The following is a 57,671-nucleotide window of genomic DNA, read 5'->3' on the forward strand; positions in this document are numbered from 1 at the left end:
ACTATTTTTTTCTTCCCTCATATTGTACCTCATATGTTCAAGAAACGCTATATATTGAGAATTTTCTGATGATCTGGAAGTTTATTAATGAGTCTTTGTTTTGACAAAATATAAGCAGTTGTCTCTGTTTCTGCTTTGACAGAACAACTTCTTTTAAATATCTACAACTTTATTTTCTCTAGATTATAAACAAATAACCCTTATCCAAAAGAATAAGGGTCACAAAAGAGTTCCGATCTGCGATCGCTTAAGACGATCGCTCGAGTTTCAGACGGGTATAATATTCCCGAAATGATTGGTAATACTCAATCTCGCTATACAAGTGACAGCGATCGGTAATTCGTTTCATCAATGCCCAAGAAAATTGACTCTCTTTGCAGTATTGACCCCAATTTTCTTTAATACCTTCGTGAGCAGCACGTAAGTTATAAGAAGGAATCGCAGTGGAAATATGATGAGGAATATGAACGTTAATGTGATGACAGAGAAATTCTATCCATGCCGGATATTCGCAATGTACGGTTCCTTCTAATTGCGCCCGGGCTTCGTGCCAATCTTTATCGGGGGTAAAAGGAATATCGGGATCGGTATGATGCACGATCGTAAAGGTACTCATCCAGAAGTGGTATCCCAACCAAGGCATGAGCCAGAATTTAACAAAACCCCAGAATCCCGTGGTGAGAATTAGGGTCGGGAAGGCGATCGCCGCGCCAAAGAAAACGACTAAAGCGGAAAAACGCACTTGTTCGCGCTGTTTGCCTTCAAAATCCCACCAGCTAAAGTGCATAAAAGCCCAGTGCAGGATAGAAGCCAGCCACCACAGTCGTCCCCGTGTGACTTGATAGCCCCATTTAAAGAGAAGGGGTAAGTCTTCGTAAACTTCGGTTTTAAAGGGATTCCACGTATTATCGACCTCAAGATTATTCGTATGTTTGTGGTGATGATTGTGGAGAATGCGCCAACTGTGAAAGGGATAAATGAGAGGCAGAAAAGCAATATGTCCCACCAAGTCGTTTACCCATTTGCGCTTGGCAAAAGAACGATGGCCGCAGTCGTGACCGATGACAAACCAGCCTGTAATTGCTGTTCCTGTGAAGATCCAAGCGATGGGCAGAAGATACCACGGTGCGATCGCAATGGCTGCATAACCGATCGCAAGGGTAACGAGACTGATTGCGACTTGTAACCACGCCTTGCGCCGATCTTGTTGAAAAACCTCACGGGGTAGGGTTTTCAATATGTCTCGCAAGCGTAAATCTGTAATTTCTAACGATTTTGTTGATAATTCCGAGGGAATTTTTGTTGCTGTCATATCCTAAAGGGTTTTGCCGTTGATAATAAAAATTTCTGGATGGGAACAATTTATAAAATTGCCGCGCGATCGCACCAGATCGCCCTAAATTCTGTTTTTGCGGTCAGAAATTTCATCTTTTATATCATATTTCTTAACAATTTGGAAAGTATCTTGATATAACTCATCTCATCTACTCTAACCCAATTTTTTAAACTATAAATCTGGTAATTTGTCAAGTCATTGAGATAATTTTTTCGGCGAGGAATTCCTGAAAATGCCTTTGAGTTAGCGGCGATCGCGCTAAGCATTATTACCAATTTTCGTTAAGATGATTTGAAGAAAACTTGATGGAGAAAGCGACTCATGGCCAGAACGGAATCAACGATGTTACCTTTGGGAACAAAGGCTCCCGATTTTAATTTGCCGGATGTGGTTTCTGGAAAATCGATTTCTCTGACAACTTTTTCCAGCAAAAAAGGCCTCTTTATCATGTTTATTTGTCGGCATTGTCCTTTTGTTAAGCACGTAGAAGCAGAATTGGCACGTATCGGTCGAGATTATGCCGATCGCGAGTTAGGAATCCTTGCTATTAGTGCCAACGATGCCGATAATTATCCCGATGATGCGCCCGATAAACTGCAACTGATGGCGAAAGAGCTTGATTTTAAGTTCCCTTTGTGTTATGACGAAAGCCAAGAAGTGGCCAAGACTTACACGGCAGCTTGTACCCCAGACTTTTTTCTCTTCGCTGGCGATCGCACTTTGGTGTATCGCGGACAACTCGATGACAGTCGCCCCGGCAATTCTCTCCCGGTGACGGGTCAAGATTTACGGGCAGCGATCGAGGCTGTTTTGAGCGATCGTCCGGTGAGTACCGAGCAAAAACCCAGCATCGGTTGCAATATTAAATGGAAAGCTGGCAATGCCCCAACATATTATGGTTGATATTTTTTTCGTTGATTTTAGCCAAACTAGGGAAAATTAAAGATGTAACATTGCGATCGCCTCCATGCCAGTCAAAATTGTTTTAAGGGTGCTAGAAGGCTCTCTCAAAGGGCAAGAATTCATTTTCGATCGACGCACGACTTGTTTGATCGGTCGCTCCTTTGAGTGCCAGATCCAACTCTCCAGCCAAGATGCACTGAATACCATCTCCCGCTATCATTGCCTGCTCGATATCGATCCGCCAGAAATCCGCGTCCAAGATTTCGGCAGTTTGAACGGGACTTACGTGAATGGCACAAAAATCGGCCAGCGTCCCGATCGCGTTCGTGGAGGCGGGAAGATTGTCAATTTACCTGAATACGAGTTGCGCGACGGGGACGAAATTGGCATCGGGGATACACTTTTAGGCGTTAACGTTGACGTGAGTCCTCTCGGAGATTCTCAAGATTTAAGCGGGGATTCTTTCGGTCGTCAAGTGCTTCCCCCTCAAGATGAAACTCGCCTGCTCCTTGGGGGATACGGCAATCTCAAACTCATCGAGCAAAATGAATTTGATAAGGTTTATTTAGCCTTCGATCGCGCCAGTGGAGATTGGGTCATTCTCAAAACGCTGCATCCTAAAACTCTCAAAAGAAGAGCGATCGCGGCTTTTCTCGAGGCGATCGAACAGATTAAAACTCTCGAGCATCCTAATATCGTCCGCCTGCGAAATTACGGCTATCATGACGGGCGCTTCTTTTTTATCTGGAATTATGGGGAAGAAGGAACCGTCAATCAATTCATCGATAAGCGTGGGGGACGTTTATCGGTGGAAGAAGCGCTTCCTATTATTTTTGACATTCTTGAAGGACTCGAATACGCCCATTATGCAGCCGTCCCTCAAGGAACAATGGGAGATGATATTGCGACGGGTTTGGTGCATGGCGATATCAAACCGGGGAATATTTTACTCAGTCGAGATGCTGGTACTCTGACAGCAAAACTCGGAGATTTTGGCTTGCTGCGAGCATTCGATCGCGCGGGGTTGAGTGAGAAAACTTTTAATAAGCGCGACGCGGCGATGTTGGGATTTCTCCCACGCCAACAGTTAATCGATTTTAACTATGCGAAACCCGACGCAGATATCTGGTCTGTTGCTGCAACTTTATACGCCATGCTTGCGGGTAAATATCCGCGACGTTTTGGCAAAAAAGACCCGTTATTAGTCGTATTACGGAGCGATGCAATTCCCATTCGTTATCGAGAGCCATCTCTTCCCAAACCTCTCGCCGACGCGATCGATTTGGCTCTACAAGACCAACCTACCATTCATTTCAAAACAGCAATGGAGTTTCGACAGGCTCTCGAAGCAGCAGTTTAAGTCAGTTATCAGTTATCAGTTATCAGTTATCAGTTATCAGTTGGGGAACAACAAACAATAAATTAAATAATCGCAATACATTCAATTTCCACTAATACGCCTTTGGGTAAACGAGATACTTCTACGGTGGCACGAGCGGGGGCGGTTTCTTCGCTAAAATACTCGCCATAGACTTGATTCATGGTGGCAAAATCTTCTAAATTGGTTAAAAAGATGGAGGTTTTCACAATATTTTCTAAATTGGCTTCGGCAGCTTCGAGAATTGCGCCGATATTTTTCATCACTTGATGGGTTTGTTGTTGAATATCTCCCACGCCGACAATTTCTCCGCTTTGAGGATCGAGGGCAATTTGTCCCGCTACAAAAATCATTTTTCCTGTTGCTGCGATCGCTTGATTGTAGGGACCGACGGGTGCGGGTGCGGCGTTTGTTTTGATAATCTTTTTGCTCATTGTTGGTAGAAATTAAACGGAACAAATTTTATTGTAGAAGGGTTGCGGCGTTATTTTACAATTTTTAATATTTTGGCGATCGCTTTCAATGGTAAATCTAACACTATAACAATTTCTTTAACAATCCGTTCGCTGATAACTGATAACTATTCACGGATAACTGAAATGCTACTCGAACCCGGAACATTATTGCAGAAAACGACCGACCGAACCCAAAGTGCGATCGCCTCGGGTGCTTTGCAATCTATCCCGACAGAATGCGAAGCGATCGAGCAAAATGGGATTGATTTTCTCGTGCGGATATCTTTAAATCTTAAGCGTAAAGATAATCATAAGAAAAAGCAAGAAGCGAAAGCAAAAACAACGGGAAAATTTGTCAATCCGTTTCTGCCTTACGAACCAGAACTTTTTGTGACCGATCTTTCAAAAACACATTTATGTTTACTCAATAAATTTAATGTCGTCGATCGCCATCTCTTAATCGTGACCCGAAAATTCGAACATCAAGAAACTTGGTTAACCTTACAAGATTTTGAGGCCATGTGGGCTTGCTTGCAAGAAATTGATGGTTTAGCCTTCTATAATGGTGGCGAAAAAGCAGGAGCAAGTCAACCGCATAAGCATTTACAAATCGTGCCTTTTCCTCTCGTTCCGACAGGTCAATATTTACCGATCGCTCCGTTGATTACGACTGTTCAATGGCAAGAAGAAATTGGCAAAATCCCTCATTTTTCTTTTAATCATGCTTTCATAAAATTACCCTTTCAATCTCATCTTTCTCTTGAAGACAAAGCACAAATCACCCTCAGTTTATATGAATATTTATTAAATCAAATGGGTATCTTTTATAATGGAAACAAGCAAAGACAGCAATCTAGCGCTTACAATCTTTTAGCAACAAGAGAATGGCTGCTAATTATTGCGCGATCGCAAGGAGAATTTCAATCAATTGGGGTTAATTCTCTCGGTTTTGCCGGGACGTTTTTTGTTCGCAATATCGAGGAGCTTAATCTCCTCAAAAAATTAACTCCTTTAGCACTTTTGCAAAATGTTTCGCGTCCCTAAAAAGTTTAGAGAAATATTGGTATTTGACGCAAATCTTATCAATGGCGATCGCTTTCATACCGATATCCATAAAAATCGACACGATATTCACTAATTTTTACTCCAGTTTGTTTCTCTATGTTCTGGATTATTTCTGTTGGCAACTCAACGCAAACATCAATAATTTGTCGCGTATCTAAACAGTTAACGTGACTGTGTGCATCGCTAATATTTCCGTACAACCTCCCATCGCAACGTTCTACGCATTCAATAATCCCTTGACTGGAAAGCGCTTCTAGGTTTTGATAAACGGAAGTATGACCGATTTCTTTGCCTTGTTGGTTGAGGCGATCGTAAATTTCTCGTGCTGAAAGATGTTCCTCAACATTCCACAATAACTCTAAAATATATTTACGCTGACGGCTCAAGCGCATTCCCAAAGTTTGACAGCGATGATACGCATCTTCTAGAGAACGAATGGGTTTCAGTAGACTTTGCTCTGTGGGACACAGAGGCTCTATTGAGGAGTTGGGTTCGATCATTTCCATGAACAATAAACAATGAACAATACCTGTGCTTTAAGTCATAAGTACTGATTTTTCGATATCCTAGTATTGTTAGATCCAGTACGACTCAATCTTACTGGAATCTTTGTTACTGGTAGTACTGGATGAACGATCGCAACCCGAAAGCGATCGCCCTAATCCATAATCATTACCACTTTACCTTAAAATCCGCCAGAATGTCTACCCAGAGAAGGATATACAGAGCGATCGCTCTCTAATCTCAAAATTCCTAAGTTCAACTAGAATTCAAATTTACCTTTTTCCATGTCGAAACATTTGGAAATCAACCGAGAACAATTAGGAAAATCTTGCCGCTACTATCCCAAATTAGCAAAAATTTCTGGAGGAATTGCTGCAGGAATATTTTTGGGATATTTATTAGGAAAAAGTGAATCTTGCGACTGGATAAACGCTGACTTTCAAGATATTGAACGCGATACCGGACTCTCTTTGCAAGAACAAAAAATGGTACAAAAATGTTTGAAAAATAGGAATTTTCTGCAAGAAAGAGTGATTGATAATTGCTTAAGATTTACTTTGAATATCAAAGAAATACAAGAAAAATTAAAGGTTTTTGAAGAGTTGATATTTTTGGAACCAGAAAGTAAGATTAAGGACTTTAAGGAAACAACTTTATTAGAAAATTCTTCTGAGAAAATATCGAGCGATCGCTTTTTTCCTGCTAGCCGACAACCTACAGTTTTGACGATATCCCCTCATTATCGCTTTGAGGGACCTTGGCAATCTCAAGAACAATTCGAAGCCTTTCAAAGAGCCTTATTAGAGTACCATAAAATCCAAGGTTTAGATAATCCAATGGGATATGTATTTAGAACGATTGATGGCATAACAAAAGGGATAATTTCTCCATTTTGGGAAGAATTTATCGAAGGAAAGCCTTTAGGATCGAGTCAGAAGATACAACAAGAATGGGAAATAAAACCGGGTGTTCCTTACCCTGCATTTGTTGAAGAAATTATACAATATTATATTCATAAAAAAGAACCAATTGAAGCAGCGACAGCAAGAGCAAATCGCGAAATCAAAGATATCGATCGCGCTAAAAGTTGGTGGGAAGGATTCTTAAGAAAATGCGATCGCCTTGCCGATGAAGCGATAAAAGCTAAAGAATTAGGCGTACAAACTCCCTACCTTCCTCCTTCTTTTAGCATCAAAGAGCGAGTGACAAAGCAACAAGTTATCGATAAACTGTTATTGGTTCAAAATCAACCTTCTCTAAAAATCGAATCTTCTGCTGAAATACCTCTCCCTCAAAGTAATTCCGAATTGGCAGAACCATCCAAACTTGAATCGAATGCTCCTTCTTTATCCATTCTGCAAAAAGCATATGATACCAAAATTGGTCGCAAATTTATTGCCAGACAAATTGCCGCGCATCCAGAATGGGGTTATCAAATCGTTGACGATAAAATAATCGATCTCTATCCTTTTTAAGCAAGACAAATGATGAAAAAACTATTCCAAACTGATTTTACCAAACAAGGACGACCCGAGCTATCTCGCAAAGAAAGAGATAAAATACGACAAGCCGATCGAGAACGCGATCGCTCGAGAGGATACGAACAATTAAGCGAACTCTGTCGTTTGGGAGAAATTGATGCAGCCAAACAGCTTGCAGCACGCAATTCGCGGTGGGGGTATGAAATAATTGATAGGATTGTATTTGCAAAACTGGAAGACGAAAACATGAAATATGCAATTCATTTAGATGCCGATCGCATCCATCAACTCGATCTCTCTCCTGCTGTCGCGATCGTGGAAAAAATACTGATAGATATTGAAGGAACTTATCAAGAATCTTTAATTTCCTTTGAGATCGACTATCCAAGAGAAGAAATCGATCCCAGAGAGTTATCAGAAATTCCCGAGATTCGCTTGTGGTTTTTACGTTTGGATACCTGCTATCCTTGGCTGCCTTTTCTGTTAGATTGGCAAAGCGAACTTCCTCGCTATATTGCCATGCTCGTTCCTCATCAGTTCCATCGTACTGATGGCATCCAATATAATCCCGAGGCTTTAGAAATTGCGATCGCGCAAAAAACCTTTATCATTTATGATTGGTTGCGCGATCGCGGCATTGAACCCCGAGAAAAATTAAAATTCATGTGGATGACTGTTGGCTACGATCTCGACGATAGTTTCTTTAAACTATTCGACGATCATTAATTATGATTTCCTAAAAAGACAATCGTTGTTTTAAATTATTCATTGTTTATCGATAATTGAAAAATGGAACCCCCCATCGAACGATTTAGACTCTCGCAAACTGCAAAAGATCAACTTTCTAAGCTCAAACGCTATACCAAAATAGACCAATGGAATATCCTTTGTCGTTGGGCTTTTTGTTTATCTTTGGCAGAACCGAGCAAACCTTCTCCCGTTCCGATTCCCGCCGATAGTAATGTTGATTTAGCTTGGCGTGTCTTTGGTGGAGAACTCTCGGATATTCTCATTATTGCCCTCAAACAGCGTTGTTATCAAGATGGTTTAGGAATAGATAAAACGATTTTAGCGGAACAATTTCGCCTGCATTTACATCGTGGAATTGGGTATTTGGCAGGAAATCCGACTTTAAAAACTATTGAAGACTTAATTTCAATTTCCTTAGCTTCTCTCGATACTCAAAATGACAGCCCCTTTACCTCGTAATATTTCCATAGAATTGCTATTTCTCAATCATGCGTCAATGATTTTACGCGATCGCACGATTTCCCTCTTATTCGATCCGTGGTTTGAGGGAACTTGTTTTAAACAAGGATGGGGCTTAAAGTATCATAATCCTGATGCTTTTACCCTCGCAAGTCAATGTACGCATCTTTGGATTTCTCATTTTCATGGCGATCATTTTCACGTCCCGACGTTAAAGAAATTGTTAGCAATTAATCCCACAATTCAAGTTTTAGCCAACAATGATGCTAATTTTTCGATGGTGAAGGCAATGCAAGATTTGGGATTTAAAAATGTGATGCCATTGCCGGCCAGAAAAAATCTAAAAATTAGCGATCGCTGGCAAATTTCCAGATTTCCAGCGACAGGAATTGATAATATGCTTCTTATTGCCATTGATGGCATTAAAGTTCTTAACTATAATGATTGTAATTTACCTTTAAAAACAATCTTAGGACTGAAAAAATATATTGGAGAACTCGCTCTCCTCCTCAATAATTTTAATCATGCTGGCAAATTAAGAGAATATCCTCTGAGAAATTGTCAAGAAATCAAAGCAGGACAAATGCAAACTTTCTCTAAAGTCGTTGCTGCTTTTATTCCTCAGTATACTATCCCTTTTGCATCTCATCATTATTATCGAAATAGTTTGTCTTGGCAGCAAAATGAATCTTTATTGGAGTCTGAAGATCTCAAAAAAGAAAGCGATCGTATCATTTCTCTAAAAATTGGCGAAAAATTAATTTATTCTCCATTTGACCATAAAATTAAGATAGAAAAAGTCTCACAACATATCCAAAAAAATCCACTTACCCCCTGTCAACCTAAAATTTTTGCAGAAGCAGGACTATTATCGGCTGCCAGAAAATATATGCAGAAATTATCCCGATCTTTTTGGGGATTTCCTCGCCTTTTACAGCCACTACACATTTATTTGTTAGACCAACAAACAATTCTGACAATTTCTCCTTCTCAAAAGCCACAAATTCAACAAGGAGAAAAACAAACGGCTCATATTGCCACCTATTCGGGTTATGTTCGAGATTGGTTAGAAACAAATTATGGAACGGATGGAATAGAAATTGGTGCACATTACGAAATCATCAAGAAAGAAGGATTAAAGATACTAAATTGGTATATTTTATTAGGACTTTTATTGGATAATCGTTTGACATTTAATAATATGTTCAAAATGCTCTTTACTTATCAAGGAATTTTATTTTTTTGGTATCGTCGAAAAGAAATTATTCGCATTCTTTTGGGTAGGAAATTAGTTGCATCGCGATCGCGCTTATAATCTGGATATATCCCATATATAACTTTTCTTTTGAGTTACTTTTCTACCTTAGCTTGCATCAAAATTGTGATACTCCTCCCCAACTCTGTATGCGATCGCACGCCAAGCAAATAGTATCTCGCTGTTGCCTCAGCGATCGCGACCCAAAATAAAAAATAATAATTAATTGGGGATCGAAATATGTTAATATATCTTAACGTTTAGTAAATTAGGACAAAAAGTGACAACCCCATTATCACTTTGGAGGATTTCAAGTGCAGGTTAGTACACCAAAGTTCGCAGAGCATTGGCAAGAACCCGAAACGCGATCGCTAGAAGGGAAACTTCCCTTTACCTTACAAGAAGTCAAAGCAGCCATTCCCCCTCATTGTTTTGCATCTTCTGTTGCTCGTTCTCTCTCTTATTTTTTCCTCGATATTGGTATTATTGCTGGATTGTACGCCCTCGCCCACACTCTAGATTCTTGGTTTTTCTGGCCAATTTTCTGGATTGCTCAAGGTACCATGTTTTGGGCTTTATTCGTCGTCGGTCACGATTGCGGACATCGTTCTTTTTCTAAGTATAAATGGCTGAACGATCTCATCGGTCATCTTTCCCATAGTCCTATCCTCGTTCCCTTTCACGGCTGGCGCATCAGCCATCGCACCCATCATCAAAATACCGGCAATCTCGACACCGACGAAAGTTGGTATCCTGTCTCAGAATCTTATTACAACGAGATGCCAGCGTATATGAAATTTCTGCGCTATCAGATGATTTTGTTCTTGTATCCCCTTTATCTGTTTAAGCGGTCTCCCGGTAAAGAAGGAACTCATTTTTTCCCTAGCAGTCCTTTATTTAAACCGTCAGAAAAATGGGATATCATTACCAGCACGATTTGTTGGGGTGCAATGATTGCCTTGCTCGGATTCTTGACTTATCAATGGGGAGTCATGTGGTTAATTAAATATTACCTCATGCCCTATATTGTCTTCGTCATGTGGTTAGATTTAGTCACCTATTTACACCACACAGATCCCGATATACCTTGGTATCGCGGCAAAGATTGGTATTTCTTGAAAGGTGCGCTATCTACAATCGACCACGATTACGGATTTATTAACAATATCCACCACAATATCGGTACCCATGTCGCCCACCATATCTTTTTAAATATGCCTCATTACCATTTAAAAACGGCAACCGAGGCAATTAAACCCATTCTGGGAGAGTATTACCATAAATCGGAACGTTCTATTTGGCAATCTTTTTGGCGGTCTTTGAAAACCTGTCATTTCGTCCCCGATACAGGGTCTCCCGTGTATCATAAAATGGATAAGGGTTAAAGATTGAATTTTAGGGAATAGAAGAGTTAGATTATCTATCTTTTCCTATTCCCATTCAATAAAAAATAGATAAAATAATGGTAAAAAAAGAGTATAGAGGAAAACAGCTCAATCTCATACAACTATTTCGCGGATTGGCTGCGATCGCAGTGGTTTTATTCCATGTCGATCTATGCAGCCATGAAAAATTAAATACGTCTTTTTTCTTTGATATTTTTAAATTTGGTCTATCCGGTGTCGATTACTTTTTCGTACTCAGTGGTTTTGTTATTATTTATACTCAACACCGAAATTTTTTGAAACAAAATTTCACAAAATTCAAGCTCTTTTTATTAAAACGATTCATTCGGATTATTCCGATTTACTGGTTTATCAACCTCTGTATTCTTTTAGTTTTATTTTTATTCCCGATGTTAGAACCGCCCAATCCAATAACTCCGGGATTTACAATACGCTCATTTTTATTGATTCCTCAGACTTTGCCGCCGATTAATAATGTAGCATGGACATTAACTTTAATTCTTTTCTTTTACTTTGTTTTCAGTTTAAATTATATCTTACCACGTCGTTTTTATTTTGCGATCGTTGCCATGATTATTTTCGCATCAGCAACTCAGTTTATGAGTGCTTTTGTTATTTCTCCAATCGAATATCCCCGATGGAAACTTATTTTTAATTCTCTCAATTTAGAATTTGTATTTGGTTGTATTGCTGCTTATATTGTCCTGAATTATTCTCTAAAATATCGCAAAACTATCTTTTTTCTAGGTTTAATATCTTTCCTCTTGTTTGGTTTTGCACAAACCTACAATGTTATTGATGAAGTCAATATCGTTAATATTTGGGGAATCGATCTGGCTATCGATCGCACAATTTTTTTGGGAATTCCTTGCTTATTTCTGGTGATGGGAGCCGCTTCAATCGATATTCAAGAAGGTGTCAAGATTCCCCAAGTATTGATATATTTAGGCAATGCGTCTTATTCAATTTACTTAGCTCACAGTCCTCTCGTTAATGGTTTCTTTCAATTAAGCATACCTTTCAAACTCGATACTACTCTTGGCAATTCTGATATTTTGGGTTGGCTCATTGCACTTGTTGCGATCGGGATGTCATGTATTTTCTATAATTTAATTGAAAAGCCTCTCACAGGCTATTTAAGAAAACAGTTAATTCCCCAAAAATGAATCTCGAATTAACGATCGACTATCGCCCGATAGAATAGAGAATAGTTGGGTGTGGGTTTTAGGGATAAGAACAGTTAATTCTTACCCAATTACCCATTACCCATTACTCATTAAATTTCGCCGCGAATTTCTTCGACAATACCATCGCGAACGAGAATTTCAACTTGTAGTTTGCGAACTAAATTATCCCCCACTTCAACATTGCAAAAGCCTTCTAATTGACCTTGAACGACCTCCTGCTCCATTTCTACAGTGGAAATACGATCCAATTGTTGCAATAATTGATTTTTTTTCTGTTGAATTTCGTTTTTCTTTTGATTGACTTGGTTTTGGATACTTTCAATCTGTTGTAGGGCTTGAGGATTCGTCAGGGCAGCTTGTTGCTTTTGAATTTCTTCGATCGCCCTTTGTCCTTGCATTTCAATTTGTTGAAACTGGCCATCGAGTTGATTGGTTTGCGTTTGCAGTTGTTGCTGCATTTCATCCTTCCAGCGTTGAGTAACGACAACTTTAAGTTGTATGGGACGCTTGAGAGTGAGTTGGGGTTTCGCTTCAGCCATTAATTTTTCTTCCTTTACCTGTTTTAGTGAATTGGGTTTCGCGGTGAGATATTTCCTCACCCAAACATCCCGTCAATGATATCGCGATAGCGCTCCCTGACAACGGGACGACGAATTTTTAGGGTTTGGGTCATCATGCCATTTTCTTGAGAAAAGGGTTCGAGAATCAGGTGAAAGACTTTGATTTGGTCATCTGGGCGATAACCGGGACGATCTTTAACCTGTCGTTTGAGTTCCCGTTGAAATAAATTTAAGATAGCTTGATTATCGATATTTTTGCGATCGCGACTCTCTGCGATCGGCAATTGCAAGGCTAAATTTTCCGCTTTTAGCCATTTTTCTAAGGCTTCGAGGTTGGGAACGATCAAAGCACCCAACATTTTTTGGTCTTGTCCCACTAGCATAATTTGCTCAATGTACGCACTGCAAGCGCAGGCATCTTCGATGGGTTGGGGTTCGATATTTTCGCCATTACTTAATACGATGGTATCTTTGGCACGTCCGGTGAGAACAAGATTGTTTTCTTGTACGATCATCCCTAAATCGCCACTATCAAACCAACCTTCGGGATCGATCGCCTTGGCTGTTGCTTCAGGCTTTTTGTAATATCCTTGCATGATCTGCGATCCGCGAATTAAGACCAATCCCTGTTGGTAATGGGGGAGGGTTTGGCGGGTGACGGGATCGACAATGCGAATTTCCGTTTGGGGGAGGGGCGGACCCGATGCCCCTTGTAAATTGCGTTTGAGGAGGCGAGCATTGGTAATGGGGGACGTTTCTGTTAACCCGTAGCCGACAATTAACGGGACTTGGGTAATTTCATAAAAGCTATCGAGATGTCGTGCTAAAGAACCGCCACCACTAACAAAGGTTTTGATTTTACCCCCGACAGCTTCCCGTACTTTTTGGTAAACCATGATATCGCCTAAAGCGTGGATCGGAGACAATAAGAACATTTTTAGTTTGGCAATTCGGCGATCGCTTTTTGAAGGGTTGGGGCGATCGAGACTCAAATTATCGGCAATACGTTTGGCGAGAACATACTTTTCGGAAACGCTAAAAAAGAAATGAATTAGTTTTTGTAAGAGAGGGCTTTTTTCACGGAATTGTTTCTGAACCCCTTCATAAATAGATTCCCACAACCGAGGAACGCCGACCATAAATTGCGGTTTAAAAGTTTTTAAATCCTGTTTGAAGGTGCGAATACTGGTATAAATCTGCGTGCAGACTTGGGAAAGAAGATAATATTCAACGCTGCGTTCGTAAGAATGCCAACTGGGGAGAATGGCGAGGACGCGATCGCCGATTTCCGGTTGAATGACGGCGGGAGCGGCGTTAATTTGGTGGAGTAAATTGCCGTGGGAAAGCATGACTCCTTTGGGTTTTCCCGTTGTCCCTGATGTATAAATTAAAGTAGCTAAATCTTCTCGCGATCGCTGAATGGGAGTGAAGGGAGAATCTTGCCCGAGGGTCATCAATTGGGAAAAATTGAGGATTTTTAAGGGTGTATCGTTAGGAGGCGTTTCCTCGGAAAGCAAGACAATAAATTCAACGGGTAGATCGTCAATTTCGGGTTTAAGTTTTTTCAAAGTTGATAAATCTTGTACCACTAAACCCGTACTATCGCTATCCCGGAAAATATAGAGCAGTTCATTGCGTTCTGCTTTTGCCGATCGCACTGCATTGGCAGCCCCCACTGCCATAATCCCTTGATCCGCAACAAACCAGCGCGGGCTATTATCGGCAAAAAGGGCAATTTTCTGAGCCGGTTTCACGCCCAAGGCTTGCATTCCTGCCGCAAAATGGCTAATTTTCTCGTAAAGTTGCGCGTAAGTGAGGAGGACTTCTGGTTTAGCGTGAGGATCGTGGAGAGCAAGAGTCGAGCCAAATTCTCGGGCGACGATCGGCCAAACTTCCGACAGCGAATTCAGCGAGGAATGATCGAGAGACAGAGACGAAGAAACCTTTGTATTCATGGATGGCGCGTTGACGCTAACGGGGGATGATGGTGCTGCTATCATTTTAACTGCAAATTAACCTTCTTTCCTTTCAACCTAATCTGGAAATCTGTTGAACTATCGAGAAGGTAGACAAAATTTAAGTTGTCTTTGTTGATTGCAATGATGAAGCTAATAATTTTAAGAAAAGCGGTAAGGGTCAACTCCCTACAAAATCAGTGAAGAAGTTGAAGTGTGTAGTGGCATACCACCGGCCCAAGTGCGTACATATCCTCTCCATGAATCACTTGGTTTTGCTGTTTAGTAAGGTGTACCCGTAAAACCTCACGATTAGGCCGTAGCCCAACCCAAATCTCTAGCTTCATCGTAAGCAAGAGATCGGACTTGTCATACGTCCATACCCCCATGACTTGCCCTGTTATGTTTTTTTGTTCCTGTTGTCCGCTCAGACTACTATCCTCATACAGATGCAGCTTGAGGGTTACTGTCTGTAATACATCAGTTATGTCAATCTGCCATAAACCAGGTTCTATCTGAATGTCTACTGGCGCAAGGGTTTGAGGAATAGGGAGATCGCCATAGATCCGCCGCAATAACTCTTCCTCGTCCCAGAGAGCGTCAGCGACAACGGATGGCTGCAATGCTATCTCATGTGGTAAGGGAGTGTTATCTAATCGGTAGGGTAAAATCGGTTTATCGTAATCCAAGGCCATCCGTATCTCGCTGCTCACCCAATCAGAAACGTCCGTAAAACGAGACCAGATCAACAAACAAAAATCACACCAGCCAAGCTCTTGTAGAACCACATCGGGCAATATCTGCCCCAGCTCATACCCGTCCCGATCTTCTAAGTACATGAAAGTTCGGACACCATACTTTCTGAGGTGAGCATCCAGAGCTTGTGCTGGGGTCACATCGGAGCAACTGTAGCTGATAAACAGCTTAGGTCGTGTGGTTGAAGAGTTAATCGGTAATGACATTTCCTTTTCTATGCCTCCGCGTCATACGCATCGGTTTCAGAAGATATCTTCCAAGGCTTGGCCGCATCATACGTGGGAAACCAATAGATAGCCTTACAGGTAAACGTTTCTGGAAACAGATTGTGGCCGACAGTTTTCAAACGGTTGATCGCCAACACTTCGTTATCAATCTCGTTTTGGTTAGAGCGCGGGGTGGGCTGCAAATTAGCTGCATCGACCAAGTTCTGTGCGTCTTGGATGTTGTCCAATAAAAATTGGGGGAAATTTGGATGAGCTTTATAAGTATACTGCGGTATCACCTCATATTGGATCATCTTGGGCCAGGGGGCAGTCACATTAACTAGCTTTGTTGTGTCCAAAACGTGGGTCACTTGAGGCAAAGGCGCAGCCTGGGAAGTTGTCAAAGGGGAAGATTGTATTTCAACACCCGGAATATCTAGCCCAACTTTATTCCAGGCGAGAATGTGTGGATTGCTTGTCAGAGGAGTCGGTGGGTTGGCTTTGATGTTAGTTTCATATTTTTTGGCATTTCCTTGGGTTAATTTTTTCATGGAATTCCGAATCGGTAACTCTACCTTATAAAAATGTTCCTGCGTATTAGACCGCGCCGACCCCATAAAGATATTTTGTGGGCGCAAATTGGTGGACAGAGGATCGGCAAAATTATGGTTAATGGCGTGCATTGCAGTGGCTACATTATCTTGGTTATAGGCACGCACCAAGTCCTTATCAATGAATTTAATGTCCGTTATGTCCTTCGGTTCGCCAGGTGCCGAACCTCCCCCTGAATCACTAATCATCTTTTCTAAATTGACGGAATTCCCTTTAGTTCCTCCCTCCGTATATTTCAAGCCTGACTCAAACAATGTGTCCAAAGTCAGCCCAGCCAAGCCGACCGCCTGTTTTGTTCCCCCGGAAAAAGGGGTAAAGGTACTGCCTGCTCTTTGAATAACATTTTCGCTCTTTTGGGACACGTCTATTTTTTCTCCACTCGCTTCATCACGACTACTCTGCTGCACCACATGGGTTAACTCATGGGCAATCAACTCCTGCCCGCCTCGACTCCTCGGCTGATATGCACTCTGTTGGAAAAACACATCCTGCCCCATTGTAAACGCCTTCGCTTGTATGGATTGATTCAACCGATCTGACGGAGCATCTGTATGCACTCGCACCTTACTAAAATCCGCGCTCATCGCTTGCCCCATCGACTGTTGCAGGCTTACCTCTAAAGGCTGTCCGCTACCCTTTGCGTGATTAATCGACGATTCCAATTCCGAGGATGTCTCACCCTCGCCCACTGCCTCTTGTTGTTGCAGCATGGGTTTCGCCTGTACTGCGGCGGTATTTCGGAGTTTTTCCAACAGACTCGGCATCCCACTCCCTCCCGGTTTCCATTCTGGAAGTTTCTTTGGTGTTTTCCCACTCGCTTTGGGCTGAATGACAGGTACTGTAAACCGAGGTTGTTGTTTCGGCTCTGAATTCTTCCCTGTCGAAATCCGTGCTTGGTACTGGCGACTCATGTTCACTGAGAGTAGAATTGGCAGCTATTTTAATTAAGTGTAATCACAAATCTCTGCATATCACTTGAAAAAGGGACAAAAATATACATTTTCATTCGAATAAGGACTCAAGAAATTACCTTATCCTCATATAACAATTGTTAATCGATCGCTTTGATTCCCTAAGAAAGTCTCAGAGTGAATGCTTACATTTGCTATTTTTTTGCCATGCGTCGGAACAATTTATACATTTCTGGAAGACGATTGTATACCGCAGAAATTTTTAACCAAAGTTTATTGGGAATGGCCGGATAACCCGAAACAATGGCTTTTGCCTCCACATCCTTATGTAATCCCGATTTTGCCGTCGCGATCGCACCTGCTCCAATTTTAACTTGATTGGCAACTCCCACCTGTCCCGCCAACAGCACCCCATTGCCCACAATAACCTGTCCGGAAAGCCCCACTTGTGACGACAGGGCGCAATTAGAGCCAATTTTGCAGCCGTGACCGATCTGTACTAAATTATCGATTTTGGTGTTGTAGCCGATGCGCGTCTCTCCCACGGGCGGGCGATCGATCGTGCTGTTGGCTCCCACTTCCACGCAGTCCTCTAACACCACAATTCCCGACTGGTGCATTTTTACCCAACCGCGATCGCTTGGCACAAACCCAAATCCTTCACTACCAATAACCACACCGCTATGAATGACGCAATCTGCCCCAATTTTAACTCTCTCCTCGATAATACAATTGGCATGAAGAATGGTGCGATCGCCGATTTCTACCCCCGGATATATCGTGACATTGGGAAAAATACAAACGCTATCGCCGATCTTGACATCTTCCCCAATAACAGCATGAGCGCCAATAGAGACATTTTTCCCTAAACTAGCACTGGCATCGATAACCGCCGTCGAGTGAATTTGGGGTCGGGGCTGATAGGGTTGATAAAATAGAGAAATAGCCGCCGCAAATAACAGGCGAGGATGGGGCGTAGAGACCCAAGCAATGCCGCGATCGCTCGCAATTCTTTGCAATTCTTCATCTACGGGTAAAATTAAGGCGATCGCGGCTGTTTCCCCTACCATTGCTGCGTATTTTCCCCCCTCACTGTAAGCAAGAGTCTCAGCAGTAGCCGTTTCCAAGGATGCGATACCCGTTACTTGGGGGTTGCGATCGGGGTGAGCGGTCAAGCTAGTACCTTGAACCAACTCAATCTCAAATTTTTCAACAATTTCACTAAATTTCATTACCTATTTGACTGCTCGGAAATATTAGCCCTATCTATAGTAGCTGAATCGAAGAATATTTTCAAACTAAAACCGTTAATTATAAGCGCCAGTAAAATAATTTATGCTTTAATTAAAAATGCTTGACTGAAAATCGAAAAAAGTGTCCCTATATACATACATAAAAAGATGAAAACTTTATTGACAGTTTTATTATGGAGACCTTCATATGTTTTTGTATTAGAGCAATTAGTCAGGACAAATCCTCATTTACATTTAGACTTAGCGTTAACCAACGATACTGGCAAAGAATTGGAAGTACCAGAATCAATCTCGCGTAGATTTGAGCAGATTGCAATTTTTAATCATCCCAAAGATTTATTTTTGCATTGTCCAAACTGTTCGCAGATCGAATATGTCCATCACATATTCCGTCAATTCAAAAGAACTTGTTTATGGGAAAATATTTTACTGATATATGCAATTTCAAAAAACTATGATGCAATTCTTTTCTGGGAAGATGACCAAATCCCGATTTGGTATGGAGGCGATGATTTTTTTTCCAGCCAATTAAATATATTACAGAATAACAAGAAAATTCATCTTTGTGTTTCAAAGCGGCGAGGATATTTACATAATATCCCTCCATACTTACAACAATATCTTTCGAATAATATTCTTGAAATATTAGAACGCGCTCTCTGTTTATGCAATGAAATTGTCTTTCCTGGCCTGTTGACTGAACCGGAAAAATGTTTTGTACCGAGTGATGTATGCTCCAAATATGGTGGAATTGAATTCTTCGGTAATAGAAAATTTATCTATGGGGGTTCGTTGGCAATGAACTTGAGGTTAGAATTGCCTTGCTTTTTTGACGTTCCTGATTTAGCAAAGCGTGGCATATCGAGAGGAAATGATGTCTTTTTGAGTTTGGCTTACGGTCGAGAAGCAAACTTTGAAGAAGCCAAAAACTGTTATTTCCACGATCCATACCTATTCTCACAATATCCCGAAAAATCCCCGCTTGCTTTTCAAAAACCCATTAATTTTTTAGATGAGAAAAGATTTTTTACATTGATCGAAAGCTGGTTAAGTTATGCTCCTTTATTATTAAGATTAACCTATCCTTCTGATTGGGATATACGGATCAATGAAGTCGAGTCTATTTTGAGAAATCTTCCATCCAATTACTATTCTACTTACTCGCTCTTTTGCTCTTTTGCCGATAACATCGATCGTACTTTCGAGATGTATAATAATACTCAACGTTTGTGGAAAATTTTATGCGATCGACTCAGAGCAAGTCAGTAAAATCCTAACAAAATATCAGTTCGAGATAAGGAAGAGAGGATGGATGAGATACTGAGCTATGAGAAATTATATGATTAGAGATATAATATTAAAGCCATCTTCTGTTGTGAACAATCATGCGAATTTTATTTACTATTCCCCATTTCTATAAACCGACAAATGGCAAACCTGATTACGGCTCGCAAAGTAAGAATCCGCAACCACGAATTCAAGCACTATCTCAGTGTATTTGTGCTTTACATCAGCTTTTTGGAAGCCCAAATCATTATCTGTCTTTTGATTCTCATGTTATCAGGTTCAATCCTATAAATGAGAAAAAATCCTACAAAATCGACATTGTAATTTGCACTACAGAAAGAGAGCACTTACTTAATGAACTGAACATTTCTCAAGACCTTTATATCCATAATATGACAAAATCAGAACCTATGTTTTTGGGGTTTGAGTGTCAGAAAATATTATCAAATTCTTTAGATAAGTATGATTACTATTGTTATTTGGAAGACGATCTCATTATACACGATCCATATTTTTTCCAGAAATTATTGTGTTTTACTAATAAAGCAGGGCAATCAGCTTTACTACAACCTAATCGTTACGAAGTATCTATGACAAGTAGACCAATGAAAGCATACATAGACGGTGATTTACCTCAGCACTACACTGACAAATTTCAAGATATTTCCGAAATACCTGCATTGATTAAAGAGTTTAGTAATGGAGAAATAATAGTTTTGCAACGAACATCAAATCCTCATTCAGGTTGTTATTTCCTGACTATTGAGCAGATGAATTATTGGTCAAAGCAGCCTTATTTTGGAAATAAGGACACCAGTTTTGTTCGACCTTTAGAAAGTGCGGCAACACTAGGAATAATGCGTACATTCAAAATTTATAAACCAAGTCGCAGCCATGCTAGTTTTTTGGAAATTCAGCACTTTGGCCAAAAATTTATCGATCTAAGCAACAAACAATATCCATAGATTTTCCAGATTGCTTGTAGGATGCTTGAATAACATTGCTGGAAAACTATTAAAATTCAAAACCAATGCGTTTAAAGTGGTCAATACGTATTACATCTATTTATGAAGAAGTTCAAAGTTGCACCACTTTAGCCATTCCATTTAGTCTCGCTCAGTTGCTCGAAGCAAGCATATTTTTAGTTGATACTTGGAGCATGGGACAGCTTGGTAGTCAAACTTTAGCCGCAGGAGCATTGAGTTCTATTATCTTTCAATTTTTATATAGTATCGGTATTTTTACGATTTCTGCGGTAAATACATTAGCTGCTATTGCGTTTGGCCAGCAACAATTACAAAAATTAGATAGTATTGTTATACAAGGCTGGTACTTATCATTAGCATTTAGTCTACCAATGATGCTCATCTTGAGTGCAGCCTCTCTATGGATAACAGTTTTTCCTCGAGAGGAAACTGTACTTGCTTTAGCTGCGTTGTACTTGAAAACTGTTCTTTGGGGTCTGCCTGCTTTGTTTGGTTACGAAGTTTTACGTAATGTTTTAATTGCAATTAATCAACCCAAAGTAATAACCAATATTGCTATTTTTGGTGTTTTTCTCAACTTAGGTGCTAACTATTTACTCGCATTTGGAAAACTTGGCTTCCCATCACTTGGATTAGTAGGAATTGGCTGGTCAACAGTGATTGTTTTATGGGTACAATTACTGATAGCTTCAAGTTTTATTTATTTTAATCCAGACTTTAAAGACTATCAATTTTTCAAACAAGGATTTCAAATTCATATTTCAATCTTTTCGGAAATTTTCCAATTGGGTTGGCCTATTGGTCTGCAATATATCTTAATAGGAAGCTATCAAATTGTTTTGCTTTACTTCATTAGCTATTTTGGCAAGACTTCCTTAGCAGCTTTTCAGATTGCCGATCGCGTGGGTAGCTTGGTTCGCTATATTGTTTTTGGACTTGCACAAGCAACGGTTGCCAGAGTTGGCCAAATGTATGGACAAAAAATGTATAAACAAAAAAGTTTAGAGGGTGTTAGGCAAGCCGGATTTGTAGGCATTTCACTGGCAATCTGTATCACTCTCATAGCCATGATACTCATAAATAGCGAGAATACCCACATCATTCATATTTTCTTGATACCGAAAAATGAGGTTGATCTTGAAGTTTTCCAACTCACGAGAACTTTCCTAATAATTTTAGCCTTGCATCAAGTTATCAATGGCATAGACACAACTGCAACGGCTGCTTTACGTGGAATTAAAGATACTAAATCGCCGATGTTGCTCGGTATTATGAGTTGTTGGGGTATTAGTATTGGCAGTGCTTATCTACTGGGATTTTACTGGCACTTTCAAGTTGTAGGGCTATTGGTCAGCAATTGTTTTGGCTCTTTAGTCAGCGCTCTTATTCTTCCTGTTTGCTTTTACCTCAAAACTTCCATGCGGAGTGAAGGAGAGATAGAGGCAGAAGAAACAATTGTGTCCAGAGAACTGAAATAATTTTATAAGGTTGAGAGAATTGAGAGATGGCGATCGCTCACGAGAGTTTGCAATTCTTCATTTACGTTCAAAATCAAGGCACTGGCTGCCGTTGCCTCGACCATTGCCGCATATTTGCCTCCTTCGCAATCAGAAAGAGTATTGAAAGTTGCCGACTCTAACGATGCGAGACCTGCAACTTGAGGGTTACAATCAGGATGAGCGGTTGGGCTTCGTGCCTTGAACCAACTCACCCTCCAATTTCTTAACAATTTCGTTAAATTTCATCGCAAGTTCGACTGATTAGATACAACATGGGAATTTCACTCCAAAAAGGACAGCGAGTTTCTTTAGATAAAGTAGCACCCAATCTGAAAGCCGTCTTTGTGGGTTTGGGATGGGATGTGAAAAGCACCGACACGGGTCACGATTTCGATTTAGACTCTTCAGTGTTCATGTTAGGTGCGAATGAGAAACTCCTTTCCGATAATCATTTCATTTTTTACAACAACCTGACCAGTCCTGATGCTTCTCAGTGCATCAAGCATATGGGAGATAACCTGACAGGGGAAGGGGAAGGGGATGACGAAGCGGTCATCGTCGATCTCCGCAAAGTCCCGCCAGAAGTACAAAGATTGGTTTTCACCGTGACGATCCACGATGCGGAGAAACGCGGGCAAAATTTCGGTCAGATTGAAAATGCGTTTGTGCGCTTGGTGAATGTGGAAACCAAACAAGAAGTCATGCGTTATGACTTAGTAGAAGATTACTCCGTCGAAACGGCGATGATTATGGCCGAGCTTTATCTCAAAGATGGGACTTGGCGACTGAATGCCGTTGGACAAGGCTATCAAGGGGGCTTACAATCCCTTCTCGATCGCTATCAGTAGGGACGTAGCATGCTACGTTTTTACATCAGTTATCAGTAAACAGTGGGGCGGGCAAATGCCCGCTTTTTGTTATGATTTCACGCTGGCTCGGGCGGTTGTTTTGATATCGAGAGCGCCTTTGGGATAGGCAATACGCTGATGGTTGGACTGCTGCCAAACCCGCACGAAAACTTCCGCGATCGTGCGGAGTTCCTCTTTTTTTAAGCCAGATTCTACCAGTTGATCGTCCTGCCATCGCGCTCGGAAAATTTTCTTGATGGTATTGAGTGCCATCTCGGGGGTCGCATCTTTGAGCGATCGCAGGGCGGCTTCGCAGGCATCCGCCAGCATGACGATCCCGGTTTCTCGAGATTGAGGAATGGGTCCGTCGTAGCGAAAATCATCATCGTTGAGGGCAAATCCTTCGGCTTGCGATCGCTGCTTGGCTTGAAAATAAAAATAGGAAATCAAAATCGTTCCCTGATGCTCGGGGATAAAATTGCGAATGGCTTGGGGTAGATTGTATTTGCGTGCCATCACTAGCCCTTCAGTAACGTGCTTTTTAATAATGTCCGCACTCTTCCACGGATCGCCAATGGCATCGTGTTTGTTCGGTCCGCCCATTTGGTTTTCAATAAATCCCAAGGGATCGTGCATTTTGCCGATATCGTGGTAAAGGGTTCCCGCTCGCACTAACTCGACATTACAGTGCAGTTCCCGTGCCGCCGCTTCCGCGAGGGAAGCCACAAAGAGAGTATGTTGAAATGTACCGGGGGCTTCCAAAGCCAAACGCTTGAGTAGGGGACGGTTGGGGTTGGATAATTCCGCCAAGCGAATAGGAGTAACGAGATCGAAAACTCGCTCTAGATAGGGAGAAACCCCCAAAGCAACCGTACACCAAGCCATTCCCCACACTCCAAAGAGTGCGGCTTGAGGCAGGACGACGGCCCAAATTGCCGCCGCCGTCGAACTGCTGATGAGAGTAATACAGAGGTAAACGCTCCCTTGGATCAAGCCGACTCCACCACTTAGTAAGGCCAATTCTTCCCGAGAGCGCAAGCGTCCGGCGACGATGGAGGTTAAGAGAGAACCCGCTCCCCCGGCCAAGAGAATTTCCCAAGGTACGATCGCGGCACTTCCCCCCGCAATGGCGCTAAATGCTGATAATCCCGTGAGTAAAACCACTTGGGTCACGGCAAGGGCGGGATGATAAAAACTACTGGTTAAGAGGCCGATACCGGCTAAATTGTTTTGGCCGATGTCAATGAGTAAAGGAGTGCTGACACTTAACAAACACAAAAGGATGCGATCGCGGCAGCGCAATCTCACATTGGCGCGACGTTTGACAAAAACGAAGAGGACAACAGAACCCGTAACCATCATGCCCGTCATAATTAAGCCCTGCCAGTCAACCCCGCGACGACTTTCCTTAAAATCATCCAAGACAACAAAGGTGCGGCGATCGATCTCTTCTCCGGCTTTAACAATGTTTTCTCCTTGGCGAACGTCATAGACGACGGGTTCGACCTTATCGGCGGCTTGTTCGGCAAGGAGTTTGGTTTGTTCGCTATCTTCAACTAAATTGGGCTGCAAAAGCCCGGTAATCAGTTCGGTGGCGAGAGGGGCGGTAAGGGCGGGAATCTGCGATCGCAATTGAATTTTAACGGCGGTTTTCTGCAACACCTCGGGCATTCCGTCCACAATACCTTGAGCGAGGATGCGATCTAGGGCGGTTACCATGCCATTTTTCGTCCCTTCCCAAGTTTCATCTCGCAGATCCAAGAGAGTGCGTTGGTAGTTTTCTAAACTCTGAGTGCCTTCGGGGTTGGCGAATTCAGCCCGCGCCCGAGCGTACCCTTCGCGAATGAAGTAAACGCGATCGAGCAAATTCCCCAAGGCTTGCGCTCCCTCTTGACGACCGTAGGCCGTCAATTCAATCAGAGCTTGTTGATAGGCTAGATTAGTCGGTTTTTTGTTTTTATTGAGGGCTGGAGAAGTGACGGCTGAGGAGGTTGCTGGCAGTTCGCTCGCACTCTCATCTAATGTTAAATTTTGTCCCTCAATATCTTGAGGTTGCAGGGGAAAAACGCTGATTTGAAAAGATTTTTTTAAAGTATCCGCCAGTCCTTGCCATTCTTCCGGGCTGCTATTGCGGAGATAGCGCTGAGTGGGTAAGGAAAGAATGCTATCTTCTGCAAAGGGGAGTGCTCCGGCGATTTGCCGCATTTGTTCCACTTGCGCTAAAAAGTCGTTCAAGTCGCCGCGAATTTGCTGAGTAATGGCTTCATCGATGGTTAAGACTTTAACGAGACCCGTTTGGGCGGCTTTGCGGCGTTCTTCGGTTAACTCTTTATCGATTACTGTTGCATCTCGAGTTGCCCAAATCGTTTTCGGCGCGATCGTTCCTTCTCTGAGGCGGGGTTGATTGTAGAAGCGATAGCCGATCGCCGTGGTGAGGGAAGCGATCGCAAAAACTAACATCACGGGTGGGGGGATTTTTTGGCGAGCTTCTCTGTGGGGGGTTGGCTGTCGCTTTATCGGCTGTCCTTTCATCGGCTCGATATCACCCCAGGGGGGAGAAGAGCGACTGCGCTTGGCACGACTGCGCCACGCGAGTAAGCGTTGGGTTAAGGATTGGAATGTTTTCATGATGTTTTTGCGTGAGTGAGCGCTGTAAAAACTTTAGTTTCCCACCAAGTTAACCCAATGAATATGATTTTACGAGGAATCTTAAAAGAAGGTTCGCTATCTCTTAAGAAAAATTAAGAGGCACTTATTTTGCAGGATGGGAGCGAGTCAAAGATTGGTGCTGACTAATCGTAGCAAAACCTTTTCGCGGTTGTATCGTCCCTGCTGCACCAATGGCAATCTGCGACAGGCGATCGAGGGAATGGCATCCAGACCACGCTGAAAATAATAAGCGGGCTTTTTCTAATCTTTGCTGACTTTGGGGGGAGATGCAGCAAGAGGGAGGAAAACCGACAGGGCTATTATAGAGACCGGCGATCGCTCCGGTTAAGATTGCGGTGAGGGGGGCGAGGGAGGAAAGTTGCTGAGCGCGATGCCAACACAGCAAAAAATCTTCGGGAGTCGAACTAAAACAGTATAAGGCGAGGGTAATTTCTCTTTGAGAAAGACAGCGATCGCTTAACATTCTCACGGTCTGAGTCAGGCTTAATCCACTTTCGATCGCATCTTGCAGGGAGTTTAAAGGATTGGCAACAATAGGGTAATGGAGGGCAAGAGCAGGTAAAAATTGCTCGCACAAAACTTGCGAAGTATTAATTTGTCCTTGCAGGATCGAGGCGATCGCTTCTCCCCACAATAAAATTTCCTCGAGGGATTCTTCGGGATGCAGCCAAAGGGAAGCCGTGCGGGTCAGTTCGGCGTTAAGATGTGCGGAACGGTCGTGAAAAAAGAGGATTGCGGGTAAAAGAGCGATGGCAACTTCACTACTCGTTCCTGTTTTCTGGAATTCTAACAAGGAGCGATCGCAATTTTCGATCTGTTTGAACCAATCTGGCGTTGCTAATTTTCCTGTATCAAGGAAGGTTGCGATCGCGCAATCTTGAATCGTTACCCAAGGAGCAATAGCTTGCGAGTTATTCTGAAAAGTTAATGCGATCGCGCTGCCCAGTAGTCCCCCTTCAAATTGACTCAATAGCGATTTTTGCATGTTTTTTTCTCCCAACAACCAATAACTCATAACTCATCACTAACAACCAATTAAAGCAATTCCCGTCGCCCTTCCAATGCCCGAGCCAAGGTGACTTCATCTGCATATTCTAAATCACCTCCCATCGGCAGACCAAAAGCGATTTGAGTGACCCTAACGAAAGGTTTTAAAAGTTGAGCAATATATAAAGTCGTCGTTTCTCCTTCCACACTCGGACTGATGGCCAAAATAGTTTCTTCCACATCGGCTTGACTCGCTCGCCGCACTAAAGGTTGAATATTGAGCAGATCGGGTCCGATCCCGTCCATTGGTGAAATAACGCCCCCCAAAACATGATAAGTGCCGCGATATTCTCGGGTTTTTTCGATGGCAATCACGTCTCGGGAGTCCGCCACAACGCAAATCACAGCTTTATCGCGGTTGCGATCGCGACAAATAGAACAAACGGGTTCGGCGGATAAATGAAAGCACATCCGACAAAATCCTACTTGTTTTTTCGCATCAATGAGTGCCTGTGCCAATGCTTGCACGTCATCTTCAGGGCGTTTGAGGATGTGTAAGGCGAGTCGTTGGGCGGTTTTTGGACCGACTCCGGGGAGTTTTTGCAGTTGCTCGATCAGACGAGCTAAGGGTGGCGTATAAATTTTTATTTTCTCTCCAAATACGCTTTCTTTATTATACTCGAAATTCCTACAAATATTCAGCTTTTCAGTGAGAATAGATGAAAGAAGACAGATTTTTATTTTGCTTGCAAGTTAATCTATTTACTCTGAATTCTGGCAATGATAATGTATTGATATAAATGCGCTTTAACTCTGGTTTTTCAACTAGGTTGATTTTCTTCAGATTTCCATCTGACTGAAATTTTAGTCCGATCGCGAATCTCTATTCCTATTTTTTCGAGTATATCTTGACTGACACATTTCAGTTGTCTAGTTTCATAAGAACGCTCTCGAAAATTACTATGATTTCCCCGTCCATCGAGTTGACGTTTTATCGGTTTGGGGCGAGTAGGAGTATTAAGTTGAATCTCATCGGGGGATAGCGATCGCATTAACTGAATATAAGTTTCTAAACTTTCTTCCGACCAAGGCGTTAATATCATAGTCTGAATGCCAAACTCTCCCGAATAAACTTGCCGAAATTGTAAAATTCCTTGCCAAATACTGTTAAAATCAATGCCGGGGACGGGACGATTAATGCGTTGCAATGTATCGGCTGCAAACGCATCCAATTTGACCGAAACACGATCGCATTGTGTTAAAGCATTACAAACTTCAGATTCTCCCAACATCGTCCCATTGGTTAACACGAGAGTAGGACAATTTGTTAGCATTTTGATGCCGGTTAAAATGTCTGCTAAATTTGCGGCTAGAGTCGGTTCTCCACTGCCACTCAAAGTAATAATATCAACATCCCAAGGCGTGAAATCTTGTAACTCTATGAGAATTTGTTCTGTGGGGATATAAATATCGCGTTTTGCGGTATGATTTTCGATCGCACCCAGTTGACAATAGATACAATCAAAAGAACAAGTCGAAATTTGACCGATGGGATCGATCCCCAAGGACTGTCCATAGCGCCACGAAGAAACAGGACCGTAAACGGTAGGAAAGGTTAAACTCGATTGGATAGATTGCATTTCCTCTTCCTCTGAACGAATGTCCAAAAATAAGCATTAAGAAAAAATAGATAAGAACAATATACCAGCAATTTAGATAAAATTAGATAATCAGCGATCGCAATTTAAATTGATATAGAGTTTACCTACTTAGATTTTAGCGCTAAATCGAGAGAATCGCCTATTTCTACATATTTTTTTCAGAAAATTGCGATCGCAGAAAAAATTGCAGAATCCCCCCTACCCCTATTTTTTAAGATGAGTGTTATAGTAGCGATCGCAGGGTTCAAACCTTCTGTTTAAATTTTAATTAACTTAGGAGTGATGACGTGGTTGCTACCCCAGAAAGAATGCAAACAACATCTCCAGAAACCCAGAAAGAGAACCAAAAAGATCGCGTCGCGGTTTTATTAATGGGATATGGGGAAGTTGAAAGTTATGAAGACTTTGCCAACTATAACGAACAAGCACTCAACTTATTAACGGCAAAATTTGCCCCAGTTCCCACTTGGATTTATCCTCCTATGGCTAAACTTTTAGCCATGTTCGACCTGCATGAATGGGGACATCAACACGGTAATTTTATTTCCCCTCATAACAAGATTTTTGAAGAACAGCGATCGGGCATCGAACAAGAATTACAAGAAACATGGGGCGATCGCATTAAAGTTTTTAAAGCCTTTAACTTTTGCGCCCCTTTTCTTCCCGAACAAGTTCTCGCAGAAATCAAAGCAGAAGGGTTTACCAAATTATTAATTTATCCTCTCCTCGTTGTCGATTCTATTTTTACCAGTGGAATTGCAGTCGAACAAGTGAATAAAGCCTTGAGTCAGTTAAGCGATAAGGGAGAACATTGGCTGCAAGGAACGCGCTATATTCCCTCTTTTTACGATCGCGAAGACTATATCAATTTCTTAGCGCAAATGGTCGAAGAAAGCATTGAAAAGGACTTGATTTCATCCCATTTACCCTCTCAAATTGGCATCATTTTAATGAATCACGGCTGTCCTCATAAAGCCAAAGGATTTACATCGGGAATTATGGAAAGCGAGGCTTTATACGAAAAAGTTCGCGAGAAACTCATCTATAAATATCCTTTAATATCTGTCGGTTGGTTGAACCACGATACCCCTTTAATTGAATGGACTCAACCCCATGTCGAACTTGCCGCTAAAAACTTAATCGATTTGGGTGCAACAGCAATCGTAATGATGCCGATCGGGTTCGTGACGGAAAACCATGAAACGATTTTAGATGTCGAACATATTATCGAAAGTCTCAACAAATCCAACTCAAAAATTGCCTATCTCCGCATGCCTTGCGCGAACGATCGCCCCGAGTTTCTAAAAATGGTAGCAAACTGGGCAAATCCTCAAATTGAGGCTTTACTATCAGAAGAAGCAGTCATTGTTAATCCTCAATTAGCGACAGTTTCCCATCATCATCACCATCATCACGACCATGCCCACAATGGTCATCATCATCATTAAATTGTCTAGGGACGTAAAATTTTACGTCCCTATAAACCTAACTCGATTGTTTAATCGGGCAACAAATCTCGTTCTGCCAACCAATCGCGATTAAAAAGTTTAGACTGATAGCGAGAACCGCCATCGCACAACACTGTAACAATCGTATGTCCGGGTCCTAATTGTTTCGCCAGTGCATAGGCAGCCCCCACATTTATTCCTACAGATCCCCCCATAAACAAGCCATCTTTTTGCAATAATTGATAGACTACACGCACGCATTCTTTATCATCGATTTGGATGGCATCATCAATGGGAACGTTTTCCATATTTGCCGTAATGCGACTATTACCAATTCCCTCAGTAATCGATCGCCCTTCCGGTTTGCTTTCTCCCGTTTTCACATAGCTATATAACCCACTGCCCATCGGATCCGCAACAATACATTGAATTTCTGGGTTTTTCTCCTTCAAAAACATAGCGGTCCCAGCATAAGTTCCACCGGTTCCCGTCGCAGCTACCCAAACATTCACTTTTCCATCGGTTTGTTGCCAAATTTCCGGTCCCGTCGTTTCATAATGGGCATTACGATTGGCCAAATTATCAAATTGATTCGCCCAAATTGCATTCTCCATTTCCGAGGCAGTTCTCCCAGAAAGTTTCACGTAATTATTGGGATCTTTATAAGGAACTGCTGGAACTGTGCGAACTTCTGCCCCTAATGTCCGCAACAGTTCGATTTTTTCTTGAGATTGAGTTTCGGGAATAATAATCAAGCATTGATAGCCTTTGGCATTACAAATATGTGCCAAACCAATGCCTGTATTGCCCGCAGTTCCCTCTACAACTGTCCCTCCCGGTTTGAGGAGTCCTTTTCGTTCCGCATCTTCGATAATATAGAGGGCAGCGCGATCTTTGACCGATCCCCCCGGATTGAGAAATTCTGCTTTTCCCAAAATTTCGCACCCCGTTTCGTCGCTAAAACTATTTAAGCGAATGAGAGGTGTGTTGCCCACCGTCCCGATAAAACCGTTTTTGATATCTGCCATTTTCGTCTTGTGGATATTCGTTACAATGTCTCAAATTATCCCGCGAAATCAAATCTCTCCCAAGGTTGACAAATGCCCGATAATCTGCTAGGAAATACTGTGGACTGAGATTTTTAAGATTCATCTCTATTGCGATCGCGTGAACTCAGCGATTATTTCCTCTAGACAATCAAAAAATTTAAGCGTATAAAATTTATGAATTTAGCCAGTATTGCTCAATTTTTTCTTGGTATTATCCTCGGTGTTTCAATTTTAGGCGTAAGTGGAGCGGCGGCAGGATACTATTTTTTCAGTAAGATGGCCGTTACCCCGTCCAAGCCCGTTTTCCCGGAAGAACGCCCCCAATCTTCAGAAGGTTCTACAACTCAAGAAGAGGAAACCGCAAGCATTCCTAAGCCTTCCTCTGTCCCATTACCTGCTGGTGCTTATCGCGTCCGGGTGAATTGGCCGGATGGTTTGAGTCTGCGGGATAAGCCCAATTTAGATGCTAATCGCCTCGAGATCATTCCCTACGATGCAGAAATGATTGTTTTGAGAACGACAGATGATGGCAAATGGGATCGCGTTCGCCTCCCCGGAAGCGATAAGGAAGGTTGGGTTAAAGCGGGAAATAGCGATCGCATTGAAGAAGATTAATGCAGAAAAATTAAAGTCTTCAATCTATTTAAGATTGTTAGGGGATGCTAATAGAATTTAGCGTCCCTTTTTTCATTAACATAGGGTAGTTTACCGACACCCAACATTATCGACAATAACCCATCCAGAATCTCCAAAAGCAGTTGAGGCATAAATCCACTGAACATTATTTGCTGTTCCGTTTCTTTGCGGATTGACTTCAACATTTACGCCAATTTCTAAGAACTCTCCTTTTATAGAATTAAGACCGGGAGACTCATAAAGATTAGTTTCCCGAATCACTTGGCATTGATTGACTGACGGAGAAAATGTTACCGAAGGCACGGCTGAAGGAGTTGTATTAAAAGGTACGGTATTGAATTGTGTTACAGGAATAGTATTAAATCGCGTGGAAGGAATGGTATTGAATCGTGTGGAAGGAATGGTATTGAATCGTGTGGAAGGAATGGTATTGAATCGTGTGGAAGGAATAGTATGAAATCGTGTGGAAGGAATAGTATGAAATCGTGTGGAAGGAATGGTATTGAATTGTGTTGAAGGAATGCTATTGAATGGGACTGTTAATGGTACTGTTGGAGAAGCAGCAAGGGAAGTTGGAGGACAAAGTTTAAGTTCGCTGGTTTCGACATAACCCGAAATATTTCGTTGTGGATCGAAAACTGCAATTAACCGTTTTCCTCGTCTATTATTCTCTAAAAGCTGTACGACATCGTTAGCATTTAAATAAATTCCCGTTAACGCCCTGATATTATTTTCTCCATAAATTTGGATTTCTCGTTTGGCAGCACGACATTCTCCTTGTCGGCCTAAATCAGTTTGTGCGAGTTGCCAAGAAGTCCGATCGGAAGTGTTATTAAATTGAGATTCTTGTTTGGTAAGTGAGTCTTGGTTTGAGGTTGGTGCGATCGCGATCGCTGCTTTTTCTCCAACGATCCCTAGGGTCAACATCAATAAAACCAAGGAGCTATTTAAGCATTTCATATTTTTCATAATTTCCTTAACGTTTACAACTATACAAAAACTTGACCTGAATCGATCCCATTCTTTGATTTAATTAATATCTGTATGTCAACTATGACAAATACATAAATATTAATTTTTGCAAGTGCGTTACCTTTTATTTTTGACTCTGCGATACTAAAAGTAAAAGGATTCTGAAAATAGATAGGTTTAACGACAACCGATACTATCGCTAATTACCCATCCAGAATCTCCAAGAGTGGTGGAAATATAGAGCCATTGAAAGTTATTTGCCATACCATTTCTTTGCGGATCGACTTCAACACGTTCGCTAATTTCTAAAAACTTTCTTTTTCTAGAATCAAAACCGGGAGAATCATAGAGATTGGTTTCTCTAATAATTTCGCATCGATTTAAGGATAGAGGGAATTGTGGAGGACGTGTGGTTTGAGGGAATTGTGGAGGACGTGTGGTTTGAGGGAATTGTGGAGGACGTGTGGTTTGAGGGAATGTTGTTTGAGGGAATGTTGTTTGAGGGAATGTTGTTTGAGGGAATGTTGTTTGTGGTTGGGTGATAATAGGAGGACAAAATTTAAGCTCGCTTGTTTCGATGTAACCTAAAAAATTACGTTGTCGATCGGAAACTGCAATTAATCTTTGTCCGTTTCTATTATTTTCCAAAAGATAGACGATATCATTGGTATTAAGGAAAAATCCTGTTATGGCTCGAATACTATTAGCGCTATAAATGGGAGTTTCTCGTTTAACTGCACGACAGTCTCCTTGTTGGCCTAAGTCATCATTGAATTGTGCAAGTTGAAAAGAAAGCTGAGGTGAAGCAATATTGAATTGGGAATCTTGTCGTGAAAGATTAACTTGGCTTTCGGTTGACGCGATCGCCCCTCCTTCTCCAAGACTTCCCAATAGCAGCGCCAAAAGTGCAAGCGATCTACTCCAGTGTTTCATATCTTTCATAATTGCCCGAACATTTACAACCATACAAAAATCTGACGTGAATTAATCCTATCCTCGGATTTAATTAATATCTGCACGCGAAACCCTGAAAAATACAGCAATATTAAATATCTATAGTGTGTTCTGGGAAAAATCTTCCTTTTTATGCCAAATTCCGGATTTTTGTAATATTTTGTCATAAATCGGCATGGCATAACCCTATTTCGTGCAAGCAACTTTCCTCCAGAATAAGTATTTATGCCCAAGGTTTGAATTTAGTTTTCCTAGACGCTTGGGGCGATCGCGCTGTTCCCTAAATCTCCTTCAAGAAAGAAAAATTAACGAAGAAGGAAAGCGATCGCCGCAAAATTTCTGAAAAATCATCTCAATCTCAACTGCGAATGGTAAAAAGAAGAGAAAGTGGCATCACCTTGAAAAATAGCCAAGAATGAGGGACAACGGCAATGATAAAGCAGAGTAGTGGGTTAATTATCGGCATAATCATCGGCATTATTGGCGCAATAGAGGGCGCGATCGCCCTGACACCCCATAACAATCGTCCCATCAATTCCCAGCATCGAGAGCGCCTCTACGGGCAAACCGAGATTTTACGGCGAGGCGATCGCAGTGAAGCGGTGGAAGAATTACAAGAATTATTAAAAGCGATCGGGGTTTATAACGGTCCGGTGACTGGACTCTACGGCGAACAAACCGAGGCTGCCGTGCGCCAATTTCAGCGCGATCGCGGTTTAATTGAGGATGGAGTTGCTGGGGTACAAACTCGCGCCGCAATTTCTGCTGTAGCGCGATCGCAAACCCGTCCCAATACTTCTCCCAGTGTCTCTCCTCCCAGCACTTCTCCGGCTTCCTCTCCTTCTCTGCCAACCTTCGCCCTCGGCAGTCAAGGCAATGCCATCCGACAAATTCAACAACGTTTGCAAACTCTCGGTTATTTATTGATTTCTCCGACAGGAACTTATGACGAAACCACCCGAGAAGCGGTGATGAAATTTCAGCGCGATCGCGGTTTAAACGTCGATGGAATTGTCGGAAAAAAGACTATTATTGCTCTCGAGCGTTCCCTCAGTCCTCAACAAATTCGCAGTTTACAACAGCGCTTGCAACAAGCAGGATTTTATGACGGTGCGATCGATGGAGTTTGGGAAGAAACAACCCAACAAGCGATTGAATCTGCTAGAGAAAGGTACGGGGTGAGGGCAACAGATGTAATCCAAAAAAATGATTAAAGAAAATCAATCATCACTAAATTTACAGCTATCAAAATGTGATGAGATTTAAACCGAACTATCTCGTAAAGATTCTTCTTGTTTGCGAACTTCTGCTAAGAGTTCGGCATTTTGGAGAATTACTCCCACTTGGTTATTAAAAACTAGCATATATTGCCGATCGCTTTGGTCAAAACTGGTTTGAAAATAAGGAGGAATGTTATGATTCGGATAATCGTGATGACTGTAATTAATATAGCGTTCGATCTTAATTTTATTGATCAATTGCGTGACTCCGATTAATTCTCCATCGGGATTTAAGATTGGCATACAGAGTAAACTGCAAGTGCGATAACCCGTTTTGCGATCGGTTTCTTGAGCCGTTTTAGAATCAGGATAATCGTACAGATCGAAAGGAATATTGAGAGAAGATCCCGTCTCTGCAACTTGTCCGGCAAATCCCTGGCCGACTTGAATGCGGATTTCTTTTAATTCCCCATCTCCAAAAGGAATCTTCGTCCAGAGTTCTTTATTTTCGCGATCGAGTAACCATAAAGTGCTGCGATCGGCATTCATTAAATCTTTCGCGGCATCCATCACTCGTTGTAAAATTGCATCGAGTTCTAAACTGCTTTGCGTCACCGATCGCGTTGCGGCCATTAATGCAGCCGCAACTCGCTGTCCTCGTGCTGTTTTATGATACGACCGGAAACTATCTAAAATCATGCGAATTAAGGGTGCATTTTCAGTAAAGCGAATTTCATCTTCTTTACTAAACCCTTGAGGATCGATTCTATCCGCAAGGGAAGCCGTGCGATCGTAAAAGCGTTTTAACTTATTAATACATTGGACAACCGCAACAAGATGACCGTTTTCATTGGTTAAAGGAAACGCCACCATTGTATAAGTCCGATAATTATTTTTTTTGTCTTGTTCTTTCGCTGTTATCGATCGCGGATCGTCATAGAAATCGTAAGGAATATTAATCGGCCGGTTGTTTCTAGCCACTTCTCCCACGATGCCTTTATTCACGGGAATACGAATTTCTAAAGGTTGTTCGTCTTCAGATTCGGCAATAATCGACCAGAGTTCGTTTTTATCTTCATCGAGTAAAAAGATGGTCGTGCGATCGGCACATAAAGATTTACCAGTTTTTGAGGTAATCGATCGCAAAGTCGTATCTAAAATATCATCAAACCCTTGACCGTCCATCACTTTATTTAACATGGCAAGGGTTTGACTGACCACACTTTGAGGACTGCTTTCTGCTTGGAGCCTCATGGCTTCAAATTGTTTGGCGTGTTGTAGTGCTACTCCCACTTGAGAATTAAAAATTTTCATATATTTTTGACTATTCGCATCGAAACTATCGCGAAAACATTCTGGTGCTTCCGGCCAATCGTCGGGATCGTATTCGGGATAATCTCCCTGCCTTCTTTTATTAATTAATTGCGTCACCCCCATGAGTTCTCCTTCTGGACTCCAGACAGGCATACAAAGTAAGCTACAAGTCCGATATCCTGTATTTTGATCGGTGTTTTTGGCTGTATTTGCTCCAAGATGATCGTAGAGATCAAAAGGAATATTTAAGGCTTGTCCTGTTGCTGCAACTTGTCCGGCAAAACCTTGACCGACATTGACGCGAATTTCTCGTACGGTTCCATCTTCAAAAGGAATTTCTGTCCAGAGTTCGTCATCCTCTTCATCTAATAACCATAAGGTACTGCGATCGGCATTCATTAATCGTTTTGCTGCTTCCATAACGCGCCCGATAATTTCTTTGGAATCGAGGGTACTTTGGGCAATCGTTCGTGTTGCTTCGGTGAGAGCTTCAGAGGTTTGCAAGCGTTGGGTTAATTTATAACAAGATTGGCAGCGTTCGAGGATACGTTGAATGGCAGGAGAATAACTTTCGAGTTGCCGTTGGTCTTTTTCTGTAAATCCTTCGGAATCAATGCGATCGACGAGGGGAGTATCGGGATTAAAAATCTTTTTGAGCTTATTAACCACTTGTAAAAATGCCACGATATCATCGCGATCGTTAACAATGGGTAATGTTAATTCATTGCGATAGGCAGTCCCTTGATCTTGCACTTCTGCGACGATTGTATCCCAATCTTCCGACTCGGAAAAATCCATGGAAACATTAACTGCTTTTTTATAAATCGTGACTCGTCCGGCAGTTTGATTATTGGCAAAAATTTGAATTTTAGTGGAGTTACTAACGCTGGTTCGTGCTAAAATAGACCAGAGTTCATTTTTATCTTTATCAATAAAGAAAATATTGACGCGATCGGCTTCAAGTAATTCCCCTAGCTTCAAGGTTAAAGAGCCTAAAATAGAAGAAAGAACGTCATCAAAATCTCGCCCTTCCATCGAGCCGAGCATTGATAGTAATTTTTGTTCTTGTTCGGCAACTAATTGTTGGAAACTGGGTTGAATGGAATTTAGTGACTTTTTTACCCAACTTTTATCGAAAATTGTGGCATAAATTTGGTTGTAAGGAACGAGACAATCGCTTTGTTTCACGACTAATCCAGAGAGACGTAATTCCATTTCTTCATAATCATTGTCTGGAGAAATCGCCTTTCCTTCTAGGACTTGTTGATAGAGACTTAAACGGGTGGCGGTGCGTTTTCCGGGGAGCAAAAGGCGATCGCGAATTGTCTTCAGATGTGGGGGTTCGTCTTGTGCTTCCCAGTTAGAAATGAGCTTTTCGCGCACGACGTTTTCGACCCACTGCGCTTCTCGTCCGGATCGCGGTGCAGTATCGTCATTTAACAGATAATTGCAGAGTTTTTGCGTGAGAAAAGGCTGTCCTCCCGTCCAATATAAAACCGCTTCCATCGCCACTTCCGGGTTGCCAGCCTTCTCCGTCAAACCCACAACTAAAGGCTGTATCTCATAGCGTTGAAAGCCGTGGAGTTCGATCGCTCGACCGATATTAAAGGGCGTGCGGTTCTTATCTTGGATCAGATCGTAAGGAGTCGCAACCCCAAACAGAGCAAAAGTGAGGCGCTCGTATTCCAAACAAGTGCGAAGGAAAGCAAAAAAATCATCCGTGCGGAAATTGAGGCTGAGAATACTGTCAATTTCATCGATAAAAATGATAATGCGATCGCGCACCACTTCCAATAAAACTTGTTCGATTAGTTCGTTAAGGCGTTGAATGGGGGGGAGAAACTCGCGATCGCGCAACCAAGACCGCAAATTAATTGGCAGGCGAAAGCTCGTGACGAGGCGACGCATCACCCCGGCATACCATTGATCCGGTGTAATATCTTGAGAACCGATCTTGGTTAAATCCACCGCAGCACAGGCAATCCCCTCTTCTTTCAGCTTGTGCATGGTGCGGACGCGCAAACTGGTTTTCCCCATTTGGCGGGAGTTGAGGACGTAACAAAACTCTCCCCCCTGCAAACCTTCATAGAGTTCGCGATCGGCTTGGCGCACCACATAACTTGGCGCATCTAAGTGCAAATGTCCGCCGACGGTATAGCGATAGGTTGCGTTTTGGGTTTCAATCATGCTGTTTGGGAGGAGTCCGATACACCTTATCAACTATTATGGCGGAAACTCTTCCCCAGTATTGCGATCGCTATTCCCGATTCGGACGACTCAATCTGACTGAAGATTTCTGGGCAGAGAATTTCACTGAGGAGACAAATTGGGGTAGGATCGAGCAAATTGTTTCAAAATGTAAAGCGTGTGGGTAACATCATCGACTGAAACCGCATTAACGCCGACGGCGATCGCCCTCGGTAATTTTGATGGCATTCATGGGGGTCATCGGCAGGTTCTACAGCCAATCTTGCAAGGAAATCGAGAATTGGCAGGAATCGGCGCGGGTAGTGAAATCCCCCCTGAATCCTCTCGAATTTATCCCACCGTGGTCACTTTTAATCCCCACCCGAGGGAATTTTTCACGGGTCAAAGTCGCAAACTGTTAACCCCCCTAGCAGAAAAAGCCGAAGCACTCAAACAATTGGGAGTCGAACAGTTAATTTTACTCCCTTTCAATCGGGAACTCGCGAATTTAAGTCCCCAAGCCTTTGTCAAAGAAATTTTACTCGATCGCTTGCAAGCGCGTCTGATTTGCGTGGGAGCCGATTTTCGGTTTGGCAAAAATCGTGCTGGAAATGCCGAAGAATTAAAAGCGATCGCAGCAACATTCAATCGAGAAGTCGCGATCGTTTCCCTACAAGAACTCGCCGCACAGCGCATCAGTTCTTCCCGCATTCGTCAAGCGCTACACGAGGGTGCGATCGATATCGTCAAACAGCTTCTCGGTCGTCCTTATCGCTTAAACGGAACCGTCATTAAAGGACAGCAACTCGGCCGTGCGATCGGCTTTCCCACAGCAAATCTCGATATTCCTGCCGATAAATTTTTACCCCGTTATGGCGTGTATGCTGTAGAAGTCGAGGCCGTAGGCTTACCCCTCCTAAAAGGTGCAATGAATCTCGGTTGTCGTCCCACAGTCAATGACGGGAAAACCCCCATTATTGAAGTTCACCTCTTAGACTGGAATGGCGATCTCTACGATCGCACCCTCACCGTCTCCTTAGAAAAATTTATTCGACCCGAACAAAAATTTGCGTCTCTCGATGCTCTCAAAGAACAGATCGCGATCGACTGCGAAATCGCGAGAAAATTCCTTGAAGAAAGAAAGATCCCTCGATAAAAAGGATGAACTATTTCTCCTCTCCTTCTTCACTGATAACTAATAACTGATAACTGTTCACTGAAATGACCGATCGCATCTCCAAACTCACCAAAAATCTCGCCCGTACCATCGTCGGCAAAGATGATGCCATTCGCCTCGTTCTCGTGGCTCTCATTAGTGGCGGTCACGCCCTTCTCGAAGACGTACCGGGAGTCGGGAAGACCCTCCTCGCTAAATCCCTCGCCCGTTCCGTCAATGGCAAATTTCAGCGCATTCAATGCACCCCCGATCTGCTTCCCAGTGATGTTACGGGAACGAACATTTGGAATCCCAGTTCCAGAGAATTTGAATTTCTCGAAGGACCCACCTTTGCGAATGTCCTTCTGGCCGATGAAATTAATCGAGCCACTCCTCGCACCCAGTCTGCCTTACTTGAAGTAATGGAAGAGCAACAAGTGACTGTAGACGGACAACCCCGCAAAGTGCCTATTCCCTTTTTTGTTATCGCCACCCAAAACCCGATTGAATATCAAGGCACTTTTCCTCTGCCTGAAGCCCAAATGGATCGCTTTACCCTATCCTTAAGTTTGGGTTATCCCAGCGAAGCAGAAGAATTACAAATGCTCCAACGCCAGCAAGAGAAAACCTTGGGAGAAATCGATACTCTCGAACCCTGTATCAGTCTCGAAGAAGTGTTGGAATTGCAACGCCTCGCCAGTCAAGTTAAAGTAACAACGGCTCTGCAACAATATATGCTCAATCTCGTCAGGGCTTCCCGAGAAGATGATGAAATTGCCTTGGGAGTCAGTCCGAGGGGAACGGTTGCCCTACAGCGAGCAACTCAGGCTTATGCTCTCATTCAACAACGGGATTATGCTCTTCCCGATGATGTTAAATTTTTAGCCCCTCACGTTCTCTCTCATCGTCTCATCCCCTCGGGAGGCAAACAGGCACGCACGATTGTCGATCGCCTGCTACGGACAATTCCCATTGAGCAATAAACAATGAGCAATGAGCAATAAAATCAAGTATTGAGTTTATGATTCAACGCAAACGCTACAAATCGCAACACAAAAGAACGCCAAAATCTCCTTGGATTTTGGCGGGTTTAATTTTTTTCTGGAGTCTGGCGATCGGAGTGGGTCTGGCGATCGCATTGGGAACGAATCATCCGGTGTATTCTCAATCCCCAGAACCCATTCCCACATTAAAATCTAATTTAAAATCTGTAGATCCCGTTCCCGAAGACTTAGCATTTGCCCGAGATGTTTATGTAGAACGATGTGGAGAATGCCATGTTGCTCTCCCTACAGAAATTTTACCGACAGAAACTTGGCAGTTTTTACTGCAAAATCTACCTCAGCACTATAACGTCAAAACTCGCGATATTATTTCACCGGAAATTATCTTGATGTGGAACTATATTCAGTTATTTTCTCGCACTTATGGGGAAGCAGGAGAACCGCCTTTTCGCATTGCTGACTCTCGTTATTTCCGCGCCCTACATCCCAAAGTTGAGTTTCAACAAATACAAACAGCAAACACTTGTACGACTTGTCATAATCGCGCTTCGGAATTCAACTATCGCAGTCTGCGAGATGGAGTCTAGGCGATCGCAAGGAATATTCTCTGGCCTAAGTAAATTCCCTAGTATTGTGTGATGAATGTCACAAAAGTTGATGCTGAAGATCGCGGAATTCCCGGTGTTGCTCGATGATGATAAGACCTAGAATAAAGATGGTCGGTCAGGGTTCGATATGGGGTTACTTTTTGATGATTCTTAGCCTTCTCGTAGAGCGAACAGGCTTCCGAGTTAAAGCATTCAGGCACTCCATCTCCCACCAGCAAAACTTTCCTGTTCCGAAGGCAATGAAACTGAGATGTCAAATCAAGCATTAAGTCGTCACCCACTATTTGCACCTACCCAAGTTCTTCCTAACTTAAGAAGCGGACAATTGTTTTTTGTCAAAGGCGGAAAAGGAGCAGGAGTTATTGTTTGCCATCCCCATCATGCAGAAATATTGGGACCGGGATCGGCAGTGGGAGGCATGCTAGATTTAGATTGCCATCAGTTGATTCCAGTCGGAAAAGTGGCGTTAACTTATCCTGAATCTTACGGACAACGACGAGAGTCTTTTCTCATTCGTCAAAAGTGGATCGGATCGGCGCAAAAAGCCATTAAACATCCCGTACCGCTCAAACGGGCTTCGTTAATGGTCATGATGATGGAGCGATATTTTGGACGTAAAGCGATCGCAGAACTTTCTGATGAGATTTTAGCCAGTATTGTCGGGGTACTTCCCAATACAATGATCGTGGCCAGACAGCACAGAAAGCGAGTTCAACTCGTCCCGCAGCAACGGAAAAGACAGTTTCCGAACCAAAAAAAAATAACCGTTCCTGCGTAAAGAGATTTTATCTTTGTGCGATCGCTCTTCTCTATAGCTTTTACTATTAAGCTTTGACCCTCCCCGCTCTAAAGAGATGGGGCTATCAATCTCCCGCTCTTTTCTCGTAAAGTGCAGATACAAAAAGGGAAATCGCAACAAAATCAAACGCAAACTTTTCGGCAATTCCAACAGATCGATAAAACCAGAGAAAACAATAGTTGAATTTTCAGGGGGAGCGATCGCAACATCATTCCGCTCCAACAAGTTGATAAAATCAAACTCGTCCTCATCCCCTGCGAATTTTATGTCTGCTTCCCCCTTCTCCCCCGACGAAATCGCCTCAGAAGGCATCAAACCCGAGGAATACGAAGAAATCGTCAAACGTCTCAATCGCCACCCCAACAAGGCAGAATTGGGCATGTTTGGGGTGATGTGGAGCGAACATTGCTGTTATAAAAATTCCCGCCCTCTCCTGAAACAATTCCCCACCACTGGCAAGCACGTCCTCGTCGGACCCGGTGAAAATGCTGGGGTAGTAGACTTAGGGGACGGGTTTCGCCTCGCTTTTAAAATTGAATCTCACAATCATCCCTCTGCAGTCGAACCCTTCCAAGGGGCCACCACGGGAGTCGGAGGCATTCTTCGAGATATCTTTACAATGGGGGCGCGTCCCATTGCGATTTTAAATTCCCTCCGCTTCGGGAATTTGGAAGATGCTAAAACTCGACGCATTTTTAACGGAGTTGTAGAAGGAATCGCCCATTATGGCAACTGTACAGGCATTCCTACCGTTGGCGGCGAAGTCTACTTCGATCGTGCCTATTCGGGAAATCCCCTCGTCAATGCGATGGCTTTGGGACTAATGGAAACGGAAGAAATCGTCAAAGCAGGGGCGGCGGGCATCGGCAACCCTTTACTATATGTCGGTTCCACTACGGGACGAGATGGTATGGGAGGTGCCAGTTTTGCCAGTGCGGAACTTAGCGATGATTCAATGGACGATCGCCCCGCCGTACAAGTGGGAGATCCTTTTTTGGAGAAGTCTTTAATCGAAGCTTGTTTGGAGGCATTTAAAACCGGTGCAGTAGTGGCAGCACAAGATATGGGAGCAGCCGGACTAACTTGTTCCACTGCGGAAATGGCGGAAAAAGGAGGGGTCGGGGTTGAATTAGATTTAGACAAAATACCCGCCCGAGAAACTGGAATGATCCCTTATGAATATCTCCTCTCAGAGTCCCAAGAAAGAATGTTATTTGTGGCAGAAAAAGGGCGAGAAGAAGAATTAATTGAGATTTTTCACCGTTGGGGACTCCATGCTGTGGTTGCTGGGACAATCATCAAAGAACCCATCGTGCGGATTTTTCATCACGGCCAAATTGCTGCCGAAGTTCCCGCCGCCGCCCTCGCGGAAGATACTCCCCTCTATCAACGAGAAATCCTCTCAGAACCACCAGAATACGCAAGGAAGGCATGGGAATGGACTTCAGCCAGTCTTCCTCCCTGTAACGAGCAAGGTATCCAAATCGGCGAAAAATGGCACAGTTGGAACGATGTTTTATTGACGTTGCTCGATCGCCCGTCCCTCGCCTCAAAACATTGGGTTTATCGCCAATACGATTGCCAAGTACAAAATAATACCCTCATTCTTCCCGGTGCCGCCGATGCGGCGGTGATTCGCCTTCGTCCAGTCACCAGTCACCAGTCACCAGTCACCAGTCACCAGTCACCAGTCACCAGCCCAACAACAAATAACCAATCACAAAAAAGGTGTAGCCGTCACCACGGATTGCAATTCTCGTTATGTTTATTTAGATCCTTATGAGGGAGCAAAAGCAGCAGTAGCAGAGGCGGCACGGAATTTAAGCTGTGTGGGAGCAGAACCGATCGCCATTACGGATAATCTCAATTTTGGCAGCCCGGAACATCCTGTCGGTTATTGGCAACTCGCCCTTGCTTGTCGAGGGATCGCGGAAGCTTGCGAGGAATTTGCAACCCCTGTCACGGGAGGCAATGTTTCTCTTTACAACGAAACTCTAGACTCAGAAGGCAAACCTCAAGCCATTTATCCCACCCCCGTTATCGGCATGGTGGGACTCGTTCCCGATATTACTCGCACTTGCGGCCAAGGCTGGCAAAAAGGCGGCGATCGCATCTACTTACTCGGTATGGGTTCCCCTCTCACGTTGGGCGCATCGGAATATTTAGCCACCATTCACGGCGCGATCGCAGGACTCCCCCCCAAGATTGATTTTGACTTAGAACGAAAAATCCAAGCTGCCTGTCGTCACGGTATTCGCGAAGGCTGGGTCAAGTCTGCCCACGACTGCGCTGAAGGCGGTCTTGCCGTTGCTTTGGCCGAATGCTGCATCAGTGGCAATTTCGGAGCAGACATTACCCTCAATGCCCTTCACACCGGACAACGAGTAGATGAGATACTCTTTGGAGAAGGAGGAAATCATATTTTGGTGACGATCGCATCAGATTTTTGTCGGATTTGGGAAGACTATTTACAAGGAGCGATCGCTAACCTGTGGCAAGAAATGGGTACAGTCACGCAACCCGAAGGAAACTTACGGATATCCCTAAACGATCGCGAATCCGCAATTGACGTTAAGATATGTGACATTCGCGATCGCTGGTCTCGAGGGATTGAGCGGCGATTGTAGGAATTGGGAATGGAGAGAAAATCTTCTCTCCCCCAAAATCCAACCCCTCTAGCCTAAATGTTAAAGAAATATTAAGCTAAGGTTAGAACAGGTCTAGAATTACGATTCCATCCCCTGTAACAAATTTGACCGATCGCACGCCTGTTCCCGCATCTGTTCCCTTTCAATGCCAGCATTCAGGAGCCCAGTAAAACTTCTATGATCCCCAACCCCATCTTCGCTGACGAGCAAAATCTTTCCCCCGCCAAGCGATCGCCGGAAAATCCCGACAAAATGGAGGAAGCCTGCGGTGTTTTCGGCATCTATGCCCCCGAGGAAGATGTCGCCAAGTTGAGCTATTTCGGCTTATTTGCCCTCCAGCATCGCGGACAGGAATCCGCCGGCATTGTTACTTTTGCTGGGGAAAAAATGCACCAGCATAAAAATATGGGTTTGGTGTCGCAGGTATTCAGCGAGGAGATTCTCAGCCAATTACCCGGAGATCTGGCTGTCGGACATACCCGCTATTCCACCACGGGATCGAGTTTAAAAGTCAATGCCCAACCAGCAATCGTCAAAACCCGATTGGGACATTTGGCACTAGCACATAATGGCAATCTTGTCAATGTCAAAATTTTACGAGAAGAATTGGTGCGACGGGGATGCAAATTTGCAACGACAACAGACTCAGAAATGATTGCTTTGGCGATCGCCGATGAAGTGGATAGCGGTAAAGAATGGTTAGACGCGGCATTAAGTGCTTTTGGGATGTGTCGGGGGGCTTATAGCTTAGTGGTGGGAACACCCGCAGGATTGATGGGAGTGCGCGATCGCTATGGCATCCGTCCTCTCGTTATCGGCATTTTACCGGGCAATCCCCAACGTTACGTCCTCGCTTCAGAAACCTGCGCCTTGGATATTATCGGGGCGGAATATTTGCGAGACGTGGAACCGGGAGAACTCGTTTGGATTACAGAAGAAGGGATGGCTTCCTTTCATTGGGGAGGTAAACCCGAGCGAAAATTGTGTGTATTTGAGATGATTTATTTTGCCCGTCCCGATAGTATGGTTAATGACGAAACCCTCTACAGTTATCGGATGCGCTTAGGGAAACGCCTCGCCCAAGAGTCTCCCACCAAAGCTGATATCGTCATTGCGGTGCCGGATTCTGGAGTGCCTGCCGCGATCGGTTATTCGGAAACCTCGGGTATTCCCTACGGAGAAGGATTAATTAAAAACCGCTATGTGGGACGGACTTTCATTCAACCCACTCAACATATGCGAGAAGCCGGCATCCGCATGAAACTCAATCCCCTCAAAGATGTTTTACAAGGAAAACGAGTGATTTTAGTCGATGATTCTATTGTTCGGGGTACCACCAGCAGGAAGATCATCAAAACCTTGCGAGAAGCCGGAGCCACAGAAATTCATATGAAAATCTCTTCTCCTCCTGTTACCCATCCTTGCTTTTACGGTTTGGATACAGACAGCCAAAGCCAATTGATCGCGGCCACCAAATCAATCGCGGAAATTGCCCAACATATCGGCGTAGATTCTCTTGCTTATTTGAGTTGGGAAGGAATGTTGGAGGAAACAGGAGAATCCCCGAGTAGCTATTGTTCGGCTTGCTTTACTGGAGATTATCCCATTAATATTCCCGAAGATATAAAACAAGAAAAGTTAATGTTGGAAGAAGCTACGGTTTAGTTGACTGCTCCTCCTCCTCTGCTTTGTTAAAGGAGGGGGATTTTTAAGTAGTCCAGAAATAGACTCATCAACGGGGGCATGTCAGTTAGGTAAGAACAGATAAACTAAAGCAGTTAGAGACTATTATCAAGCAATACTCCGGACAGTTTTTCCTACGAGGCTACAAGACTTACAGGGCAATCATTGTCGCGATCGCTGATTTATTTGCAAGTTAGCACTTATCTGGAGTTTAGACTACGGAAAAGAACTCAGCTAAGAAAAGAAAGCTGAGAAGAGAAGAAAAGTACTGGCCGGCTGAAGGGGCGACAAGCAAGCTAGAAGACAGACTGTAAAAGGGAAACAGACCTCAAGCCCCTCTGATAATGTCAAAACCTTAAGTCAAAACCTTAAGCAGTGGTGTGTCTGGGAATGCCAGGAGGGAGATTTGAACTCCCGACACAAGGATTTTCAGTCATGTCAATAATTGAAATACTACAAATACTTTCAATGGTTTTGCACGTCACCGTCTCGTTAATGGCACAACAATATTGACACTGCTTAAGGTTTGCACGTTTTCGATCTCAGAGAATGTAAACAGAATGCGACTTAACCGAAATACTGATTTACCTGACGACATTGATACGGTAGAAAAATTACTGATGTGGTGTTCTATGGTTTTGGCTGATAGCTACAGCGATACTAAATTCGAGGAAACTCGCGGAAACTATGAGGCTGCAATGGCTGAAAATGTTTTTCCTGTTGACATCGCTGGCTCTACAAATCCATCGAGATTCTTATTCATCGTTCGAGGGGTTGTTCCTGTCGATAATGAGTACCGTCAGAGGAAATTTGACTATCAGAGCGCCCTACCTTTAGGCGACGCAAGTGACGTTGTTCCGTTGGCTTTTAGGACGGCTGCATAAAAAAAATGGGAATCAGACAAGAGCTACCCGCCGATCCGTGGAAGTCGCCCCGTCCCGCATGGGTTGACGATAAACTCAAAAAACCGCCTCGCGGGACACCGGGCTGGAAAAACGATTTTAATCGCAGGAATACGCCACACGAGGGCATCCCCCGTAAACCTAAATATCCAGCACAGAATTCAAAGCATTATGATGACCTAATCAAAAAAACACCGACACCGGGGGGAAAAATAAAAAATCCTCCTCACCCGTTTAAGACTCCACGCCCCAACCAAGGAAACCTAACCAACAAGCTGCCTTCTAAGCATCCCTTTAAAAATGGACTACCAAAAACAAAACCCAAAAGAAAACTGGGAAAACCCTCGGTAGGAGGTGCTGGAGTAAAGGGATTTGCTAACCAACCCTATCCGACGACGCTGAATAATGCCGATCCGTGGGAGTATTGTCAACTTACTGGTAGCTGTAGGGTAACGGATTCCCCCCCATTCAAGAGAGACAGCCCGGCATTTTATCCGCCTTTGAATGAGGACGGGAGTAGACCGGGTGTACCCGTTGAATTTGAAGATATTGGCTGGAGTGTAGCCCAATACGAAATCGATTTACTAGCTTGGAATGGTGTAGAAGAGTCCGATCCGTGGATGACCACAATCATTGAGTACGGACCAATTTACGGGGTAGGAAGGGTTTATTATGACCCCGATAATTCTACGGTCTGGCATTACGGATTAATTATGGGGCGGGGCAACCCGGATACATACAATGTGAGGTACGGGTTTACCCAGTCCCTAGGATCGCTCGCTAACGAGTTGGTTTCTATCGTGGATATTCGCACGCCAGAAGGGGAACTCCCTCCTGAACCCCAAAACTCTCCAACCAATCCCCAAAGACCCTCATACAATCCCGCTAAACCTCTACTGCCCGGTACAGCGACTCCAGCAAGTTCACCCGCCCCACCAGCTTCACCGTTCTTGCCTTTAGCACCCGGTGTAATCCCTCCTGCTCCAGCGACAATTACACCGGGTGTCACCCCCTCTCAATCACCGTTTCAAGCCCCGACAATCGAACCCACCGAGGAAGAGGAGAACCCCCTCACACCTCCTTTCCGCCCTCCGTTTGCGCCACCTAGCCCTTTATTTGGCCCGGGTAGCGCTCCAGAGACTCCAGTCGCAGGAAGCCCGGGCGGACAATCATCATCACCCGGCAACATGGGAGGTGCAGCACCCGGTGGGGGAACTGATACACCGCCGCAAGATAGCGGATCGAGTCCACCTGTTTCGCCACCCCCACCAAAGAAAAAGTGCAACTGTCAAGGTCTAGAAGAAGGAGAAGAACCAATGGTCGTTAAGCATGTACCGATTACAGTCATTGACCCAGCAACAGGAAAGCCTACTACTGTTCAGGTCATAAGGTCTGAATCCGGTTCTGATGCTGCGGTTACTCGACTGCTATTTAATGCTCTTCAGCAACAAAATTCACAGCGTAGCGTTATTCAAGATCAAGTCGCAGCTAATAACGTAATGCTTGTTACAGGTGTAGGTTCGGTTTTAGGAACAATTAGTAGTAATGTCGTCAAAGTTTGGAGCGGTATTAAGATATTGCTTAACAATCCTTTGATTGATAGATTTATCGCTATCATAAACTTGGTTTTTGCAATTCATAACGGTATTCAATTATCTAGTAATATCGGGCTAACAGTCGCTGAGACGATTGATATGGCGTTGAGCTTAATTAATTCCAACCGTGGAAACGTTTAGATGAAAATGGTAATGAGGTTCCTCTTTCTACAAGCGAGGCTGCATCTAGTAAAGTGAAAGAAATAATTGAGAAAATTGTTGGAAAAGAAAGATATATTGACTTTTCAGTAAAGTGGTTAAAAGCAAATAGAATCTACCAAACCGGCGCGAATGTACTCGACTCTACCAGAAATATAGCGGATACAATTTTACAACTCAACGAATTAACAGCAAACGCCACAGGTAAAATCGGGAACGGTTTAAAGCGTGCCGGTGTGGTCATGGAAGATGCTTATGAGTGGTTCGATGAAAATATCGAAAGATTCCGAGATTCGACTAGCAAATTCCGCTTTCTCGACAAACTTAGAGAAGTACAAGAGGGGGTAGAAACGATAGAAGAAATTGTCTCTAGTACCGTAGAAATCAAAGAATCAGTTATTGAATTTAACGAGGCAAGAGACGAATTCAGTAAAGCAGTAGAAGAAGCCCAAGACGTTAATAGCGACCTTTGGGAACAAGAAAAACGCAATAGTGAAGTAAGAATCAATCTTTCGGATTTAGAGTTATCGGAAATTGAAAGAGGTTAATTATGCCTTTTAATTTATCCAAAGCAAACGATATTGAGAGAATCCAAGATTTTCACAAAAAATATACTAACCGAAAAATTCGAGAATTTTTCCGTAATACACCTGACGATAATTCCACACCGGAAAGCCTTCTAAAAAATTTGTTGACCCATGACGAAAAAGATACGGCTCTACTGACACTATTAAGATTAAATCTGTGGGAGGAGACGAGAAAAGCAGAAGACCTGACAGAGCTATACTATGGGCTTCCTGCTACAACCTTTCACGATACAGTTAAATTTAAGCCTCAGTTGTTTTTGTTCTTCCGACAATCCCTGAAAGACCAAAAGCTAGACCGATTAAGATATCCAGTACAATTGAGAGTTAATATTCGTTTGACCTCAGAATTTTTGAGTAAAAATAAGGGTTTGCTTGAGGAGAAAATAGAGAATAATAAGAAGTTGGAACAATTAGCCAAAGATGTTTACACCATATTTAAGAATAACTATTATTACAAAGGAATTGAGCAATATAGCTATATTGATAATGAAAATTCTTATCAGTTGAGAATTATGGCTAAAACAGAAACTCACGCAAAAACTCTAATTGAAGATATTTTGAAAATTCAAAATCATAGACCGAACTGGCAATCCTATTTAAAACATCATAAGGATTCGGGAAAATTCAATCCGGTTACGGGAGAAGTGCGAGATACAGAAACTATTATTTTGTTTGGCGATCGCATCAAAAAAGATCCTCTCAAGCGACTGTCGGGGAAGGTTCGTTTGCATCATGCAGAGTTACAAGTTCACGGACAAACGCGATCGGTGCAGTTGGTCGAAACCCGAACAAAAACGGGGAAAGCGAGGCGACAAGCGTTTTATGCTTATGACTACCCCGGATAATTTACCACGTGACAATCACATTCCTTGGTCAAGTGTGTTACATTCATAATACATTTGATAAATGGGAGGGCTGTTTATGCCTAAAACTCAACAACAATTGACCGATGCTGATAAGGTCTTTGACCCCGGCGCGATCGGGGAATGGTCTTTGGATTTGGGAGCTTTTGAGAATCCGATTGAGGGTATCAGTGCATCGCTGAAATATATTGAAAATCTATCGGATCGCGTCTCTCGGGGTGACTTGGTGGCACGAGTTCGTCAGGATTGGGTACCGGCGAACTTAAACGACGCTGCAGTTGAGGCGCTTGACGGAGGATTCCTTTATTACGACAAAGAGACTTTCCCGACTGATGGGGATACGCCTTATCGGATCGTTCAATCAGGGACGGCTGACGCGGTAAACGCGACGGAATCTTTCACTCTCAGCTATCCAACCTATCCCGTGGTCTCGTGGGATGATGGCACAACGATGAATAAGTGTCGTATCAGTTTTGGGGTTTATGCAGCTATTCCTGCAAACCCTTAATTCCGGTTCTCCCCGTAGATTTTCCAGACGGAGAACCATCATTCAATGGGGGATATTTCCCCCCCCATTTTTCACTTTTATTGATCTTAAAGAGGAGCGCGACAAATGGCACGCAAGCAATATTACATGTCTATGACAGGGATTTCTAGCGTCGATCTCCAGTTTTCCCTCGGAGATTCGCAGTATTCTGCAGCGTTACTGGGAAAGATGGGTTTATCGGCTACCTCACCGACTGCTTCAGCGACTAAATTAATTATCCCGGTGACGGAGGAGAAAGCCGTAGAGATTTTCGGCTGTATTCCGGTCAACGTATCCATTGAACCCCCAACGGGTGCGACGGGTACCGCCGCAAGACCGAGAACGCAGACAATGGTAATCGCGCCGGGGCAAACGATTAATAGCTTGGTTGGGGAAACCTACGATGGTCGAAAAATCCTCACAGCCCGACCGTATACGCCTGAAGCGTGGAAGTAAGACCAAAAGCTCTCAATCTTAAATATTGAGAGCTTTTAAGGAATGTATCGGTTAATCTTGATTTCAAAAATAGGATAACTGATTTTAAATCCCAGACGAAATATAGGGGCTAAGTCTATAACTGGATAATAATTGATAGATGAATATAGCCTTTTCCAGTTATAAGGAATAAATTTGCCAGAATCTTCTATGAATTGAAAAACCCACCCCCCTCGTGAAAATTGCGAATTAACTTCTAAAATAAGACGATCGCTTGGCGTAAATATTGCATTGCTATGCTTTTCGTCGGGGGTCATGGGGTTGTTTCCTAGGCTTATTGTTTCTGTTAAAATCAAAGTCATTTTTTACAAGAATAAGATTAAATTAGATGTTACCAGAAAGCTATTATTTACTCTTAAACTTAGATTTTATCGAGGCTATTCCCCAATGGATTGAAGCTGTGTCCTTGTTTGGCAGTGGGGTTGGTGGTGCTTTATTGTTTTGGCGTAGGGAAGAGCAAAAGCGTCTGTCAGGACTGGAAAACGCAACTAATAAGATATTGGAGGGTTATGATTCTTTAATTGATGAGTTGCAACTCGCGAGACGAGAAAAAGACGCAAAGATTGATGAGTTAGAAAGCGAAAAACAACAATTAGTCAAGCGGTTATTTCGGGCTGAGTCGGTAATTGATAAGCAATTAACGACGATTGAAGGTTTAAAGTTTCTGAACAAGTTTATCGGTGAGGCTACTGACGCGCCTGATGAGGTTCGAGACTGGCTTTTAGGGTCTGCGTTGAAAGAGTTCTTAGATGGCGATCGCTCAATCCGAGATATTTTGCTCAGAAAAGTAGAAAGTATTCCCGATCGCAAGAATTAAAATCTCGCGATCGGTATCTCTTTACATGGCTTTCAATTCAGTAACGGCAACTGTGATGGGGCTTGACCAATCATCGCAAATAACTTTTACTTTACCTTTCTTGGCGAACTCGGTGACGGTTAGAGGCTTCCCTTGAGAAATCCCCATGCTTTCCCCGGTATAAGTGACCCGAGAGCCAATCTTGACGAGTTCTTTGGCTGGATGCACTAAGGGGTTAGAGGTACCGCTCCAGTTCACCTCGAGTTTCGCATCCCACCAGAGGAAGCCTTCAGAGGTGATTTTTTGAACGGTTCCGAGTCCCAATTCTGGACGAGTGAGCGAGACGACCATTTCTCCGGGGGAAATGTCGGGTTTTGGCTCTGGCTTGACTTGGTTGTTTTGATTTTTTTTGCGATTGCCTTGAGGAGCGAGGGCTAATTCTTCGAGGGCTACGGGAAAATCTTCTGTGATGTCTTTCCAGTTGACATGAACGGAACGATTGCCGACAACTTTTTTCACGAGACCGATTCCCCAATCGGGATGCTCGGGTGCGATAACGCGATCGCTTTTTTTGAGGTCGGTTGGGGGATGCCATGATTTCGGGGGATTGCTAAGGGTTTCGATTTTGGCTTGCTGTTCTGGACTGAGGCGGGAGAGGGCTGCGTCTAATAAGTTATTGCAGAGGATTCCCTCGCGGTTGAGGGCGTTCATCGTTTCGAGGGCCACATCAACGATATCCTCGTAAACTTCTGGGGAATCGCATAGCTCGAGCATTTCTGCTATGCCGATAATATTTTCCTCTTGCGCCAGTTGGGAGGAGGTGTCACAGCGATCGCGATCGCTAACGATCGCAACACGATCGCTAAGATGATCGATGACGGCATCTGTTGTTATAGCAGGGTTCAAGTCCTCTTTTTGGGGTTCATCGATCGTGCGATCGATGAGATCGGGGTGAGAAAATTTTTCTAGACCCCCATTTTTAGCGATCGCACGATCGATGAGGTCATTGTTTTGGCTCAATTCCTTGTCTGATAGGGGTTTCTGTTTGCGATCGTCTTTGCGATCCTTATCGATCGTTTTGCGATCGCGATCGCTAACCGCCAATGGCAAAAAATAAACTTTGGGGTTGCCCTTGATATCGAGAGTTTCGTGGCAAATGATGCCATCACCCTTTAGCTCGTTGGTGGCTCGTCGGATTGATTCTGCGTTTGCGTGGAGTTCGTCCTTAATATCTTTATTGCGATAACGAGTATTGGGATTTCCTCGGAGCAAATGTACGATACGGTCTTTAAGTGGGGCGCTGCTATCCACGAAATCTTTATTATCAACTCCCACTTCAGATAAGCAAGTCCATTGACCGGTTTCAGGGTAAAAGTTGAGGCGGTAAGATGCAGGACGGCGGGCGCGGGATTTTGTGAATGTGGCGATACGAAGGGTACTATCAGGGGCTTGAGCGTCTGGATCGCGAGTCAGTTGAATAACTTGGCTTACGGCTGCAACGATGGCGCTTGAGCCTCGGGCATCATTTTCCTTGTTTGAGTGATGAAGTAGAAGGATATGACAACCGAATTCTTTGGCAATATCATTCAGTGCAAGGATGGGGCGGGCGTATTCTACAGCATTCTCGGATACGGTTTCAAATTTGCTGGCTGAGGTCAGAGAGTCGATAATGATGAATTCGGGGCGGTGTTCTTCTACTTCTTTGTACAAATTGTGAATATGGCTGACTGTCCATTTTGTCTTGTACAGAATATCGTGACCATCATTAATACCTCGGGTTCTTAAATTCTCTAACATATCCGACGGCTGTTCGTCGGTTTGAATCATGAGGATTTTCTTTTTCCCCAAAACCGGAAATTCATTCCAGTTTGTCCCCGTCGCTAAGTGATAGGTGAAGTCATAGGATAAGCGAGTTTTTCCGATGCCTCCTTTGGCATAAAGTAGGGTAACAATTCCTTTGGGAAACCATCCATGCACTGTCCATTCTCGAACATCATTACCGTAAAGTCCTTTGAGTTCGTGGATGGTCATAAATTTTTCATTATGATCGCCGATTAAACTCTTGTAGTAAAGTCGCTCCAATGTTTCTTTTTTTCGCCCATATTGTTTTGCTAAATTATCGAGAAGATAGTCCCTAAATGCCGGGTCTTCTTCTTTTAAAACAATATCTCTCACTTCTTCTAGCTGTTTCTGAAATCTTTCTCGTTCGCGCTCTCTGGCTGTTTTCTTCGATGGGATGATACAGGTTTCATCAACTCTTAATTTAACGCGATGGAACAGTTCAGGAAGAGAATCTGTAGAGACAAGGGTTTCGTTTCCCCATGCTGTTAATTCGTTTCCAAGTTTGACGAGTTCTCTCTGGCGATATTTCGCCATGACAATCTCTGCCCATTGATTAATTTGTTCTCCGGTTGGATCTGATGAAAGGGTTGTCCATGCCGTTTGTGCTACCAGATCTGCAAGTATCCCATGCCCTCCAATACTTTCTATTTTGTCACGATCTAAAAGATGCGTGGTTAGAGTCATTAAGTCGCAATGCCTTCCTGTTTTCTTGATGGCGACGATTCCTTTCCAGATCGTTTCGTGGCGGGATACGTAAAAAGCCTTGGAGGTTGTTATAATGTCTTTAACAAGATCGTAGGCTTTTTCTTGAGAGATGCAATGACCTAGAATCAATTGTTCTGCTTCTACTCTTTGCAGTGGAAAGGTGAAGGGTTCGGCTTGATGTGTTAATTTCATAGTGATTATTTTGTTTGGGCGATCGCGTTCTTTGGTACAGAAAGCGATCGCTTTTTCTTTGGCTAAGTGTTGGGATCGATTTGCTCCTTGAGGGCTAGGAGCGTGGGAATGTGAGCGGGTTTGGTGGAGTAATACCTCGTCCCCATTGAAATCAGTCGAAATCCTTTTCTCATGTGATCCCACAGAGCGGGAGAGCAAGCTAGGGTAGCTGCTAAAGTCTCTTTGCTGTCACAGGAGAGGTGCAACATTCCTAGGCTGTGGATTGGGACGGGGTGAACGCCGTCTGGGAGTTTCGCGAGGAATTCGTAATAGTTGCTTTGAGTTCCCCAGAAGTATTCGATGTATTCTTTCTCTTCTTGGCTCATTAGTCGGTTTCGGCTGATTCTAGAAGGTCTAAGGTAAGATCGGGCATTCCACACTTATCAATCGTTTGGAGGATGATGATTCATTTTCATAACTCCATGAGGGATAGTTTACCACGCGATTCAAGTTGTGTTTTATCACGTGGTAAAAGAATAAAGAGCGATCGCGTTGGTTTAGTGCGATCGCTTTTTGTTGGGTTTAGTCAAGGTCAAAGCAGAACGGACGGAGCAGGAATGAGGCGACATCGTAGGCTCGGATTTCCCCTTCGTACCGGGCGATCTCTCTCAATGCCTCATCTGTGGCTTCGTAAGTGGTGGCTTTTTTGAGGTTAAGTTTCCATTTTTCAAGATTGTTTTCAGATTCTTCTTTTTCCTGTTCGATTGTTAACAGGACGCTTTCAGCAGAAAGGGTGATTCGTATTTCTTCTGACATTTATTTCTCCTTTTAATTGGTGTGCGAGATTCTTACAAAGCAAGTGATAGCAGGTTTTTTGCAGCTTTCTTGACTCTTCAGTTTCATGAAGTTCTGGGTCTTGTCCTATTCCCCAGTTGTAAGCCTGTTGTGCTGATTGGGGGAAGAGAGAATGAATGAATCTGAGTTCGTTTGCGATTCGTCGCATCGTTTTTTTAGAGAATTTGAATCGGTAAAGTGGTGCAGTTGGAGATACGAGGGCATAGTGTTCGATATTTTGAATATATCTATCTCCATCCCAAATAAAAACAGAGATTCCTGAAGGAATATGATTAATGTAATACCTTTCCCAAACCATCCCATCAATACAAAGTGCAAAATTTTTTTGTACTTTCTTTCCTTGAACTGAAAAGGTTTCTTGAGGATAAAATCTGTCGTGTCTGGGTAAGTTGATTCTCATCACTTTACTCCTCCAAGTAAATTCCGTTGTCTGAGAGAAGAGCGTTAAAACAGTCGAGGTCAGGGTCGTCAAAGTCTTCAAATTCGCCGGGTAATGGTTTGTCATTATCCTTGCTTTTAATGTGACCAATTCCCCAATCAATGCCTATCCAAAGTGCAGCTTTATTACCTTCAGAATCGGTGATTTGTTGCCCAAATAAGTCAGCATCGTTTACTATGAATCGTTCGAGTTTCCAGCCTATCGACTCAAATAGTTGGCAGATTTCTTGGTAGGTTTTCAGTTTATCGGGTGCGTTTTCAAATCGTTTGATTTTGGTGGTTACTTTTTTACGTTTGGTTCTTGTTCGTTCGTGGCGATCGCGTTGAATTTCTGCAACGAGATCGGCTAATTTCTTGAGGTCTCGATCTTTTGCTTCTTTTAAGTCCTTTTGGAACTCTGGACAGTTGATAATCATTTCAGGAGTAATCCCGATTAAGATTGCCATTTTTTTCTCCGTTTTAATTGTTGTCGTTCGGTTGTTGGTTGGTTAAGAATTCTGCTTTGAAGTACGATCGCCCGATCGTGCCGGCTGAATCCCAACCCATCGCGATCGCCTCTCGGGCTTCGGGGACTTCACTGCAAAGCAAGTCTGACATTCCGTCTACTATTTCCCTCATAACTTTAGCGGTTTCATCACTAAATTGAGGGTGATGAAGACTTGATTGCAGGTGAACGATTACTATGAATAATACAGATGGATTAAGCTCGACGAAGAGCCTCGAATCGTCCTTTTCCTGAAGTTTTGAGGCGACGAATTCATAGAGTTCAATGGGGTCGTTACTGTTCATTTTGGTTATTGAGTTGTCAAGGTTCAGAGAAGAGTTAAATACTTGGGCTTCGGTGGCTAAAACGGGTTTTCGTCGGTGTTGATTTTTGAGTCGTTATCAGTTTTGGCTTTGGGCTTTTTACCGAGTTTGTGAAGCTGTTTAATCTCTTCACATTCTTTTTCCAGTTGGGGGTAAGTTTCGGCGATCGCTTCTTTTAGGGTCACGGGGTTGGCTTGGCTGACATCAAAAAGGGCTTCTACTGTTACGTTTTCGTAGTTGCCAAGGTTGATGGCGCGACGGAGGCGAACCTCTTTCAAGTGGCAATTTTTGGTTTGTTCCATTGGTTTTGATTTTGTTGGTGAGCTAGGGTGTTTCAATTGTTTCGATGAAATCGAGAATGTTCTCGTAAGCGTCAATTTCTCCGGTGCAATAAGAGGTTATGATCCCTTGTTCCATAATCTTTTTAGCCTTGGTAATGCGAACTCTGGCAAGTTTCTTTACGTGTTCCAAGATTTCGCGATCGCGGTTTCTGGGTGATTTACTTGGGTCGTTCATTTGTTCCTGAGTGAGTTTGTGCGTGGGTTGCCCGGTTGGTTAACTTTCTGGCTTGCTGCGTGGCTACAGTTTCCTTTTGGGGATGGGGTTGGTTCGGGAGAGTTTAGCGCTACTCTGCGCTCTCTTGCCCAAGGGGTGTCCGTTTTCTTATATCTCAAAGTACCCCCACTTTGCATTACTGTCAACACACAGTCATTGTACAGTGTATTACTTCTGTTGTATACTTTGGGTAGATTTTTATGTAGAGTTTTGCTGGAGTGACAACACTATGACCGTGGCGACTGATAAAGCAAGGATTACAACTTATGTTGATGAAGACCTCAAGAAAAAAGCTGAGGCCTTGGCGAAAAATAGAGGGCGATCTTT

The 57,671-nt window shown here is 43.2% G+C and carries 55 protein-coding genes and 1 pseudogene (1 of these 56 running past the window's edge); 30 read left to right on the forward strand and 26 right to left on the reverse strand.

The genetic code is table 11. The features are described 5' to 3' along the window. Positions 1-247 precede the first annotated feature (247 nt). Complete coding sequence (locus tag AC6RV6_RS11775; protein WP_500241036.1) at positions 248-1,312, reverse strand: fatty acid desaturase; 1,065 nt, start codon at positions 1,310-1,312, stop codon at positions 248-250. 345 nt (positions 1,313-1,657) lie between these two features. Between AC6RV6_RS11775 and AC6RV6_RS11780 the strand changes: the two genes are divergently transcribed. Then, complete coding sequence (locus AC6RV6_RS11780) at positions 1,658-2,239, forward strand: thioredoxin family protein (RefSeq protein WP_500241037.1); 582 nt, start codon at positions 1,658-1,660, stop codon at positions 2,237-2,239. 64 nt (positions 2,240-2,303) lie between these two features. Beyond that, positions 2,304-3,599: a protein kinase domain-containing protein gene (locus tag AC6RV6_RS11785; protein WP_500241038.1), complete on the forward strand. Its 1,296-nt coding sequence runs from the start codon at positions 2,304-2,306 to the stop codon at positions 3,597-3,599. 62 nt (positions 3,600-3,661) lie between these two features. On the opposite strand, the gene AC6RV6_RS11790 is transcribed toward AC6RV6_RS11785, so the two are convergent. Continuing rightward, positions 3,662-4,051 (reverse strand): RidA family protein, encoded by a 390-nt coding sequence (locus tag AC6RV6_RS11790; RefSeq protein ID WP_500241039.1) that lies wholly within the window; start codon positions 4,049-4,051, stop codon positions 3,662-3,664. 165 nt (positions 4,052-4,216) lie between these two features. Here AC6RV6_RS11790 and AC6RV6_RS11795 point away from each other — a divergent pair, with 165 nt between their 5' ends. After that, on the forward strand, positions 4,217-5,116 hold the full coding sequence (locus AC6RV6_RS11795; protein ID WP_500241040.1) for an ATP adenylyltransferase family protein: 900 nt from the start codon (positions 4,217-4,219) through the stop codon (positions 5,114-5,116). 38 nt (positions 5,117-5,154) lie between these two features. Here AC6RV6_RS11795 and AC6RV6_RS11800 read toward each other — a convergent pair whose 3' ends face one another. Then, on the reverse strand, positions 5,155-5,637 hold the full coding sequence (locus AC6RV6_RS11800) for a Fur family transcriptional regulator (RefSeq protein WP_500241041.1): 483 nt from the start codon (positions 5,635-5,637) through the stop codon (positions 5,155-5,157). 288 nt (positions 5,638-5,925) lie between these two features. Here AC6RV6_RS11800 and AC6RV6_RS11805 point away from each other — a divergent pair, with 288 nt between their 5' ends. The 6 genes from AC6RV6_RS11805 to AC6RV6_RS11830 all read left to right on the forward strand — a co-directional run bounded on the left by AC6RV6_RS11805 (position 5,926) and on the right by AC6RV6_RS11830 (position 12,158). Beyond that, positions 5,926-7,116 carry a hypothetical protein gene (locus AC6RV6_RS11805; protein WP_500241042.1) on the forward strand — a complete coding sequence of 397 codons (1,191 nt, stop codon included), beginning with the start codon at positions 5,926-5,928 and terminating at the stop codon, positions 7,114-7,116. Between the two features lie 9 nt (positions 7,117-7,125). Further along, positions 7,126-7,848: a CRR6 family NdhI maturation factor gene (locus AC6RV6_RS11810; RefSeq protein ID WP_500241043.1), complete on the forward strand. Its 723-nt coding sequence runs from the start codon at positions 7,126-7,128 to the stop codon at positions 7,846-7,848. 63 nt (positions 7,849-7,911) lie between these two features. Next, positions 7,912-8,331, forward strand: a complete 420-nt coding sequence (gene dndE / locus AC6RV6_RS11815) for a DNA sulfur modification protein DndE (RefSeq protein WP_500241044.1) — start codon at positions 7,912-7,914, stop codon at positions 8,329-8,331. Then, positions 8,309-9,646 (forward strand): MBL fold metallo-hydrolase, encoded by a 1,338-nt coding sequence (locus tag AC6RV6_RS11820; RefSeq protein WP_500241045.1) that lies wholly within the window; start codon positions 8,309-8,311, stop codon positions 9,644-9,646. The genes dndE and AC6RV6_RS11820 overlap by 23 nt, the downstream gene beginning before the upstream one ends. 254 nt (positions 9,647-9,900) lie before the next feature. Next, complete coding sequence (locus AC6RV6_RS11825) at positions 9,901-10,971, forward strand: fatty acid desaturase (protein WP_500241046.1); 1,071 nt, start codon at positions 9,901-9,903, stop codon at positions 10,969-10,971. A gap of 77 nt (positions 10,972-11,048) precedes the next feature. Beyond that, complete coding sequence (locus AC6RV6_RS11830) at positions 11,049-12,158, forward strand: acyltransferase family protein (RefSeq protein ID WP_500241047.1); 1,110 nt, start codon at positions 11,049-11,051, stop codon at positions 12,156-12,158. A 110-nt stretch (positions 12,159-12,268) separates the two neighbouring features. On the opposite strand, the gene AC6RV6_RS11835 is transcribed toward AC6RV6_RS11830, so the two are convergent. From AC6RV6_RS11835 to lpxD, 5 genes are all read right to left on the reverse strand, one after another. Continuing rightward, the gene (locus AC6RV6_RS11835) at positions 12,269-12,718 is read right to left on the reverse strand and encodes a YlqD family protein (protein WP_500241048.1); all 450 of its coding nucleotides are present in this window, start codon (positions 12,716-12,718) and stop codon (positions 12,269-12,271) included. A 56-nt stretch (positions 12,719-12,774) separates the two neighbouring features. Next, entirely contained in the window at positions 12,775-14,694 is a 1,920-nt protein-coding gene (locus tag AC6RV6_RS11840; RefSeq protein WP_500241131.1) for an AMP-dependent synthetase/ligase, read from the reverse strand. A 197-nt stretch (positions 14,695-14,891) separates the two neighbouring features. Next, the gene (locus tag AC6RV6_RS11845) at positions 14,892-15,656 is read right to left on the reverse strand and encodes a toll/interleukin-1 receptor domain-containing protein (RefSeq protein WP_500241049.1); all 765 of its coding nucleotides are present in this window, start codon (positions 15,654-15,656) and stop codon (positions 14,892-14,894) included. A gap of 8 nt (positions 15,657-15,664) precedes the next feature. Continuing rightward, positions 15,665-17,179, reverse strand: a complete 1,515-nt coding sequence (locus AC6RV6_RS11850) for an eCIS core domain-containing protein (RefSeq protein WP_500241050.1) — start codon at positions 17,177-17,179, stop codon at positions 15,665-15,667. Positions 17,180-17,373: 194 nt separating this feature from the next. Next, a complete protein-coding gene (gene lpxD, locus AC6RV6_RS11855; RefSeq protein ID WP_500241051.1) occupies positions 17,374-18,411 on the reverse strand; it encodes a UDP-3-O-(3-hydroxymyristoyl)glucosamine N-acyltransferase in 1,038 nt (345 codons plus the stop codon). A gap of 168 nt (positions 18,412-18,579) precedes the next feature. Here lpxD and AC6RV6_RS11860 point away from each other — a divergent pair, with 168 nt between their 5' ends. From AC6RV6_RS11860 to AC6RV6_RS11870, 3 genes are all read left to right on the forward strand, one after another. Continuing rightward, entirely contained in the window at positions 18,580-19,701 is a 1,122-nt protein-coding gene (locus AC6RV6_RS11860; RefSeq protein WP_500241052.1) for a hypothetical protein, read from the forward strand. A 116-nt stretch (positions 19,702-19,817) separates the two neighbouring features. Further along, positions 19,818-20,684, forward strand: coding sequence for a calcium-binding protein (locus AC6RV6_RS11865; protein WP_500241053.1), 867 nt, complete (start codon positions 19,818-19,820; stop codon positions 20,682-20,684). A gap of 65 nt (positions 20,685-20,749) precedes the next feature. Further along, entirely contained in the window at positions 20,750-22,183 is a 1,434-nt protein-coding gene (locus AC6RV6_RS11870) for an MATE family efflux transporter (protein WP_500241054.1), read from the forward strand. A gap of 2 nt (positions 22,184-22,185) precedes the next feature. Here the strand turns inward: AC6RV6_RS11870 and AC6RV6_RS11875 are convergent, their stop codons facing one another. Then, entirely contained in the window at positions 22,186-22,416 is a 231-nt protein-coding gene (locus AC6RV6_RS11875) for an LpxD N-terminal domain-containing protein (protein ID WP_500241055.1), read from the reverse strand. A gap of 60 nt (positions 22,417-22,476) precedes the next feature. Here AC6RV6_RS11875 and AC6RV6_RS11880 point away from each other — a divergent pair, with 60 nt between their 5' ends. Further along, complete coding sequence (locus AC6RV6_RS11880; RefSeq protein ID WP_500241056.1) at positions 22,477-23,052, forward strand: TerD family protein; 576 nt, start codon at positions 22,477-22,479, stop codon at positions 23,050-23,052. A gap of 69 nt (positions 23,053-23,121) precedes the next feature. Here the strand turns inward: AC6RV6_RS11880 and AC6RV6_RS11885 are convergent, their stop codons facing one another. The 4 genes from AC6RV6_RS11885 to AC6RV6_RS11900 all read right to left on the reverse strand — a co-directional run bounded on the left by AC6RV6_RS11885 (position 23,122) and on the right by AC6RV6_RS11900 (position 28,349). Beyond that, positions 23,122-25,680, reverse strand: coding sequence for an HD family phosphohydrolase (locus tag AC6RV6_RS11885; protein WP_500241057.1), 2,559 nt, complete (start codon positions 25,678-25,680; stop codon positions 23,122-23,124). 124 nt (positions 25,681-25,804) lie between these two features. Beyond that, positions 25,805-26,707, reverse strand: a complete 903-nt coding sequence (locus AC6RV6_RS11890) for a hypothetical protein (RefSeq protein WP_500241058.1) — start codon at positions 26,705-26,707, stop codon at positions 25,805-25,807. A 50-nt stretch (positions 26,708-26,757) separates the two neighbouring features. Continuing rightward, the gene (gene recR, locus AC6RV6_RS11895; RefSeq protein ID WP_500241132.1) at positions 26,758-27,351 is read right to left on the reverse strand and encodes a recombination mediator RecR; all 594 of its coding nucleotides are present in this window, start codon (positions 27,349-27,351) and stop codon (positions 26,758-26,760) included. Positions 27,352-27,530: 179 nt separating this feature from the next. After that, the gene (locus AC6RV6_RS11900; RefSeq protein ID WP_500241059.1) at positions 27,531-28,349 is read right to left on the reverse strand and encodes a radical SAM protein; all 819 of its coding nucleotides are present in this window, start codon (positions 28,347-28,349) and stop codon (positions 27,531-27,533) included. A gap of 308 nt (positions 28,350-28,657) precedes the next feature. On the opposite strand from AC6RV6_RS11900, the gene AC6RV6_RS11905 reads away from it, so the two are divergent. Further along, positions 28,658-29,818 (forward strand): ferrochelatase, encoded by a 1,161-nt coding sequence (locus AC6RV6_RS11905; RefSeq protein WP_500241060.1) that lies wholly within the window; start codon positions 28,658-28,660, stop codon positions 29,816-29,818. Positions 29,819-29,868: 50 nt separating this feature from the next. Here the strand turns inward: AC6RV6_RS11905 and AC6RV6_RS11910 are convergent, their stop codons facing one another. Then, complete coding sequence (locus tag AC6RV6_RS11910; protein WP_500241061.1) at positions 29,869-30,846, reverse strand: cysteine synthase A; 978 nt, start codon at positions 30,844-30,846, stop codon at positions 29,869-29,871. A gap of 195 nt (positions 30,847-31,041) precedes the next feature. Between AC6RV6_RS11910 and AC6RV6_RS11915 the strand changes: the two genes are divergently transcribed. Next, positions 31,042-31,482, forward strand: coding sequence for an SH3 domain-containing protein (locus AC6RV6_RS11915; RefSeq protein ID WP_500241062.1), 441 nt, complete (start codon positions 31,042-31,044; stop codon positions 31,480-31,482). Between the two features lie 90 nt (positions 31,483-31,572). On the opposite strand, the gene AC6RV6_RS11920 is transcribed toward AC6RV6_RS11915, so the two are convergent. Further along, positions 31,573-32,472, reverse strand: coding sequence for a hypothetical protein (locus AC6RV6_RS11920; RefSeq protein ID WP_500241063.1), 900 nt, complete (start codon positions 32,470-32,472; stop codon positions 31,573-31,575). Between the two features lie 180 nt (positions 32,473-32,652). Further along, positions 32,653-33,441: a hypothetical protein gene (locus AC6RV6_RS11925; protein ID WP_500241064.1), complete on the reverse strand. Its 789-nt coding sequence runs from the start codon at positions 33,439-33,441 to the stop codon at positions 32,653-32,655. A 419-nt stretch (positions 33,442-33,860) separates the two neighbouring features. Between AC6RV6_RS11925 and AC6RV6_RS11930 the strand changes: the two genes are divergently transcribed. Continuing rightward, positions 33,861-34,643 carry a peptidoglycan-binding domain-containing protein gene (locus AC6RV6_RS11930; RefSeq protein WP_500241065.1) on the forward strand — a complete coding sequence of 261 codons (783 nt, stop codon included), beginning with the start codon at positions 33,861-33,863 and terminating at the stop codon, positions 34,641-34,643. A gap of 48 nt (positions 34,644-34,691) precedes the next feature. On the opposite strand, the gene AC6RV6_RS11935 is transcribed toward AC6RV6_RS11930, so the two are convergent. Continuing rightward, complete coding sequence (locus tag AC6RV6_RS11935) at positions 34,692-38,150, reverse strand: GAF domain-containing protein (RefSeq protein ID WP_500241066.1); 3,459 nt, start codon at positions 38,148-38,150, stop codon at positions 34,692-34,694. Between the two features lie 178 nt (positions 38,151-38,328). Here AC6RV6_RS11935 and AC6RV6_RS11940 point away from each other — a divergent pair, with 178 nt between their 5' ends. From AC6RV6_RS11940 to AC6RV6_RS11995, 12 genes and pseudogenes are all read left to right on the forward strand, one after another. Continuing rightward, the gene (locus tag AC6RV6_RS11940; protein ID WP_500241067.1) at positions 38,329-39,306 is read left to right on the forward strand and encodes a bifunctional riboflavin kinase/FAD synthetase; all 978 of its coding nucleotides are present in this window, start codon (positions 38,329-38,331) and stop codon (positions 39,304-39,306) included. 65 nt (positions 39,307-39,371) lie between these two features. After that, complete coding sequence (locus tag AC6RV6_RS11945) at positions 39,372-40,289, forward strand: AAA family ATPase (RefSeq protein WP_500241068.1); 918 nt, start codon at positions 39,372-39,374, stop codon at positions 40,287-40,289. A 38-nt stretch (positions 40,290-40,327) separates the two neighbouring features. Then, positions 40,328-40,897 (forward strand): cytochrome C, encoded by a 570-nt coding sequence (locus tag AC6RV6_RS11950; RefSeq protein WP_500241069.1) that lies wholly within the window; start codon positions 40,328-40,330, stop codon positions 40,895-40,897. 271 nt (positions 40,898-41,168) lie between these two features. Further along, the gene (locus AC6RV6_RS11955; protein ID WP_500241070.1) at positions 41,169-41,696 is read left to right on the forward strand and encodes a hypothetical protein; all 528 of its coding nucleotides are present in this window, start codon (positions 41,169-41,171) and stop codon (positions 41,694-41,696) included. A 286-nt stretch (positions 41,697-41,982) separates the two neighbouring features. Continuing rightward, positions 41,983-44,344, forward strand: a pseudogene (gene purL, locus AC6RV6_RS11960) (phosphoribosylformylglycinamidine synthase subunit PurL). Positions 44,345-44,542: 198 nt separating this feature from the next. Further along, a complete protein-coding gene (purF, locus tag AC6RV6_RS11965; protein WP_500241071.1) occupies positions 44,543-46,030 on the forward strand; it encodes an amidophosphoribosyltransferase in 1,488 nt (495 codons plus the stop codon). A gap of 578 nt (positions 46,031-46,608) precedes the next feature. Further along, positions 46,609-46,932: a hypothetical protein gene (locus AC6RV6_RS11970; protein WP_500241072.1), complete on the forward strand. Its 324-nt coding sequence runs from the start codon at positions 46,609-46,611 to the stop codon at positions 46,930-46,932. Positions 46,933-46,937: 5 nt separating this feature from the next. Then, positions 46,938-48,686 carry a hypothetical protein gene (locus AC6RV6_RS11975; protein ID WP_500241073.1) on the forward strand — a complete coding sequence of 583 codons (1,749 nt, stop codon included), beginning with the start codon at positions 46,938-46,940 and terminating at the stop codon, positions 48,684-48,686. Positions 48,687-48,739: 53 nt separating this feature from the next. Beyond that, complete coding sequence (locus AC6RV6_RS11980) at positions 48,740-49,252, forward strand: hypothetical protein (protein WP_500241074.1); 513 nt, start codon at positions 48,740-48,742, stop codon at positions 49,250-49,252. A gap of 2 nt (positions 49,253-49,254) precedes the next feature. Beyond that, on the forward strand, positions 49,255-50,136 hold the full coding sequence (locus AC6RV6_RS11985; protein ID WP_500241075.1) for a hypothetical protein: 882 nt from the start codon (positions 49,255-49,257) through the stop codon (positions 50,134-50,136). 76 nt (positions 50,137-50,212) lie between these two features. Continuing rightward, the gene (locus AC6RV6_RS11990; protein WP_500241076.1) at positions 50,213-50,662 is read left to right on the forward strand and encodes a hypothetical protein; all 450 of its coding nucleotides are present in this window, start codon (positions 50,213-50,215) and stop codon (positions 50,660-50,662) included. Positions 50,663-50,767: 105 nt separating this feature from the next. Further along, the gene (locus tag AC6RV6_RS11995) at positions 50,768-51,136 is read left to right on the forward strand and encodes a hypothetical protein (RefSeq protein ID WP_500241077.1); all 369 of its coding nucleotides are present in this window, start codon (positions 50,768-50,770) and stop codon (positions 51,134-51,136) included. A gap of 35 nt (positions 51,137-51,171) precedes the next feature. On the opposite strand, the gene AC6RV6_RS12000 is transcribed toward AC6RV6_RS11995, so the two are convergent. Beyond that, positions 51,172-51,477: a hypothetical protein gene (locus AC6RV6_RS12000; RefSeq protein WP_500241078.1), complete on the reverse strand. Its 306-nt coding sequence runs from the start codon at positions 51,475-51,477 to the stop codon at positions 51,172-51,174. A 26-nt stretch (positions 51,478-51,503) separates the two neighbouring features. Between AC6RV6_RS12000 and AC6RV6_RS12005 the strand changes: the two genes are divergently transcribed. Then, the gene (locus tag AC6RV6_RS12005) at positions 51,504-51,992 is read left to right on the forward strand and encodes a hypothetical protein (protein WP_500241079.1); all 489 of its coding nucleotides are present in this window, start codon (positions 51,504-51,506) and stop codon (positions 51,990-51,992) included. A gap of 21 nt (positions 51,993-52,013) precedes the next feature. Here the strand turns inward: AC6RV6_RS12005 and AC6RV6_RS12010 are convergent, their stop codons facing one another. The 8 genes from AC6RV6_RS12010 to AC6RV6_RS12045 all read right to left on the reverse strand — a co-directional run bounded on the left by AC6RV6_RS12010 (position 52,014) and on the right by AC6RV6_RS12045 (position 57,305). Continuing rightward, positions 52,014-54,710, reverse strand: a complete 2,697-nt coding sequence (locus AC6RV6_RS12010) for an AAA family ATPase (RefSeq protein ID WP_500241080.1) — start codon at positions 54,708-54,710, stop codon at positions 52,014-52,016. Between the two features lie 62 nt (positions 54,711-54,772). Then, positions 54,773-55,075 (reverse strand): hypothetical protein, encoded by a 303-nt coding sequence (locus tag AC6RV6_RS12015; RefSeq protein WP_500241081.1) that lies wholly within the window; start codon positions 55,073-55,075, stop codon positions 54,773-54,775. 196 nt (positions 55,076-55,271) lie between these two features. Continuing rightward, positions 55,272-55,505 carry a hypothetical protein gene (locus AC6RV6_RS12020; protein ID WP_500241082.1) on the reverse strand — a complete coding sequence of 78 codons (234 nt, stop codon included), beginning with the start codon at positions 55,503-55,505 and terminating at the stop codon, positions 55,272-55,274. Then, positions 55,471-55,944: a hypothetical protein gene (locus AC6RV6_RS12025; protein WP_500241083.1), complete on the reverse strand. Its 474-nt coding sequence runs from the start codon at positions 55,942-55,944 to the stop codon at positions 55,471-55,473. Before AC6RV6_RS12025 ends, AC6RV6_RS12020 begins: the two co-directional genes overlap by 35 nt. A 4-nt stretch (positions 55,945-55,948) precedes the next feature. Next, the gene (locus AC6RV6_RS12030) at positions 55,949-56,428 is read right to left on the reverse strand and encodes a hypothetical protein (protein WP_500241084.1); all 480 of its coding nucleotides are present in this window, start codon (positions 56,426-56,428) and stop codon (positions 55,949-55,951) included. A 13-nt stretch (positions 56,429-56,441) separates the two neighbouring features. After that, positions 56,442-56,771, reverse strand: a complete 330-nt coding sequence (locus AC6RV6_RS12035) for a hypothetical protein (RefSeq protein WP_500241085.1) — start codon at positions 56,769-56,771, stop codon at positions 56,442-56,444. 56 nt (positions 56,772-56,827) lie between these two features. Then, entirely contained in the window at positions 56,828-57,091 is a 264-nt protein-coding gene (locus AC6RV6_RS12040) for a hypothetical protein (RefSeq protein WP_500241086.1), read from the reverse strand. Between the two features lie 22 nt (positions 57,092-57,113). After that, positions 57,114-57,305 (reverse strand): hypothetical protein, encoded by a 192-nt coding sequence (locus AC6RV6_RS12045; RefSeq protein WP_500241087.1) that lies wholly within the window; start codon positions 57,303-57,305, stop codon positions 57,114-57,116. Between the two features lie 268 nt (positions 57,306-57,573). Between AC6RV6_RS12045 and AC6RV6_RS12050 the strand changes: the two genes are divergently transcribed. Further along, positions 57,574-57,671 carry the 5' portion of a hypothetical protein gene (locus AC6RV6_RS12050; RefSeq protein WP_500241088.1) on the forward strand. Its footprint extends 85 nt past the window's final position, so 98 of the gene's 183 nt are visible here — the first part of the coding sequence; it begins with the start codon at positions 57,574-57,576; its stop codon lies off the right edge, out of view.

The organism is Spirulina sp. LEGE 11439 (assembly GCF_059821285.1).

What these genes read in the sequence shown, in the direction of transcription:
- AC6RV6_RS11775 (WP_500241036.1), bottom strand. Translation starts at nt 1,312, where the DNA reads ATGACAGCAACAAAAATTCCCTCGGAATTATCAACAAAATCGTTAGAA.
- AC6RV6_RS11780 (WP_500241037.1), top strand. Translation starts at nt 1,658, where the DNA reads ATGGCCAGAACGGAATCAACGATGTTACCTTTGGGAACAAAGGCTCCC.
- AC6RV6_RS11785 (WP_500241038.1), top strand. Translation starts at nt 2,304, where the DNA reads ATGCCAGTCAAAATTGTTTTAAGGGTGCTAGAAGGCTCTCTCAAAGGG.
- AC6RV6_RS11790 (WP_500241039.1), bottom strand. Translation starts at nt 4,051, where the DNA reads ATGAGCAAAAAGATTATCAAAACAAACGCCGCACCCGCACCCGTCGGT.
- AC6RV6_RS11795 (WP_500241040.1), top strand. Translation starts at nt 4,217, where the DNA reads ATGCTACTCGAACCCGGAACATTATTGCAGAAAACGACCGACCGAACC.
- AC6RV6_RS11800 (WP_500241041.1), bottom strand. Translation starts at nt 5,637, where the DNA reads ATGATCGAACCCAACTCCTCAATAGAGCCTCTGTGTCCCACAGAGCAA.
- AC6RV6_RS11805 (WP_500241042.1), top strand. Translation starts at nt 5,926, where the DNA reads ATGTCGAAACATTTGGAAATCAACCGAGAACAATTAGGAAAATCTTGC.
- AC6RV6_RS11810 (WP_500241043.1), top strand. Translation starts at nt 7,126, where the DNA reads ATGATGAAAAAACTATTCCAAACTGATTTTACCAAACAAGGACGACCC.
- dndE (WP_500241044.1), top strand. Translation starts at nt 7,912, where the DNA reads ATGGAACCCCCCATCGAACGATTTAGACTCTCGCAAACTGCAAAAGAT.
- AC6RV6_RS11820 (WP_500241045.1), top strand. Translation starts at nt 8,309, where the DNA reads ATGACAGCCCCTTTACCTCGTAATATTTCCATAGAATTGCTATTTCTC.
- AC6RV6_RS11830 (WP_500241047.1), top strand. Translation starts at nt 11,049, where the DNA reads ATGGTAAAAAAAGAGTATAGAGGAAAACAGCTCAATCTCATACAACTA.
- AC6RV6_RS11835 (WP_500241048.1), bottom strand. Translation starts at nt 12,718, where the DNA reads ATGGCTGAAGCGAAACCCCAACTCACTCTCAAGCGTCCCATACAACTT.
- AC6RV6_RS11840 (WP_500241131.1), bottom strand. Translation starts at nt 14,694, where the DNA reads ATGAATACAAAGGTTTCTTCGTCTCTGTCTCTCGATCATTCCTCGCTG.
- AC6RV6_RS11845 (WP_500241049.1), bottom strand. Translation starts at nt 15,656, where the DNA reads ATGTCATTACCGATTAACTCTTCAACCACACGACCTAAGCTGTTTATC.
- AC6RV6_RS11850 (WP_500241050.1), bottom strand. Translation starts at nt 17,179, where the DNA reads ATGAGTCGCCAGTACCAAGCACGGATTTCGACAGGGAAGAATTCAGAG.
- lpxD (WP_500241051.1), bottom strand. Translation starts at nt 18,411, where the DNA reads ATGAAATTTAGTGAAATTGTTGAAAAATTTGAGATTGAGTTGGTTCAA.
- AC6RV6_RS11860 (WP_500241052.1), top strand. Translation starts at nt 18,580, where the DNA reads ATGAAAACTTTATTGACAGTTTTATTATGGAGACCTTCATATGTTTTT.
- AC6RV6_RS11865 (WP_500241053.1), top strand. Translation starts at nt 19,818, where the DNA reads ATGCGAATTTTATTTACTATTCCCCATTTCTATAAACCGACAAATGGC.
- AC6RV6_RS11870 (WP_500241054.1), top strand. Translation starts at nt 20,750, where the DNA reads ATGCGTTTAAAGTGGTCAATACGTATTACATCTATTTATGAAGAAGTT.
- AC6RV6_RS11880 (WP_500241056.1), top strand. Translation starts at nt 22,477, where the DNA reads ATGGGAATTTCACTCCAAAAAGGACAGCGAGTTTCTTTAGATAAAGTA.
- AC6RV6_RS11885 (WP_500241057.1), bottom strand. Translation starts at nt 25,680, where the DNA reads ATGAAAACATTCCAATCCTTAACCCAACGCTTACTCGCGTGGCGCAGT.
- AC6RV6_RS11890 (WP_500241058.1), bottom strand. Translation starts at nt 26,707, where the DNA reads ATGCAAAAATCGCTATTGAGTCAATTTGAAGGGGGACTACTGGGCAGC.
- AC6RV6_RS11900 (WP_500241059.1), bottom strand. Translation starts at nt 28,349, where the DNA reads ATGCAATCTATCCAATCGAGTTTAACCTTTCCTACCGTTTACGGTCCT.
- AC6RV6_RS11910 (WP_500241061.1), bottom strand. Translation starts at nt 30,846, where the DNA reads ATGGCAGATATCAAAAACGGTTTTATCGGGACGGTGGGCAACACACCT.
- AC6RV6_RS11915 (WP_500241062.1), top strand. Translation starts at nt 31,042, where the DNA reads ATGAATTTAGCCAGTATTGCTCAATTTTTTCTTGGTATTATCCTCGGT.
- AC6RV6_RS11920 (WP_500241063.1), bottom strand. Translation starts at nt 32,472, where the DNA reads ATGAAAAATATGAAATGCTTAAATAGCTCCTTGGTTTTATTGATGTTG.
- AC6RV6_RS11925 (WP_500241064.1), bottom strand. Translation starts at nt 33,441, where the DNA reads ATGGTTGTAAATGTTCGGGCAATTATGAAAGATATGAAACACTGGAGT.
- AC6RV6_RS11930 (WP_500241065.1), top strand. Translation starts at nt 33,861, where the DNA reads ATGATAAAGCAGAGTAGTGGGTTAATTATCGGCATAATCATCGGCATT.
- AC6RV6_RS11935 (WP_500241066.1), bottom strand. Translation starts at nt 38,150, where the DNA reads ATGATTGAAACCCAAAACGCAACCTATCGCTATACCGTCGGCGGACAT.
- AC6RV6_RS11945 (WP_500241068.1), top strand. Translation starts at nt 39,372, where the DNA reads ATGACCGATCGCATCTCCAAACTCACCAAAAATCTCGCCCGTACCATC.
- AC6RV6_RS11950 (WP_500241069.1), top strand. Translation starts at nt 40,328, where the DNA reads ATGATTCAACGCAAACGCTACAAATCGCAACACAAAAGAACGCCAAAA.
- AC6RV6_RS11955 (WP_500241070.1), top strand. Translation starts at nt 41,169, where the DNA reads ATGTCAAATCAAGCATTAAGTCGTCACCCACTATTTGCACCTACCCAA.
- purF (WP_500241071.1), top strand. Translation starts at nt 44,543, where the DNA reads ATGATCCCCAACCCCATCTTCGCTGACGAGCAAAATCTTTCCCCCGCC.
- AC6RV6_RS11970 (WP_500241072.1), top strand. Translation starts at nt 46,609, where the DNA reads ATGCGACTTAACCGAAATACTGATTTACCTGACGACATTGATACGGTA.
- AC6RV6_RS11975 (WP_500241073.1), top strand. Translation starts at nt 46,938, where the DNA reads ATGGGAATCAGACAAGAGCTACCCGCCGATCCGTGGAAGTCGCCCCGT.
- AC6RV6_RS11985 (WP_500241075.1), top strand. Translation starts at nt 49,255, where the DNA reads ATGCCTTTTAATTTATCCAAAGCAAACGATATTGAGAGAATCCAAGAT.
- AC6RV6_RS11990 (WP_500241076.1), top strand. Translation starts at nt 50,213, where the DNA reads ATGCCTAAAACTCAACAACAATTGACCGATGCTGATAAGGTCTTTGAC.
- AC6RV6_RS11995 (WP_500241077.1), top strand. Translation starts at nt 50,768, where the DNA reads ATGGCACGCAAGCAATATTACATGTCTATGACAGGGATTTCTAGCGTC.
- AC6RV6_RS12000 (WP_500241078.1), bottom strand. Translation starts at nt 51,477, where the DNA reads ATGACTTTGATTTTAACAGAAACAATAAGCCTAGGAAACAACCCCATG.
- AC6RV6_RS12005 (WP_500241079.1), top strand. Translation starts at nt 51,504, where the DNA reads ATGTTACCAGAAAGCTATTATTTACTCTTAAACTTAGATTTTATCGAG.
- AC6RV6_RS12010 (WP_500241080.1), bottom strand. Translation starts at nt 54,710, where the DNA reads ATGAAATTAACACATCAAGCCGAACCCTTCACCTTTCCACTGCAAAGA.
- AC6RV6_RS12015 (WP_500241081.1), bottom strand. Translation starts at nt 55,075, where the DNA reads ATGAGCCAAGAAGAGAAAGAATACATCGAATACTTCTGGGGAACTCAA.
- AC6RV6_RS12020 (WP_500241082.1), bottom strand. Translation starts at nt 55,505, where the DNA reads ATGTCAGAAGAAATACGAATCACCCTTTCTGCTGAAAGCGTCCTGTTA.
- AC6RV6_RS12025 (WP_500241083.1), bottom strand. Translation starts at nt 55,944, where the DNA reads ATGAGAATCAACTTACCCAGACACGACAGATTTTATCCTCAAGAAACC.
- AC6RV6_RS12030 (WP_500241084.1), bottom strand. Translation starts at nt 56,428, where the DNA reads ATGGCAATCTTAATCGGGATTACTCCTGAAATGATTATCAACTGTCCA.
- AC6RV6_RS12035 (WP_500241085.1), bottom strand. Translation starts at nt 56,771, where the DNA reads ATGAACAGTAACGACCCCATTGAACTCTATGAATTCGTCGCCTCAAAA.
- AC6RV6_RS12040 (WP_500241086.1), bottom strand. Translation starts at nt 57,091, where the DNA reads ATGGAACAAACCAAAAATTGCCACTTGAAAGAGGTTCGCCTCCGTCGC.
- AC6RV6_RS12045 (WP_500241087.1), bottom strand. Translation starts at nt 57,305, where the DNA reads ATGAACGACCCAAGTAAATCACCCAGAAACCGCGATCGCGAAATCTTG.